The 57,040-nt window shown below is 69.5% G+C and carries 53 protein-coding genes, 1 tRNA gene and 1 pseudogene (1 of these 55 running past the window's edge); 36 read left to right on the plus strand and 19 right to left on the minus strand.

Annotation, left to right across the window (positions count from 1 at the left end; genetic code table 11):
• Positions 1-212, minus strand: the 5' portion of a protein-coding gene (locus tag ACZ4N5_RS23035; RefSeq protein WP_467758927.1) for a sigma-70 family RNA polymerase sigma factor. It extends 736 nt beyond the left edge of the window; the window shows 212 of its 948 coding nt (coding positions 1-212); its start codon is at positions 210-212; its stop codon lies beyond the left edge, outside the window.
• Between the two features lie 173 nt (positions 213-385).
• A complete protein-coding gene (arfB, locus tag ACZ4N5_RS23040) occupies positions 386-814 on the minus strand; it encodes an alternative ribosome rescue aminoacyl-tRNA hydrolase ArfB (protein ID WP_467758928.1) in 429 nt (142 codons plus the stop codon).
• Positions 815-1,006: 192 nt separating this feature from the next.
• Between arfB and ACZ4N5_RS23045 the strand changes: the two genes are divergently transcribed.
• Complete coding sequence (locus tag ACZ4N5_RS23045) at positions 1,007-1,582, plus strand: TerD family protein (protein ID WP_467758929.1); 576 nt, start codon at positions 1,007-1,009, stop codon at positions 1,580-1,582.
• A gap of 148 nt (positions 1,583-1,730) precedes the next feature.
• On the opposite strand, the gene ACZ4N5_RS23050 is transcribed toward ACZ4N5_RS23045, so the two are convergent.
• A complete protein-coding gene (locus ACZ4N5_RS23050) occupies positions 1,731-3,140 on the minus strand; it encodes a M1 family metallopeptidase (RefSeq protein WP_467758930.1) in 1,410 nt (469 codons plus the stop codon).
• Between the two features lie 324 nt (positions 3,141-3,464).
• Here ACZ4N5_RS23050 and ACZ4N5_RS23055 point away from each other — a divergent pair, with 324 nt between their 5' ends.
• The gene (locus ACZ4N5_RS23055; RefSeq protein ID WP_467758931.1) at positions 3,465-3,965 is read left to right on the plus strand and encodes a hypothetical protein; all 501 of its coding nucleotides are present in this window, start codon (positions 3,465-3,467) and stop codon (positions 3,963-3,965) included.
• Positions 3,966-4,158: 193 nt separating this feature from the next.
• Here ACZ4N5_RS23055 and ACZ4N5_RS23060 read toward each other — a convergent pair whose 3' ends face one another.
• Positions 4,159-4,881: a pentapeptide repeat-containing protein gene (locus tag ACZ4N5_RS23060; protein ID WP_467758932.1), complete on the minus strand. Its 723-nt coding sequence runs from the start codon at positions 4,879-4,881 to the stop codon at positions 4,159-4,161.
• A 176-nt stretch (positions 4,882-5,057) separates the two neighbouring features.
• On the opposite strand from ACZ4N5_RS23060, the gene ACZ4N5_RS23065 reads away from it, so the two are divergent.
• From ACZ4N5_RS23065 to ACZ4N5_RS23075, 3 genes are all read left to right on the plus strand, one after another.
• Positions 5,058-6,224, plus strand: coding sequence for an NAD(P)-binding protein (locus ACZ4N5_RS23065; RefSeq protein ID WP_467758933.1), 1,167 nt, complete (start codon positions 5,058-5,060; stop codon positions 6,222-6,224).
• A 134-nt stretch (positions 6,225-6,358) separates the two neighbouring features.
• A complete protein-coding gene (locus tag ACZ4N5_RS23070) occupies positions 6,359-7,339 on the plus strand; it encodes a zinc-binding dehydrogenase (RefSeq protein ID WP_467758934.1) in 981 nt (326 codons plus the stop codon).
• A gap of 80 nt (positions 7,340-7,419) precedes the next feature.
• Complete coding sequence (locus tag ACZ4N5_RS23075; RefSeq protein WP_467758935.1) at positions 7,420-8,919, plus strand: MFS transporter; 1,500 nt, start codon at positions 7,420-7,422, stop codon at positions 8,917-8,919.
• Positions 8,920-9,002: 83 nt separating this feature from the next.
• Here the strand turns inward: ACZ4N5_RS23075 and ACZ4N5_RS23080 are convergent, their stop codons facing one another.
• Positions 9,003-10,409 carry an NAD(P)/FAD-dependent oxidoreductase gene (locus ACZ4N5_RS23080; protein WP_467758936.1) on the minus strand — a complete coding sequence of 469 codons (1,407 nt, stop codon included), beginning with the start codon at positions 10,407-10,409 and terminating at the stop codon, positions 9,003-9,005.
• Positions 10,410-10,418: 9 nt separating this feature from the next.
• The gene (locus ACZ4N5_RS23085) at positions 10,419-11,072 is read right to left on the minus strand and encodes a rhomboid-like protein (protein ID WP_467758937.1); all 654 of its coding nucleotides are present in this window, start codon (positions 11,070-11,072) and stop codon (positions 10,419-10,421) included.
• Positions 11,073-11,181: 109 nt separating this feature from the next.
• Between ACZ4N5_RS23085 and ACZ4N5_RS23090 the strand changes: the two genes are divergently transcribed.
• Entirely contained in the window at positions 11,182-11,661 is a 480-nt protein-coding gene (locus ACZ4N5_RS23090) for a GNAT family N-acetyltransferase (RefSeq protein ID WP_467758938.1), read from the plus strand.
• A gap of 245 nt (positions 11,662-11,906) precedes the next feature.
• Here the strand turns inward: ACZ4N5_RS23090 and ACZ4N5_RS23095 are convergent, their stop codons facing one another.
• Both ACZ4N5_RS23095 and ACZ4N5_RS23100 read right to left on the minus strand, forming a co-directional pair.
• Positions 11,907-12,605, minus strand: a complete 699-nt coding sequence (locus tag ACZ4N5_RS23095) for a hypothetical protein (RefSeq protein WP_467758939.1) — start codon at positions 12,603-12,605, stop codon at positions 11,907-11,909.
• A 149-nt stretch (positions 12,606-12,754) separates the two neighbouring features.
• On the minus strand, positions 12,755-13,387 hold the full coding sequence (locus ACZ4N5_RS23100; RefSeq protein WP_467758940.1) for an RNA polymerase sigma factor: 633 nt from the start codon (positions 13,385-13,387) through the stop codon (positions 12,755-12,757).
• Positions 13,388-13,833: 446 nt separating this feature from the next.
• On the opposite strand from ACZ4N5_RS23100, the gene ACZ4N5_RS23105 reads away from it, so the two are divergent.
• The 5 genes from ACZ4N5_RS23105 (at position 13,834) to ACZ4N5_RS23125 (ending at position 20,329) form a co-directional block, all read left to right on the plus strand.
• Positions 13,834-14,328, plus strand: a complete 495-nt coding sequence (locus ACZ4N5_RS23105; RefSeq protein ID WP_467758941.1) for a DUF1877 family protein — start codon at positions 13,834-13,836, stop codon at positions 14,326-14,328.
• A 307-nt stretch (positions 14,329-14,635) separates the two neighbouring features.
• The gene (locus ACZ4N5_RS23110) at positions 14,636-16,936 is read left to right on the plus strand and encodes a peptidoglycan recognition protein family protein (RefSeq protein WP_467758942.1); all 2,301 of its coding nucleotides are present in this window, start codon (positions 14,636-14,638) and stop codon (positions 16,934-16,936) included.
• Between the two features lie 346 nt (positions 16,937-17,282).
• A complete protein-coding gene (locus tag ACZ4N5_RS23115) occupies positions 17,283-17,447 on the plus strand; it encodes a hypothetical protein (RefSeq protein ID WP_467758943.1) in 165 nt (54 codons plus the stop codon).
• A 628-nt stretch (positions 17,448-18,075) separates the two neighbouring features.
• Positions 18,076-18,900 carry a serine/threonine-protein kinase gene (locus ACZ4N5_RS23120; RefSeq protein WP_467758944.1) on the plus strand — a complete coding sequence of 275 codons (825 nt, stop codon included), beginning with the start codon at positions 18,076-18,078 and terminating at the stop codon, positions 18,898-18,900.
• A 10-nt stretch (positions 18,901-18,910) separates the two neighbouring features.
• On the plus strand, positions 18,911-20,329 hold the full coding sequence (locus tag ACZ4N5_RS23125; RefSeq protein ID WP_467758945.1) for a hypothetical protein: 1,419 nt from the start codon (positions 18,911-18,913) through the stop codon (positions 20,327-20,329).
• A gap of 1,021 nt (positions 20,330-21,350) precedes the next feature.
• Here the strand turns inward: ACZ4N5_RS23125 and ACZ4N5_RS23130 are convergent.
• Positions 21,351-22,157 carry a class I SAM-dependent methyltransferase gene (locus ACZ4N5_RS23130; protein WP_467758946.1) on the minus strand — a complete coding sequence of 269 codons (807 nt, stop codon included), beginning with the start codon at positions 22,155-22,157 and terminating at the stop codon, positions 21,351-21,353.
• Positions 22,158-22,213: 56 nt separating this feature from the next.
• Between ACZ4N5_RS23130 and ACZ4N5_RS23135 the strand changes: the two genes are divergently transcribed.
• The 16 genes from ACZ4N5_RS23135 to ACZ4N5_RS23210 all read left to right on the plus strand — a co-directional run bounded on the left by ACZ4N5_RS23135 (position 22,214) and on the right by ACZ4N5_RS23210 (position 35,483).
• Positions 22,214-22,930 carry a GntR family transcriptional regulator gene (locus ACZ4N5_RS23135; RefSeq protein WP_467758947.1) on the plus strand — a complete coding sequence of 239 codons (717 nt, stop codon included), beginning with the start codon at positions 22,214-22,216 and terminating at the stop codon, positions 22,928-22,930.
• Between the two features lie 770 nt (positions 22,931-23,700).
• Positions 23,701-23,964, plus strand: a complete 264-nt coding sequence (locus tag ACZ4N5_RS23140) for a DUF6284 family protein (protein ID WP_467758948.1) — start codon at positions 23,701-23,703, stop codon at positions 23,962-23,964.
• A complete protein-coding gene (locus tag ACZ4N5_RS23145) occupies positions 23,961-24,299 on the plus strand; it encodes a hypothetical protein (RefSeq protein WP_467758949.1) in 339 nt (112 codons plus the stop codon). Before ACZ4N5_RS23140 ends, ACZ4N5_RS23145 begins: the two co-directional genes overlap by 4 nt.
• On the plus strand, positions 24,296-25,177 hold the full coding sequence (locus tag ACZ4N5_RS23150) for a DUF2637 domain-containing protein (RefSeq protein WP_467758950.1): 882 nt from the start codon (positions 24,296-24,298) through the stop codon (positions 25,175-25,177). Before ACZ4N5_RS23145 ends, ACZ4N5_RS23150 begins: the two co-directional genes overlap by 4 nt.
• The gene (locus ACZ4N5_RS23155; protein ID WP_467758951.1) at positions 25,177-25,560 is read left to right on the plus strand and encodes an RRQRL motif-containing zinc-binding protein; all 384 of its coding nucleotides are present in this window, start codon (positions 25,177-25,179) and stop codon (positions 25,558-25,560) included. The genes ACZ4N5_RS23150 and ACZ4N5_RS23155 overlap by 1 nt, the downstream gene beginning before the upstream one ends.
• 22 nt (positions 25,561-25,582) lie before the next feature.
• A complete protein-coding gene (locus tag ACZ4N5_RS23160; protein ID WP_467758952.1) occupies positions 25,583-25,798 on the plus strand; it encodes a hypothetical protein in 216 nt (71 codons plus the stop codon).
• A gap of 93 nt (positions 25,799-25,891) precedes the next feature.
• Positions 25,892-27,454, plus strand: coding sequence for a hypothetical protein (locus ACZ4N5_RS23165; protein ID WP_467758953.1), 1,563 nt, complete (start codon positions 25,892-25,894; stop codon positions 27,452-27,454).
• 1 nt (position 27,455) lies between these two features.
• Complete coding sequence (locus ACZ4N5_RS23170; protein WP_467758954.1) at positions 27,456-29,561, plus strand: hypothetical protein; 2,106 nt, start codon at positions 27,456-27,458, stop codon at positions 29,559-29,561.
• Between the two features lie 222 nt (positions 29,562-29,783).
• The gene (locus ACZ4N5_RS23175; protein ID WP_467758955.1) at positions 29,784-30,089 is read left to right on the plus strand and encodes a hypothetical protein; all 306 of its coding nucleotides are present in this window, start codon (positions 29,784-29,786) and stop codon (positions 30,087-30,089) included.
• Positions 30,090-30,495: 406 nt separating this feature from the next.
• Positions 30,496-30,657 (plus strand): hypothetical protein, encoded by a 162-nt coding sequence (locus ACZ4N5_RS23180; RefSeq protein ID WP_467758956.1) that lies wholly within the window; start codon positions 30,496-30,498, stop codon positions 30,655-30,657.
• A gap of 89 nt (positions 30,658-30,746) precedes the next feature.
• The gene (locus ACZ4N5_RS23185; protein WP_467758957.1) at positions 30,747-31,094 is read left to right on the plus strand and encodes a hypothetical protein; all 348 of its coding nucleotides are present in this window, start codon (positions 30,747-30,749) and stop codon (positions 31,092-31,094) included.
• Complete coding sequence (locus ACZ4N5_RS23190) at positions 31,091-31,999, plus strand: bifunctional DNA primase/polymerase (protein ID WP_467758958.1); 909 nt, start codon at positions 31,091-31,093, stop codon at positions 31,997-31,999. Before ACZ4N5_RS23185 ends, ACZ4N5_RS23190 begins: the two co-directional genes overlap by 4 nt.
• Complete coding sequence (locus ACZ4N5_RS23195; protein WP_467758959.1) at positions 31,996-32,418, plus strand: hypothetical protein; 423 nt, start codon at positions 31,996-31,998, stop codon at positions 32,416-32,418. The genes ACZ4N5_RS23190 and ACZ4N5_RS23195 overlap by 4 nt, the downstream gene beginning before the upstream one ends.
• Positions 32,415-33,662, plus strand: coding sequence for a DUF3631 domain-containing protein (locus ACZ4N5_RS23200; protein WP_467758960.1), 1,248 nt, complete (start codon positions 32,415-32,417; stop codon positions 33,660-33,662). Before ACZ4N5_RS23195 ends, ACZ4N5_RS23200 begins: the two co-directional genes overlap by 4 nt.
• Before the next feature lie 168 nt (positions 33,663-33,830).
• Entirely contained in the window at positions 33,831-34,034 is a 204-nt protein-coding gene (locus ACZ4N5_RS23205; protein ID WP_400099598.1) for a helix-turn-helix domain-containing protein, read from the plus strand.
• Between the two features lie 63 nt (positions 34,035-34,097).
• A complete protein-coding gene (locus ACZ4N5_RS23210) occupies positions 34,098-35,483 on the plus strand; it encodes a tyrosine-type recombinase/integrase (protein ID WP_467758961.1) in 1,386 nt (461 codons plus the stop codon).
• Positions 35,484-35,529: 46 nt separating this feature from the next.
• Here ACZ4N5_RS23210 and ACZ4N5_RS23215 read toward each other — a convergent pair.
• Positions 35,530-35,603, minus strand: a tRNA-Thr gene (locus ACZ4N5_RS23215).
• Positions 35,604-35,842: 239 nt separating this feature from the next.
• Here ACZ4N5_RS23215 and ACZ4N5_RS23220 point away from each other — a divergent pair.
• The 3 genes from ACZ4N5_RS23220 to ACZ4N5_RS23230 all read left to right on the plus strand — a co-directional run bounded on the left by ACZ4N5_RS23220 (position 35,843) and on the right by ACZ4N5_RS23230 (position 38,654).
• Positions 35,843-36,979: an ABC transporter ATP-binding protein gene (locus ACZ4N5_RS23220; protein WP_467758962.1), complete on the plus strand. Its 1,137-nt coding sequence runs from the start codon at positions 35,843-35,845 to the stop codon at positions 36,977-36,979.
• Positions 36,980-37,213: 234 nt separating this feature from the next.
• Positions 37,214-37,663: a hypothetical protein gene (locus ACZ4N5_RS23225; RefSeq protein ID WP_467758963.1), complete on the plus strand. Its 450-nt coding sequence runs from the start codon at positions 37,214-37,216 to the stop codon at positions 37,661-37,663.
• Positions 37,664-37,922: 259 nt separating this feature from the next.
• A complete protein-coding gene (locus tag ACZ4N5_RS23230; protein ID WP_467758964.1) occupies positions 37,923-38,654 on the plus strand; it encodes a nucleotidyltransferase family protein in 732 nt (243 codons plus the stop codon).
• Positions 38,655-38,881: 227 nt separating this feature from the next.
• Here ACZ4N5_RS23230 and ACZ4N5_RS23235 read toward each other — a convergent pair whose 3' ends face one another.
• The 6 genes from ACZ4N5_RS23235 to ACZ4N5_RS23260 form a co-directional block, all read right to left on the minus strand.
• A complete protein-coding gene (locus tag ACZ4N5_RS23235) occupies positions 38,882-40,582 on the minus strand; it encodes a DoxX family protein (RefSeq protein WP_467758991.1) in 1,701 nt (566 codons plus the stop codon).
• A 123-nt stretch (positions 40,583-40,705) separates the two neighbouring features.
• Positions 40,706-41,650 carry a 23S rRNA (guanosine(2251)-2'-O)-methyltransferase RlmB gene (rlmB, locus tag ACZ4N5_RS23240; RefSeq protein ID WP_467758965.1) on the minus strand — a complete coding sequence of 315 codons (945 nt, stop codon included), beginning with the start codon at positions 41,648-41,650 and terminating at the stop codon, positions 40,706-40,708.
• A gap of 119 nt (positions 41,651-41,769) precedes the next feature.
• On the minus strand, positions 41,770-43,170 hold the full coding sequence (cysS, locus tag ACZ4N5_RS23245; RefSeq protein ID WP_467758966.1) for a cysteine--tRNA ligase: 1,401 nt from the start codon (positions 43,168-43,170) through the stop codon (positions 41,770-41,772).
• A 115-nt stretch (positions 43,171-43,285) separates the two neighbouring features.
• Complete coding sequence (ispF, locus tag ACZ4N5_RS23250; protein ID WP_467758967.1) at positions 43,286-43,780, minus strand: 2-C-methyl-D-erythritol 2,4-cyclodiphosphate synthase; 495 nt, start codon at positions 43,778-43,780, stop codon at positions 43,286-43,288.
• The gene (gene ispD / locus ACZ4N5_RS23255; RefSeq protein ID WP_467758968.1) at positions 43,770-44,522 is read right to left on the minus strand and encodes a 2-C-methyl-D-erythritol 4-phosphate cytidylyltransferase; all 753 of its coding nucleotides are present in this window, start codon (positions 44,520-44,522) and stop codon (positions 43,770-43,772) included. Before ispD ends, ispF begins: the two co-directional genes overlap by 11 nt.
• Positions 44,523-44,868: 346 nt before the next feature.
• Complete coding sequence (locus ACZ4N5_RS23260) at positions 44,869-45,351, minus strand: CarD family transcriptional regulator (RefSeq protein ID WP_003953493.1); 483 nt, start codon at positions 45,349-45,351, stop codon at positions 44,869-44,871.
• A 774-nt stretch (positions 45,352-46,125) separates the two neighbouring features.
• Here ACZ4N5_RS23260 and ACZ4N5_RS23265 point away from each other — a divergent pair.
• Positions 46,126-46,776, plus strand: coding sequence for a copper chaperone PCu(A)C domain-containing protein (locus ACZ4N5_RS23265; protein ID WP_467758969.1), 651 nt, complete (start codon positions 46,126-46,128; stop codon positions 46,774-46,776).
• A 203-nt stretch (positions 46,777-46,979) separates the two neighbouring features.
• On the opposite strand, the gene phoP is transcribed toward ACZ4N5_RS23265, so the two are convergent.
• Together phoP and phoR are read right to left on the minus strand one after the other, a co-directional pair.
• Complete coding sequence (phoP, locus tag ACZ4N5_RS23270; RefSeq protein WP_466162299.1) at positions 46,980-47,651, minus strand: two-component system response regulator PhoP; 672 nt, start codon at positions 47,649-47,651, stop codon at positions 46,980-46,982.
• A gap of 5 nt (positions 47,652-47,656) precedes the next feature.
• Positions 47,657-48,934 carry a two-component system sensor histidine kinase PhoR gene (gene phoR, locus ACZ4N5_RS23275; RefSeq protein WP_467758970.1) on the minus strand — a complete coding sequence of 426 codons (1,278 nt, stop codon included), beginning with the start codon at positions 48,932-48,934 and terminating at the stop codon, positions 47,657-47,659.
• 244 nt (positions 48,935-49,178) lie between these two features.
• Between phoR and phoU the strand changes: the two genes are divergently transcribed.
• The 5 genes and pseudogenes from phoU (at position 49,179) to ACZ4N5_RS23300 (ending at position 56,242) form a co-directional block, all read left to right on the plus strand.
• Positions 49,179-49,868, plus strand: coding sequence for a phosphate signaling complex protein PhoU (gene phoU / locus ACZ4N5_RS23280; RefSeq protein ID WP_467758971.1), 690 nt, complete (start codon positions 49,179-49,181; stop codon positions 49,866-49,868).
• A 768-nt stretch (positions 49,869-50,636) separates the two neighbouring features.
• On the plus strand, positions 50,637-50,789 hold the full coding sequence (locus ACZ4N5_RS23285) for a hypothetical protein (RefSeq protein WP_467758972.1): 153 nt from the start codon (positions 50,637-50,639) through the stop codon (positions 50,787-50,789).
• 525 nt (positions 50,790-51,314) lie between these two features.
• Positions 51,315-55,139: a HelD family protein gene (locus ACZ4N5_RS23290; protein ID WP_467758973.1), complete on the plus strand. Its 3,825-nt coding sequence runs from the start codon at positions 51,315-51,317 to the stop codon at positions 55,137-55,139.
• A gap of 302 nt (positions 55,140-55,441) precedes the next feature.
• Positions 55,442-55,663 (plus strand): annotated as a pseudogene (locus ACZ4N5_RS23295) (ribosomal protein L7/L12); the annotation flags it as partial.
• Between the two features lie 39 nt (positions 55,664-55,702).
• On the plus strand, positions 55,703-56,242 hold the full coding sequence (locus ACZ4N5_RS23300; protein ID WP_467758992.1) for an HAD domain-containing protein: 540 nt from the start codon (positions 55,703-55,705) through the stop codon (positions 56,240-56,242).
• Positions 56,243-56,280: 38 nt separating this feature from the next.
• Here ACZ4N5_RS23300 and ACZ4N5_RS23305 read toward each other — a convergent pair whose 3' ends face one another.
• Positions 56,281-56,703, minus strand: a complete 423-nt coding sequence (locus ACZ4N5_RS23305) for a hypothetical protein (RefSeq protein WP_467758974.1) — start codon at positions 56,701-56,703, stop codon at positions 56,281-56,283.
• Positions 56,704-57,040 lie beyond the last annotated feature (337 nt).

Raw genomic sequence — 57,040 nt, forward strand, 5'->3', positions numbered from 1 at the left:
GCGTCGGCGCGGCTGAGCCTCAACCACGCCTCCTGCACTGCGTCGTCGGCCTCGGCGAACGAGCCGAGCATGCGGTAGGCGACGGCACGCAGACGACTGCGGTGGCTCTCGAACCGCGCGGCGAGGAACTCGCTGCCGTCCTGCGCGTGCGCTCCCCCGCCGTCCGCCGTCCGCGCGTCCCTCGGGAAGTCCTCGTGGGCGCTGTCGCTCATCGCTGGTCACCACTCCTTGTCGCGGTCCGTCATGGAACTGACGGACCACGCGGCCGAGATGTGACAGCCGGACCACGGCCACGGGCAAAGAGGGGGGTAAAGAGGGGACGCCGGGACGCGGCCGAAGAGGTGGCGGCCCCGGCCGCTATGACGGGCGGGCGGGGAGTGCGGGGCTAGCCCCAGTCGCGGCCGGTGCGGCCGCGCTTGGTGTCGGAGCGCTGCTTCTTCTCGCGCAGGCGGCGTTCGTTGATGCCCCGGGGGATACGGGTCGCGCGGCGCGGCTTGGGCGGCGGCGCGGTGGCCTCGGCGAGAAGCGAGGCGAGGCGTACGGCCGCCGTCTCGCGGTTGCGCCACTGGGAGCGGTGCTCGGAGGAGCGGACGCTGATGACCCCGTCGACGAGCCGTCCCTCCAGCTTCGCGAGGGCACGGTCCTTCCACACGGGCGGCAGCGACTCGGTGTTCGCGAGGTCGAAGCGGAGCTCGACCTGCGAGTCGCTGGTGTTGACGTGCTGCCCGCCCGGCCCGCCGGAGCGCGAGAAACGCCACATGAGCTCGGCCTCGGGCAGGGAGACGGAGCCGCGGATGACATAGGGACCGGACATGTGTTCATGGTCGCGTGCCCGGCCGGTCCGCGTCACCCGGTTTTCGGCGTCTCTCGGAGTGAAGAGGGGGTTCTGGGTAAAAAAGGTAAAGACAGGCGGAACCTCGGGTACCCCCCTTGGCGTTCATAGAGGTGACGGTAGCTTCGTCCCCAGTACGAAGCCCGTACGTCACGAGGGAAGGGACTCCCAACAATGGCTGTAAGCCTGTCCAAGGGTGGCAACGTCTCGCTCACCAAGGAGGCTCCGGGCCTGACCGCCGTCACCGTCGGCCTTGGCTGGGATGTCCGCACCACCACGGGCACCGACTTCGACCTCGACGCCTCGGCCATCGCGGTCAACCCCCAGGGCAAGGTCTACTCGGACGCCCACTTCGTCTTTTTCAACAACAAGCAGACCCCGGACCAGACCATCGTCCACACCGGTGACAACCGGACGGGTGAGGGCGCCGGCGACGACGAGGCGATCAACGTCAACCTGGCGGGCCTCCCCGCCGACGTCGAGAAGATCGTCTTCCCGGTCTCCATCTACGACGCGGAGACCCGCTCGCAGAACTTCGGCCAGGTCCGCAACGCCTACATCCGCATCGTGAACCAGGCCGGCGGCGCCGAGATCGCCCGCTACGACCTCTCCGAGGACGCGGCCACCGAGACCGCCATGGTCTTCGGCGAGCTCTACCGCAACGGCGCGGAGTGGAAGTTCCGCGCGGTCGGCCAGGGCTACGCCTCGGGCCTGGTGGGTATCGCGCAGGACTTCGGCGTCAGCGTCTGATCCTGAGCACCCGCACGACGAGAGGAGCCCCCGGACTTCGGCCGGGGGCTCCTGTCATGAGGCCGCCCCGCCCGAGATGCCCGCAACACCCGGCAACCGCACCGGCTCGCGGCGCCCGGGGAGGGTGCCCCTCACGGTGCCCGGCGGCTCACGGGTGGGCCGGCTTGCCCTTCCCGTACAGCCAGTCCTTCCAGATTCCGCTGAAGTCCTTGCCCGGCGCGGTCTTCTCGACGTACGCGGTGAAGTCGGCCGTGTCCGCGTTCGCGTGGCGACGGGTGGCGGCCCAGCCCTGGATGATGTCGTAGAAGGTGTCGTCGCCCACCAGTTGGCGAATCTTGTGCAGGACCATCGCGCCGCGGTAGTAGACGGGCGGGTCGGAGATCTGCGCGGCGCCGGGCGGGTCGGCGGGCGGGAAGGCCCAGATCTCCTTGCTGTCGACCGGTTCGTAATAGTCGCCCTTGTAGAGGGAGTTGAAGATCTCGTCGGCCGTGTCGCCGCCGTGGTCCTCCTGCCACAGCCACTCCGCGTAGGTGGCGAACCCCTCGTTGAGCCACATGTCCCGCCAGGACTTCGGGGTGACCGAGTCGCCGAACCACTGGTGGGCCAGTTCGTGGACCAGGGTCTTGGTGTCGGGGGCGCCGGGGAAGACGGGGCGCGTCTGCGTCTCCAGGGCGTAGCCCGCGTCGTCGGACCGGTCCACGATCGCCCCGGTGGAGGAGAAGGGGTACGGGCCGAAGTTGTACGCCTCCCAGTCCATGATCTCGGGGATCCCCCCGAGCACCTTCTTGCTCGCCTGCGTCTGGGTCGGGTCCACCGCCACGTAGACCGGCAGCCCCTTCTTCGTCGTGGAGCGCGTGATCTCGTATTTGCCGATCGCGAGCATCGCCACATAGCTCGCCATCGGTTCGGCCGTGTGCCAGGCGTACGTCGTACTGCCCTTCGCGGTCGTCTCGCTCCTCAGCTCACCGTTGGAGACGGCCTGGAGACCCTCCGGGACGGTGATCCTGACGTCGTACGCCGCCTTGTCGAAGGGGTGGTGGTTGCCGGGGAACCAGGCCATCGACCCCGTGGGCTCCCCGAGGGCGAGGGCGCCGTCGGCCGTTGGCAGCCAGCCCTCCTCGGAGGTGTCGGGATCGGTGATCGTCTCGGGGGTCCCGGAGTAGCGGACCGTCGTACGGAACGTCTCCCCCTTGTCGAGGTCGTCGTGCGGGCGCACGGTCAGCTCCTGGCCCGCCCGGCTCCAGCCGGCGCTCCGGCCCTCGACGGTGACGTCGGTGACGTGCAGTCCCCGCAGGTCGAGATGGAAGGCGCTGAGGTCGCTCAGGGCCCGCGCGGTGATCTCGGCCGTCCCCGTCAGCCGCTTGTCCCCGGGGTCGTAGGAGAGGGTCAGTCCGTAGTGCGTGACGTCGTACCCGCCGTTGCCCATCTTCGGGAAGTACGGGTCGCCGACACCGGCCGCGCCGGGCTTTCCGTGCACGTCGTCCCCGCCGCAGGCGGTGAGGCCGGCGACGAGCGTGAGGGCCAGAGCAAAGGGGACGGTGACGGAAGATCGGGGCACATCCGCGATCCTAGGCCGCCTCTCCCCCCGCGGGCGGGGCAAGTCGTCCCCCACCGGCCGGAGGCCTCCGGAGCCGACCGGAAAACGCCGCCCCTGTGCCGACGGCTCGGCGGACGCCCCCGACCCCGATCCCCGGTCGGCTCCGGACCCCGGCCCCACTGCCTCAGGGCGACCCTGAACCTCCGGGTCCCAGCCCCAAGAACCGTCCTGACCCGGCCCACCGGTCCACCCCCAGAACAGTCCCGACCCCCGGGCCCGATACCCGAGGGCGGCCGGAAACCTACGGGCGGGAAGCGGTACGCCGGGCGTGACACCATCACCTACGTGCTCGACATCGGCTACGCCCTCTCCAACCGCTTCCCCGACCCCCCGCAGACCGACTACCGCCGCGCGGACGTCCACGCGCTGCGGCACGACCTGTTCTGCGGCGACGTCTACCTCGCCGACACCAAGAAGGACCGGGAGGCGTCCACGGGCTGGGGATGGGTGCCGGTGCTCGACTTCGCGTGGGCGCTGTGCGACATCGTGGAGCAGCTCGACCGCGACCCGCTCGGCAGCCGGGCCTCGCGCCCCCAGCAGGCGGAACTGGACTTCACCGAGTCGACCGACCGCATGCTCTTCGAGCGCCGCTTCGGCTGGGTGGACATCGAGGCCGACTGGATGCCGGGCGACGAGGAGCCGCTGACCTTCTCCCACACCGAGCTCCGCCGCGAGGCCCGGGACTTCCTGCACGACCTGCTCGCGGACCTCACCGACCTGCACGACGACCTCGCCGAGAACCCGGCGATCTGGACTCTGCAGGCCCGCTTCCCCCGCGTCTCCTAGGCCCCGTCCGAACCCGGCCTTCGAGCCCACGCCGACGTTCCCCGGGGACTCCCAGGGACTGCCGAGGATTCCCGGGGACTACCGGGGACCGCCGAGGACTGCCCGGGACTGCCGAGGATTCCCAGGGACTACCGAGGATTCCCGAGGACCGCCGAGGACCGCCGGAGACTGCCGGGGACCGCCGAGGAAGGTCTCAGACCTCCTCCGCTCCCCCGTCCACCCGTACCCCCAGCGCCGCCGCCAGCACCGGCGCCAGGTCCAGGAGCTGGGCCGTGCTGATGACCGCGCCCGCGAGCCGGTCCACGCCCCGCGCGATGTCCAGCTCCGCCGCCGCGCGCAGGTCCACGTCCACGAGGGTGGCCTCGGTGAGGTCCGCCCCCTTCAGCACGCAGTCCACGAACTCCACGCGCTCCAGGCGGGCGCCCCCGAAGTCCGGCTCGACCAGGACACAGCCCTCGAACACGACGTCCTTGAGTCTCGCCTTGCGCAGATTCAGATAGTCGATCTTCCCGCCGCGCACGACCACCCGCTCCAGGACGGAGCCGTGCAGCTGCACTCCGCCGAGGCGGGCGTCGATCACCTCTACGTCACGCAGCGTCGACTCCGCGAGATCGGTGCCCACGCCCCGTATGCCCGTCAGGACCGAGTCCAGCACGCGCGCGTGGTGCAGCCGCGTCTCGTCCAGGGCGCAGCCCGTCAGCGCACAGTCCATGAAGCGGGCTCCCCCGCCGTCCTGTCCGGCGAAGTCCGCGTCCCGGAACTCCAGCCCGTCGTAGTCGCCGTCCGGCTCCAGCTCCGCGCCGTCGTGCGGCTCCAGCACCGGCAGCCGCACCTCCGGCCGCCGCGCCGCCTTCAGTCCCGTCCCCGGCGCCTTCGCACCCGTACCGCCGCGGCCGCCCGCCACTCGCCTCGCCATGCCCCCATCCTGCCCGCCCCCACTGACAATCGGCGCCGACCTGCGAGAACTCCCCGCATGTCACATTCCGGGCCCCGAACCCGTCGTACGCACAGGAAGGCCTGCTGTCAGAGCACCGTGGGACGTCAAGCGCCGGACCCCGAGCTTCGGACCCCGAGCAGAGGAGACCTCCAGCCATGCATCGCATCACCGTCATCGGCGGCGGCTTCGCCGGACTCACCGCCGCCATCACCGCCGCCGAGGCGGGTGCCGAGGTCACCGTGTACGAAGCGCACCACACCCTCGGCGGGCGGGCCAGGACCGCCGAGGGGCCGTACCGGACGAACGAGGGACCGCACGCCCTCTACAGCGCCGGACCGCACTGGACCTGGCTCAAACAGCGCGGCCTGATCGGGGCGCTCGCCCCGATCCCGCCCCTGGAGGCCGCCCGGCTGCGGCTGCGTCACAAGGGCGCGCTGCGCCGCACCCCGCCCTTCGCGATGCTCAAGCTGCTGCGCCGCTCCTGCCAGCAGGCCCCCGCGGACGTCGACTTCATGACCTGGGCGACCGGGCAGGCCGGCGCGGAGGGCGCGCGGGCCGCCGCCCACTACTCCGCCGTCGCCCTCTTCCACCACGATCCCGGTTCGCTGTCCGCGGCGTTCGTGCAGGAGCGGCTGCGCCGGGCGATGAAACTGCCGACGGAGGCGAACTGCCCCCGGGGCGGCTGGGCGAACGTCATCGACCGGATGGCGGGGCGGGCCTGGAACCTCGGCGTACGGATGGAGACGCTGGCCCGGGTGGACGCCGTCCCCGCGGACCGGGGCCCGGTCATCGTCGCCACCTCCCTCGACGCCGCCCGCCACCTCCTCAAGGACGCCTCGCTGACCTGGACGAGCGGCCGTACCACCCTCGTCGACCTGGCGTTGCGGAGCCGCCGCGGCGACGCGTTCGCCGTCTCCGACCTGGACGCGCCGGGCTGGATCGAACGGTTCACCGCCCGGGACCGCACCCTCGCCCCGGCCGGGGAGCAGCTCCTCCAGGGGCAGATCCCGATCGCCCCGGGCGAGACCGGGGCGCACGGCGTGGCCCGCGCCGAGCAGCTGCTCGACCTCGCCTTCGAGGGCTGGCGCGAGCGGGTCACCTGGCGGCGCGCGAGCGTCGCGAACGGCCGTACGGGCGCGGTCGACCTGCCCGGCACCAGTTGGCGGGACCGCCCGCGCATCGACCGCGGTGACGGCGTCTATCTCGTGGGCGACCAGGTCGCCGCCCCCGGAGTGCTCTCGGAGGTGTCCTTCAACAGCGCGATGGAGGCCGTGGCGCTGGCCCTGCGCATCCGGGAGCGCCTTGACCTCAAGCGAGCTTGAGGTTGAAAAGTGGTTACTCCACCGACCTCGCGAGCGGCCTTGCGGGCCTCACCGACCTGCGGGGCCTTGCGGGCCTCGTAGACCTCGTAGATCTCGCGCCGTCGTAGATCTCGCAGATTTTGAGGAGCGCCCCGATGTACGCGATCCGCCTGCACGCCTTCGGTCCCGCCGAGAATCTCGTCCACGAGCGGACCGAGGACCCCGAGCCGGGGCCCGGCCAGGTCCGTATCGCCGTGGCCGCCGCCGGCGTCCATCTCCTGGACACCGCCCTGCGCGCGGGCATGCGGGGCGGCCCGGCCCCCGAGCCCACGCTGCCGACCGTCCCCGGCCGCGAGGTCGCCGGAACCGTCGAGTCCCTCGGCGAGGGCGTCGCCGGACTCTGGCTCGGCAGACGCGTCGTCGCCCACCTCGGCTTCGCCCCCGGAGGCTACGCCGAGCTGGCCGTCACGGACGTCGAGCGCCTCCACGACATCCCCGGGAACCTCGACTTCGCCCAGGCCGTCGCCATGATCGGAACAGGGCGTACGGCCATGGGGATCGCGCAGTTCGCCGAGTTCGGCCCCTCCTCCGTGGTCGTCGTGCCCGCGGCCGCGGGTGGCATCGGCACGCTCCTCGTGCAGTACGCGCACCACGCGGGCGCGACCGTGGTCGGCCTCGCGGGCGGCCCGGAGAAGGTGGCCCGGGCCCGCGCGAACGGCGCCGATCCGGCCGTCGACTACACGGACCCCGGCTGGCCGGAGAAGGTCCGCGCGCACCTCGGCGGCCGGGCGGCGACCGTCGTGCTGGACGGCGTCGGCGGCGAGGTCGCCCGGGAAGCCGTCGGACTGCTCGGCCCCGGCGGCCGGCACATCGTCTTCGGCTGGTCCGGCGAGGGCATCCGCGGCGGCTCCCCGTACCTGGTGGAAGGGGTGTCCGAGCAGGTGCTGGGCCCCGTGATGATGCGGAAGGCCGGCGGACCCGACCCCGTACGAACCCTGGAACTGCGGGCCCTGGCCGAGGCCGCGGCCGGGCGCCTCGCCCCGGCCGTCACCCGCTTCCCCCTCGCCGAGGCGGCCTCGGCGCACCGGGCCCTGGAGGACAGGGCCACGATCGGAAAGGTGGTGCTGGAGCCATGACCGCGAGCCCGTGGAACGCGTCCCGCGAAGCCATGTCATCCAAAGATGCGACTCATCCTGTTTCATGGTCTTCTGGGCGAATGAGTGTCACCCGGACAGGTGAACCAGAGGCGCCCGTGGGTCCCGACGCACACCGCTGGTGGGCGCTGGTGATCATCGCGCTCGCCCAGCTGATGGTGGTGCTGGACGCGACCATCGTGAACATCGCACTCCCTTCCGCGCAGCATGACCTCGGCATGTCCGACGGCAACCGGCAGTGGGTCATCACCGCGTACACGCTGGCCTTCGGCGGGCTGCTGCTGCTCGGTGGCCGGATCGCCGACCTCGTCGGCCGCAAACGCACGTTCGTCATCGGGCTGATCGGCTTCGCCGTCGCGTCCGGGATCGGCGGCGCGGCCACCACGCCCGGCATGCTGTTCGGCGCCCGCGCCCTCCAGGGTGCCTTCGCCGCCCTGCTCGCGCCCTCCGCACTGTCCCTGCTGACCACGACCTTCACCGATCCGAAGGAACGCGGTAAGGCCTTCGGTATCTACGGAGCGCTGGCGGGCTCGGGGGCGGCGATCGGCTTCATTGTCGGCGGCCTGCTGACGGAATACCTGAACTGGCGCTGGTGCCTGTACGTCAACATCCCGATCGCGGTCATCGCGGTCATCGGCGCCTTCGGGCTGCTGCGCGACCGGCCGGGCCACAAGAACGTCCACCTCGACGTGCCCGGCGCGGTGCTGGGCTGCGGCGGACTCGTGGCGATCGTCTACGGGGTCAGCGAGGCGAACTCTCGCGGCTGGACGGACCCGCTGGTACTGGGCCTCATCGCGGGCGGCGTCGCGCTGCTGATCGTGTTCGTGTGGTGGCAGAACAGGGCGCCGAGCCCGCTCCTGCCGCTGCACATCGTCAAGGACCGCAACCGCGCCGGCTGCTTCCTGACGATGGGGCTCGCCGTCATCGCCATGTTCGGCATGTTCCTGTTCATGACCTACTACCTCCAGGTCATCCTCGGGTACTCGCCGGTGAAGACCGGTCTCGCGTTCCTGCCGCTGACCGTCGCGATCATCATCGGTTCGACGCAGATCTCGGCGCGGCTGCTGCCCCATGTGGCGCCGCGCACGCTGATGGTCCCGGGCGCGATCCTCGCCGCCGGCGGCATGGTGATCTTCACGCAGCTCACCGTCGACTCCGACTACACGGGCCAGTTGCTGCCCGGTCTGCTCCTGATGGGTCTCGGCATGGGCCTGGTCTTCATGCCGGTCTTCGCCACCGCGACCGCCGGGGTCGCCCCGCAGGACGCGGGCGTGACCTCCGCGACGGTCAACACCTCGCAGCAGGTCGGCGGTTCGATCGGCACGGCCCTGCTGAACACCATCGCCACCACGACCAGCACGGCGTACATCGCCGCCCATCTCCACAATCCCGCCCAGAAGTCGCTGATCGTCCGGGAGGGCGTCGTCCACGGCTACACGGTGGCCATCTGGTGGGCCACCGGCATCCTGCTGCTGGCCGGCCTGGTCGCGGGCCTCATGGTCACGGCCAAGGCCCCGAAGCACGCGGCGTCGAGCGCGGCGGTCCCGGAGTCCGTGGGCTGACGACTCCGGCTACGGTCCCCGGCGGGGCGCCCTCGCTCGACCGCGGGGACGGGAGCTGCCCTCGGCCGCCGGGCCCCTGCCGGTCAGTGGCGCCCCGACACCCGGTCCGCGAGCTGGGCCAGCCGGGACGACTCCGGGCTGTGGGTGGTCAGTTCGCGGCGGTCGGCGGTGCGGTAGGTCGCGTACATGCCGTGGACGCCGATCCAGCGGAAGGGCTCCGGCTCCCACTTGCGGACCTTGTGGTTCACCCAGGGCAGGGTGGTCAGGTCGGTCGCGCCCGCCTGGCCTGAGTCCTGCCGCACGAGGTCGCGCAGGGTGCGGGCGGCGAGGTTGGTGGTGGCGACGCCGGAGCCGACGTAGCCGCCGGCCCAGCCGAGGCCCGTCGAGCGGTCCAGGGTGACCGTGGCGCACCAGTCGCGCGGCACGCCGAGGACGCCCGACCAGGCGTGGGCCACCTGGACGCCGGTCAGCGACGGGAAGAAGCGGACGAGGATCTCGTACAGGGCGTCGATGGTCGCCTGCTGGGTGCGGCCGTCGTTGTCGGTGCGCGAGCCGAAGCGGTACGGGACACCGCGGCCGCCGAGCGCGATGCGGTCGTCGGCGGTGCGCTGGGCGTACATGTACGCGTGCGCCATGTCGCCGAGCGTCTCGCGACCCTCCCAGCCGATCTCCGCCCACTGGCCGGCGGTCAGCGGCTCCGTCGCGATCATGGAGGAGTTCATGGGCAGCCAGGTGCGCTTCTGGCCCTTGAGGTTCGCGGTGAAGCCCTCGGTGCAGCGCAGGATGTAGGGGGCGCGGACGGTGCCGTACGGCGTCACCGCGTGCTGCGGACGGATCTCGGTGACCGGCGTCTGCTCGTGGATGGTGACGCCGAGTGCCTCGACGGCCGCGGCGAGGCCCTTGACCAGCTTCACCGGGTGCAGCCGGGCCCCGTGCGGGGTCCAGGCCGAGCCCACCGCGCCCGCGACCCGGATCCGCTCGGCGGTCTCCTTCGCGCCGTACAGTTCGCGGTCCTTCTCGCCGTACGACAGCTCGTGCGCGTGGAATGCCTTGAGCCGGGCCAACTGGGCCGGCGTGTAGGCCACTTCGAGGACGCCGCCCTGGTGGATGTCGGCCTCGATGCCCTCTTCCGCGGCCACCTTGACGACCTCGTCCACGGTGGCGTTCATGGCCTGCTGAAGGCGCACGGCCGCCTCCTGGCCGTGCAGCTCGGCGTACCGGTCGCGGCCCGCGATGCCGTTGTAGAGCCAGCCGCCGTTGCGCCCCGAGGCGCCGTAGCCGCAGAACTTCTGCTCCAGGACGGTGACGCGCAGGAAGGGGGCCGCCTTCTTCAGGTAGTACGCGGTCCACAGTCCCGTGTAGCCGCCGCCGACCACGACGACGTCGGCGGACGCGTCGCCGGGCAGGGGCTCCCGGGGGGCGGGGAGGCCGTCGTCCGCGTACCAGAAGGAGATGCCGCCGTTCACGGCCTTGCTCGCCGAGCTGCTCATGGCGGGACGCTATCCCCGAAGAGCGGCCACTGTCTCCTTCGGATTCCATGCTTTTCCGCGCCCTCTGGTCAGCGGATAACAGCCCAGACCGATCAGGACGGAGGTGAAATGCCCGAGATCGGTGAGGGTGCGCGCGGTCATGAAGGGAATCCCGTACACCGCCAGAACGATCACCAGATACGGGTACCGCCAGGGCCTCGCGATCCGGTAGGTGAGCACGCCGACCACCCCCGCCAGGGCGTAGCTCACCCCGACGTCGAGGGTGTCGACCGCGGAGTGCGGTGCCACGCCGTGCTTGATCGCCCAGAGCAGCGCACCCTCGCTGACCAGTGTCGACAGAACATGTGCGGCCGCGTTGACCGCGAGCCAGCGCGCGGTTCCCAGCCAGCGTTCGGCCGGCGCCTGGAAGACGGTGTAGAGCACGGCGTACGGCACCCAGTGCCCGCCGTCGATCCACATGGCGCTCGCGAACAGCACCCGTACCGGGTTGTTCGACAGCTCATGGATGTTCGTCGAGCGCTGCCGCAGGAATTCCTCTTCGAAATCCGGAGACATGTGGTGCATGGCCACGGTCGTGATGAAAAGAATCGTCAGCCAGATGTACGTGCCCGGCGCACCGCGCACGTACATCCACACCCTGTGGAAGACCCGGTCGATGCGCATGGTCCGATTCACCCATGCCAGAAGTGTCCCTCGCGCGATCGACATTCCGGACGAGCCGCGTTGGTCGCCCAAAAACTTCCGGTGGAGCCTCCCGAGCTAGTCTCGGCCCATGATTCGTACAGCGACCCCCGACGACGTCCCCGTCATCCATGCCCTGGTCCGTGAACTCGCCGAGTACGAGAAAGCCCTGGAAGAGGCGAGGGCGACGCCGGAGCAGCTGCGCGAGGCGCTGTTCGGAAAGAATCCGGCCGCGTACGCGCACATCGCGGAGGACGACGTCACGGGTGAGCCGGTCGGCTTCTCGCTGTGGTTCCTGAACTTCTCGACCTGGCGCGGCGTCCACGGCATCTACCTGGAGGACCTGTACGTACGCCCGACGTCACGCGGTGGGGGTCACGGCAAGGCGCTGCTCACGGAGCTCGCGCGGATCTGCCGGGAGCGCGGCTACCAGCGCCTGGAGTGGTCCGTCCTGAACTGGAACCGGCCCTCGATCGACTTCTACGAGTCGCTGGGCGCCCGCCCGCAGGACGAGTGGACGGTGTACCGGCTCACGGACGAAGCACTGGAGACCCTCGGAAAACGCGGCTGAGGCCCGGCGACTCCCGGGATCCCGGTGCGGGCGACCTGCCGACCCGCCGCGTACACGACACGAAGATATGGAACCGCAGAAGACGCGTACCGCGCCGGGGAAGTGCCTGTGGACGCACTCCTGAATCACCTGATCCCCGTCACTGGCGTGCCGGGGGCCCACCGCGGGACTGAAGCAGCCCCCGCGGGCCTCGGATGAGGTGGCGGAGGAGCATGACTTCACCGCCGGATCGGTTACGGCGGGGGCTACTTGTGCTTCCCGCTGCCCTTCGTGTCGCTCGCCCGGCCGTTTTCGGCCGCGTTGCCCGTACCGCCGGCGCCGTTGCCGGAGGCGTCGGCGCTTGCTGCCTTGCCGTTGTCGGCGGGCCTGCTCGGCGCGGCGGTCGCCCGCGCCAGCTGCTCGGAGCAGTATGCGGCGACCTTGTCCTTCCCGCCGGCGGCCGTGACGAGTCGCTGCCAGGCCGTTCCGTCGAGCGCTTTGCCGCGATCCGTGACCTGCTCGTAGGCACGGCAGTGGGCTTCGGCGTCCTGGGCGGTGGCCGGGCCGTCCGTGGGTCCGGGGACGCCGGAGGACGTCGACGAGGCCTCACCGCCCGGCTGGTCCGGCGCGGCCGTCGACGGGTGCGCGGTCCCCCGCTCGGCACCGCCACCGTCCGTGGACGAGCCGACGGAACCGATGGCCGCGACCGCGACTCCGCCCAGCGTGAGACTGGCGAACACCACGCCGAGAGCTACCTTCACAGGACGCCTGGCACGCCGCTCCGCGGGCAGCCGCCAGTCGTCCCGGCGCCGGGTGCGCGCCCGGTGCGCGCCTTCGTCATGGGCGGCCCGGAAGGCGGCCAGGGCCCGCTGCTCGACCTCGGGGTCGAGCTCGCCTCCGCGTAGGACGGCGCCCAGCTCCGTTTCCAGCGTGGCGGCGTCACGCACCTCCCACGGGTCGGACACGGCGCCGCCAGGGTGCGCACGTCGACGGCCCGGAACTCCGTCACCGCCCAGCCGTTCACCCATGTCCGCTTCCGTTCCTGTTCGACCGGTTCGATTCGTTCGGCGTTCCGGGTCTGATCCTGTCCGTCGCTTGCTGTTGCCGACGTCGTTCATTTCGACTCACCCAGCGTTGCGGAGGCCTCATTCGTCACACCCCCGTCCGCGTCGCCGTCGACGCCCAGCTGACGGGCGAGGCGTTTCAGGCCCCGGTGGGCGGCAGTGCGCACCGCTCCCGGGCGCTTGCCCAGGACGCGTGCGGCGGCGGGACCGTCCAGGCCGACGACGACCCGCAGGAGCACGGCCTCGGCCTGGTCCCGCGGCAGCCCGCGGACCAGTTCCATCGCCCGCTCGGTGGACAGGGACTCCAGGGCCTCTTCATGCGTGCTGTTCCGGCTGGGCAGGTCCAGTACGTCCTGTTCGGTCCCTCCCGCCCGGGGCCGTACGCGCTGGCGACGCAGATGGTCCAGCGCCCGGTGCCGGGCGATGGTCGAGGTCCAGCCGCGGAACCCGGACCCGTCCCCCTTGAAACGGCCGAGGTCACGGGCGATCTCCAGCCAGGCGTCGGAGGCCACGTCCTCCGCGTCGTCGCCGACCAGGCCGCGCAGATAGCCCAGCAGGCCCGGCTGCACGATCCGGTACGCGACCGCGAAGGCGGCCTCGTCGCCGTCCTGGGCCCGCGCGACCGCCGCGCCCAACTCCCCGTCGTACGCCTGTGCACGCCGGGGTTGCCGTACCTGGCCCAAGACTGTCCTCGTTCGTACCGGGTTCATGGCGAGTGCATGCCGTCCGCCGTGCTCCGGTCGCATCGTCGGCCCCATGATTACCAGCGTCTGTCCGTGCAGAAGTGTCACAACGCCTCGGGTGCCCCTTCCCGTCGTCGCCCGTGCCCGCCACCCGGCCGCCGAGGCCGCGCGGACCGTCGCGTCGCGGCACAACGGCCGCAGCGAGCCCTGTCCGGCGAAGCAGCGGCGGCCCGGCGGCCGCACGGGATCTCGTCCTCTGCGCTGCCGTCACATACGAAGAGAGCGAAGTCTGCGGTCGATCCGTCACTCGGTACCGGGGATTCCCGGCAACCGCGCGGTACCGCCCCACCGCCCACCGCCGCGCGCACGACGGTCGAGGTGTCTTCCCCCGAACGGGGTCCGTCGGGCCGCGTAATGCTTCAGCACCCCCGCGCGCTCCCTCTGGCATGAGTACGTACCTCCGTCTGCGAGCGGTACCGCCCCCCGCACTGCGCAACAGCACGAACTGGCTCGAACGACTCTTCGAGGACGACTCGGAGACGGTCCGGAACCGGGTCCGCCGGCACCGTGAAGAGGCGCTGGACAAGCGTTATCTGGACCAGGAGCGCATCTACGCCGGCGCACCCCCGCATCGTGCCGAAGACCGGCCCCGGACCCAGGTGGTGCTCGGTGGTCGGCCGGTGTTCCGCGCCGACCGGCACAAGCCGCCGTTCCTGGTACTGACGGCGGCCCAGGCCCGCCAGGTGGCCGGGTTCCTGGCGATGGCCGACTTCGACGCGCTGTGGGATTTCGCCCGCGCCGAACTGCTGCCGCGCTACGGCGGTGTGGCCGCGGAGTCCGAGACGTGGCATGCGTTCGCGGTGACGCACCAGGAGTTGAGGGCGTTCTACGCACAGACGGCCGAGTGCGGGGACGCGGTGGTGAAGTGGCTGCCGACCTGAGTCGCCCGAGGGGCGCGGGCCAGGAATCGTGACGACCGCGCCGGTCGGCCAGGACAGCTCCACCGCTCTGCCGGTGGCGCACAGTCAGCGGGCTGACCAGCGCTGACGCGTGACACATCGCCATCGCAGTGGTCTGCATCACCACAGCCTGTTGCCCTGTGACGTTCGTCGGACGCGGTGCGCTGTAGAGGGCGGCTACCTGTGTGACAGGTGTGCCTCATGTGACTTTTTCTGTGGCCTTTCCGGGCCTTCTAGGGGTGGATACATCGTGGGTCGTCGTACGTCGCATGCGTACAGACCGCTGAGCATGAAACGACGGGCGTGGCTGACGCTCGGTGCGCTGGTCCTGGGCGGCGGGGGTGTGGTGACCTACGCCGTCGCCAGCCCGTCCTCCGATCCTGGCGCGGCCCGCCGGGCCAAGCGGCCGGCGAAGGTGTACGACCTCGCGCTCAAGGGCGGCTCAGGCGACAAGCGGGAGCTGCCGCGCACGGACACCGAGCAGTTCTCGATGCTCGGCGTCTCATGGACGGGGGCGGCCAAGCGGCTCGACGGCACGGCGCAGGTACGCACCCGGAGCATCGAGACCGGCCGGTGGAGTGCCTGGCAGGACCTCGAACTGAACGTCGACCCGCTGGAGAACCCGGGTGCCGGAGTGCGCGGAGCATCCGAGCCGTTGTGGGTCGGCCCCTCCGACGGCATGCAGGCGCAGATCGTCCGCAAGAGCGGCGCCGGCAGCTCCGCTCTGCCCAAGGGGCTTGAGGTCAACCTGGTCGACCCGGGGGTGATCACCGACGCCGAGACCGAGGCCGGCGGCACCGCGGCCGAACGGGCCGCGTTCGTCGTCGATGAAAGTCCCGGCGCCACGGCGTCCGCGCCCACCGACGGCACCACCGCCACGCCGACGGACGGCCAGACGGCCACCTCCCCGGCCGCGACGGACACCACGCCCGCAGCCACCGACTCCGTCCCGCCCTCCGCGTCGGCGTCCCCCACGGAGTCCGTCCCGCCCTCTGACTCGGCGACCCCCACGGACTCCGTGTCGCCCTCGCCGAGCACGTCCTCCAGCCCGCCGCCCTCGGCGCCGCCGTCGACCGTGCCCGAACCGCCGATCGTCTCGCGCGCCGGCTGGGGTGCCGACGAGTCGATCAGCCCCGAGGCGCCGGAGTACAACGCGGACGTGAAGGCGGTCTTCGTCCACCACACCGACGGGGCGAACGACTACTCCTGCGCCGACTCGCCGTCGATCATCCGGAGCATCTACGCGTACCACGTCCAGGTCAGCGGTTGGAAGGACATCGGCTACAACTTCCTCGTCGACAAATGCGGCACCATCTTCGAGGGCCGCAAGGGCGGCGTCGACCTTCCGGTGTTCGGCGCACACACCTACGGCTGGAACCGGGAGAGTGCGGGCGTCGCGGTGCTCGGTGACTACACCACCACCAGCGCCACCAACGCGACGCTGGCATCGGTCGCCCGCCTGGCGGCCTGGAAGCTCGGCCAGTACGGCGCCGATCCCGCCGGAACCACCCAGCTCACGGCGGGCGCGGACCAGCACAACTACTTCAACACCAGCTTCACCGCGGGCAGCAAGTACACCTTCCAGCGGATCTCCGGTCACCGGGACGGCTACAACACCCAGTGCCCCGGCGGCCTGCTCTACGACCAACTGCCGACCATCCGCACCTGGGCATCCGGCCCGGTGCAGGGCCTGAAGGTCAGCTCGGTCGACGGCGCGGGCCTTTCGGGCTCGACGTACTACACCAAGGGCGCCATCACCGTCCGCTGGACGGCCACCACACCGGCGTCGTTGATCTCCAAGTTCGAGCTGCTGGTCGACGGCAAGAGCGTCGCCACCGCCTCCGGCACCGCCACCTCCGCCGGCGCCACCCTGGCCCTGGGCAGCCACACGGTCGCCGTGCGGGCCGTGCACCAGTCCGGCAGGACCGCGACCAGTGCCGCCCTGACCGTCGTCGCTGAGACGACCGCACCGACCTTCACCACCAGCCCGAAGGTCTCCCTGGGCTCCGGCACCGTCAGCACCAGCGCCGTCCCGGTCACTCTCGGCTGGAAGGCCACCGACGACAAAGCCCTGCGCGAGGTGAAGCTGCTGTCGCCCACCACCGCCACCTTCGGCCCGACCACCACCACCTCCAACCGCACCGCCAAGTCCGGCATCGCCACCACATGGTCGATGCGGGCCTACGACTACGCCGGCAACTACGTCACGTCCTCCCCCTCGTACACCCCGGTGATAGTGCAGGAGACCGCCGCCACGAAGTCCGGCAGCTGGACCACCCGCTCCTCCACCAGCTACCTCGGCGGCCAGTCCTACTCCAGCGGTTCCCAGGGCGCCGGCCTCAGCTGGACCTTCACCGGCCGCTCCGCCGCCTGGGTGGTCTCCCGCGCCGCCAGCTCCGGCCAGGCGTACATCTACGTCGACGGCACCAAGATCTCCACCGTCGACCTGAAGTCGTCCACCACCCTGTACCGGCAGGCGATCTGGACCAAGACCTGGTCGAGCAGCGCCAAGCACACCGTCAAGATCGTCGTGGTCGGCACCAGCGGCCGTCCCACCGTCACCACCGACGGCCTCGTCTACATCAAGTGACCCAGGCCCCGCGAAGACGCGGCGCACCACGCCGTCGGCGGTTCGAGTGAGGCCGACGGCGGTTCGAGCAACAAGGTCGCGCGTTCGCACGATCAGGACGTACCGGTCTGCCGGTACGTCCTGATCGGGGGGGGGTTCCGCTGCCGCCGGGCTCCACCGCCCCCAGCGGAACCCACCCGACGGCACGACATAACCCCTCAACGGCGTTCACATATCCGCCCACACGGCCTGACGCGCCATCACCCGGCCATCCCGATCCGCCACTTGGCGCCCGCAACTCATCACACAGAGCGACGACGATCGCGTGCTCCCTGACCCCGCTCTTCCACGGCCTGATTGCGGCGAGTTGGCCGCACGCGCCTGGGGCGAGGCGGACCTGGACGCCGAGTTGATCCACATCAGCAAGCGGCTGATGCCCATCTCCTACGACGTACACGAGGACGCCCCGAAAGCCGACAGCATCTTCGACATCAAGCCGATCCGAGCCTCGGTGATGCTCCCGCAGACCTGAAGCGAGAAGCAGACCGCCGAACCTGAGAAGTGGACGTCGACCGGCGCTCCCGACCCCGCCGCAGCCGCAGCCGCAGCCGTCCGGGCTGCCGCCGATCAAGCTTCACGACGGCCGCCACGAGGCAGCGAGCCCGGCGCCGACTGCCGGCGCTGCCCCGAAGGCAGTGCGGGCGACGCTCGGGCACGCCGCGATGGCGACAGCCGGCAGTTGCGCGGTGCCGTCGGCACGACCCCGCGCCCGGCGCCGCCGCCGGGCCCGCTGAACGCAAAAGCCCAGCTCAGACACCTTCTGAGCTGGGCTTGAAGCTGAGCCCCCTGTCGGATTCGAACCGACGACCTACGCATTACAAGTTGTCCGATCTTGCTCCGCGTACGTCCATCGGAGTCCACCGTGGAGCGTTAGACGCTGGTCAACACCACCACTGGACTTCCGTGGATGTCGGCGAACCAGCTTGGAAGAAGGAGGGATTGAGCCCCCGACTGAGACCGCCGCGCGACCGCGCCGCCAACTCGGTTGGTTCGTGACCAGGATGATTCGCGTTCGCCCTCTTGATCGCACAACAAGATGCTGCATGATTGTGTGGTCACATCATCACGTGGCGTAGCGCTCGACGAGGCGAGGAGACTCCTTGAACCAGCCTGCTGTGCCACGGTTCACGCCCGAGGAAGTCGCCAGTCAGCTCGGCGCAGAAGCCACGTTTCTCGGGGCCGGCGCCTTCGGCGACACGTGGAAGGTAGGCGACGAGGCGGTCAAGATCATATGCGTCGACGACTACTCCGTGGCCCGCCTAGAGCGAGAAGTTGAGGGTCTACGCCGCGTCAACTCACCGTACGTCGTTGCCTTCCACGGCCCCATCAGCCTGCAACTCCGCGGAAGACTCCGGCCTGCGTTGCGGTTCGAGTACATCGACGGCGGCGACGTCGAGGGACGTACGACAAAGGGTGAATTCTTGGACCCGCAGAAAGCAGAAGGCTTTCTGCGTGGCCTTCTGTGCGGGACACAGGCGCTACACAAGGCCGGAACCATCCATCGTGATATCAAACCCGCAAATATTGCATTGCGTAATGGGGAATGGGATTCTCCAGTCATTTTGGACCTTGGGCTTGCTAAGCAAATAGACGCTAGCACCATTACCGTCTATCCCGGCCATGTCGGAACTTTTCCGTACATGGCGCCAGAGCAATTGATCGGCCAGCGGGCAAGAAAAGCAGCAGATCTGTGGGCCATCGGGGTAACCACCAGGCATGTCATAACTGGGCAACACCCGTTCTACGAGATCGGCGACATGTACACGGTCGATGAGGCCTATGCGCGCCTAGCACAGGGACCGCGACCACTTCCATCCAGTTGCCCTGATGCCGTTTGCGCGATCCTCGATCGCATTACGTCCATGGTTGAGCACGAAAGAGGCAGTGTTTCAAGCAACCTGATTCGCCTTAGCCGGGGCAACTAGAGGGGGATGCATGCACCAGGACGAGCCCGACCCGATGCCCGAGACTGACCTTTCCTGGTCCACAGGCGTGCAGGATGAACTCGACTGGCCCGCCGTGGATGAGGAAGAGCTGGAGAACGCGGCCCTCAACGCCTATCTGGATGCAGAAGAAGAGTATGTCCCTCTACCGAGCGAAGACAGCTTCCTCATTCTGAGTGGCGAAGGCGCAGGAAGCGTTGTCACTGCTCCACCAGCGGGATCAGTGGCGAGCAGAACCGAGAATGCACCTCCCAGAATTGACCGGGATCAGGCACTAGGCGGTTCGCGTCCTATCTATCTCGTCCAACGCGGGGGGAGGTACTACCGGTTCCTTCCGCGCCTCCTAGTTGGACTCCATGCATCCTACGGAGACAGCCTAGCTCTGGGTGTCATTGCGAGCATTCCATCGGCCAACTCCCAGGCCCATCGCATTTTTTTTGATCAGTCACCGGTTTCCGCGCTTCGGATCGCAGACCCAAAATGCTACCTCTTGGATACAGAGGTGCTGAGGCTCCACAAAGAGCCAATAAGTGCCCGCGGATACAAGTACGCCCCCTACCTCGCCGGCAGTGAGGCACCTGACTGGGTACAGCGGGTGCTCGACGCTCAGCGAGCTGCTGGCGCGAATCTCCTTCTAACTCCGGGTAGAGCGCTCGACCCCGACAATCCACAACCGTCTCTAGATAGGGCCTGCGAGCAAGGGGACGACGTCCTCTCCCGCCTAGGCCGGGGCGAACGCGCCGCGCTGAATCTGACCCTGCCATCTCGATGGCTTACTAGCGCGACACTCAGGAACCGTCTACTGGACCAGATAATGGACCAAGATCAGTTTGACACTCTTTACGTCCGCGTACAGTGGGCGCAGAGTAGAGCGTTTGTCCCCCCGGACGAAACGGAGCTGCTCACGGGCATTAAGAAGCTTGCCAACCTGTGCGCAGATGAGGACCGGTGCCTCCTCCTCCCGCAGACCGGATTGACCGGGTGGTATGCCCTGGCTCATGGTGCTTCCGGATTCGGGCTTGGCGTTAGTGGGGCCGACCAAGCATTCGCCGAGTACGTCTTCCGTGCGGGCGCAAAGACTCCGATTGAAAGATACTTCGAGAAACAGCTCCTTCACGTTCCAGATCGAAGCACTCACAAACTGCTTTCCAAGACGACAGGTTATGTTCAGTGCACGTGCCCCTACTGCCCTGCACTTTATGCGAACGAACCGTGGTCGCAGGAGCTTTCCGCGCTCCACTTCTTGCACTGCATGGGTGAACTCACTGCAAAGGTCCAGCGCGACTCAGTACGCAATGGCCGACATGCCGCCCTCAGGAGAATTGTGGCGGCCGCACAACGGTTCGCCTCGGGCCTACCTCTCGCCGAACAGTCTCCGAAGCATTTGGACGCCTGGGGTCAGGCCCTGTAGATGTGGTTAGGTCGCTACCAAAGACGTGTCGGATAGGCCCACTCACCTCTCCGCGCATACACAACTCAGCAGCCCTCTCCACGAGCAGCTCTCTGTACACACTCGTTCCCAAACGATGCCCGGCCGGCTCTGCAGGAACGAGCGGCTCAAGTCCAGTTTTCTGATCGAGAGAAGCAAGTCCAATACCTGCGGTCGAAAACAAATCACGGTGCGCAAGAGCGGGAGCGGAAAGTTCGGCATCCAGGACCAACCATGCCTCATCAGCCGCCAGACCGTGACGTAGGGTCTGCTGGAATCCTCCTCTCCAGTCCCGGATCTTGGCTTCGACAGTACAGATTCGAGTGGCCAAGCTGCGAAAACGACTTACAGCCCTCCACTGCCCTCTCGAAGTCCGCTCCACATGCCCAGAACAAGCAAGTTGAGGCAAAATTGCAGATGAAATGTGACCAGGGCTCAGGTGGGAATATTTAGAGATCTGAGAAGGGGATTGAGTCTCCCCTGGTGCCTTCTGCAGAGAAAATAGGACGCTCATGCAGGCGAGATCAACGATTACCCCTTGTGACCTTGAACGCCGCTGACGAATTGCCTCTTCGTCAAAGCACACGAGAACGACGTCGGGAATTCCAGAGGTTGACTGAACCTCGAAGAACACTTTACCGCCAGTACCGATCAGCTTAGACGCTTGCCTTTCGATGGGTTCGAGCATGTCGGCTTCTCTCGCAAATTGCGCTTTCGGCACTAGCGCAACTCCCCTCGGCTCTAACGTCACGAAAAGCTAGCCCTGGAAGTCTAGCGGAAAATCCAACGGATTCCGCTAACGAAACGGCTAAATCTCGGAGCTTAAGCACGGCAAGCAGCAGCCGGAGCGGGAGCGAGAAAGCTGCAGCCCGGACGGGGATCGCTTCCCTGTCGATTTAATGCCCACATAGGTTCGAATTGGCCATTAAATAGACGGGAACCTTTGATCGAGGCAACGCGTTACCGGCTACCTATGCCTCTCAATGTTCGCCAGCATTGATGCCTAAAGGGCCCTTCCGATGGCTAGCAGGTGCGAGCTTGCAGCAAGCAATTCCGGGTACGGCTCCGCCATGCGCGCTGCCTCCATCGCTGAGGCGATCAGGTCGTCCGTGGGTCCCTCGCCCGGCTGTTGCTCGGCTGCCTTCACGAGCGACCATGCGGGCCCTTCGATCCCGAAGACCTGCACGTCCGTCAAGCCGGAGGCCACCAACTCCGCCACAAGCTCTTCAGCGCGGTGGAAGTAAGACAAAGTGAACCCTCGTACACCGTCATAGACGGACGTCTCAAGGATCTTGGAGACGGAGTCACGAATCCGTTCGGTGTGCAGGTGGGCGTATGTGACGTGCTCAAAGAGCGACGCGTAACGGTTGATTGCAGCCGCCGCAACCAATCCGCCCGGCTTCACCACGCGACGGGCTTCCGCGAGCGCGCTACGCCGATCATCGGGGTCGGGCAGGTGGTACAGCGGCCCAAGGAGCTGCACAACGTCGAAACTGTCGTCCGGCTCATGCAGATCGCGAGCATCTCCCACCATCGCCGAGCACACGGCCGCTGCGCTGTCGACATGACGGGGCACAGGGTCCACGAGCGTGACCTCGTAGCCGTCCTTCACAAGCCATTCAGCGTGAACCCCGGTCCCCCCTCCCACGTCGAGTACGCGTGCTGGCGCGGGGGGCAAGAAGCGTCGGAGAAGCTCTTGAGTCCTGGCCAACTCCATACGTCCGTCTGCCGAGCTACGCAGGCGGCTGTCCTCGTTCACTGTCTCGCCGTAGAACCGCATCACAGAGGGTGCCAATTCGAGATTCGACATGGTCGCAGTATCGTGTGTACCGGTGGACCAGTCCAGCATGCGGAGCAGAGGAAGCCATGGCCGTCCTGAAGTACGAAGAGATCGCCGAGTCTCTGCGCGCCCGCATCGCCGCTGGTGAGTTCGCCCCTGGTGCCACCATCCCCTCCGGCCGCGACCTGGCCGAGCAGTGGGACGTGTCACGGGCTACCGCCATCAAGGCCGTGGACGTGCTGCGCAACGACGGCGTGGTGGTGGCCAAGCAGGGCACCGGTTTCGTCGTCACGGAGACGCCTGTGGCGCGCCCTGCCGGCGCCCGCCGAGCTGGGTCGGCTCGCATCTTGGGCGGGATGCCGTTCCTTCGCATCGGTACGCCCGACTGGGCAGAGCCTCCCGCCCGCGTCGCCGTCGCACTCGGGATCTCCCCCGGAGTGCTGGCGCTTCGACGCATCCGCGTCCTCCAGCTCCCGGACGGAACCCCGAATAGCTGCGTGGAGGCGTGGTTCCCTCCGGAGATCGCGGAGGCCGCACCTCGCCTCGCCGACACTGCTCCCATCGCCGAGGGCACGACACGCTACGTCCGCCGGCAGACCGGACGGTTCCCGGTCGAGGGAGTAGACATCACCACCGTGCGCCTCGCTACGGACACCGAGGCGGAGCGCTTGAACGTAGCGACGGCCACCCCGGTCGCCGTGCTCCTCCATACGGCACACGACGAGGAAGGTCGTCCGCTGGTCTGCGAGGAAGGTGTTACTCCCTCCTCGCTCTTCGAGCAGGTGGACACCTACGCCATGTAGGCACCCCCAAACCAAGCTGGACCGGTCCGCCGGTCCAGCTTTTTTGATGCCTCGTCACGTGAACTGACCTGTGCAAACTCTGCCCATCGTCATCCAACTCCATTTTCGGCGCTTGACTGGACCGGTCCACCGGTCCAGTCTGTTGATGCGACGCCACTCCTCCTCGGTAAGGAGCGGCTCCGGCTCGGGATGGCTCGCCACAACTAGGGGCCCCGCGCTGGTGGTTGCTTGAGAACTGCATAGGTGGGCCCCGTCTCCCCGAGTCGAAAAGACGGACCACGCGGCTCTGCCGCGCATCGACCCTCGCGGCGCTTGCTGCGGCCGGTTGCCTCCGCTGCTCGTCTCGTACGAGCAGCGCCGAGGGGAGCCGGAACAGATCCCGGTCCACAACACAGAGCGGTCCCCCGGGTTGCCCCCCGAGAGACCGCGTACAGGCACCTGAGTTGGAGGCACCTGTGATTACCAGTCTGACAGACGCGGAGCGGGCGGAACTGGCCCGTAAGGCGGCTGAGGCGAACAAGCGCAGCCAGGACAACACCCGTGCTCGGGGCGGTCGTTCATGACCGACTCCGAGCATGAGCGGACGAAGCCGCCGCTTCCCGTGCGCCCGCCCCGACCTCATCCGCACGCGGCCGTGACCGGCCGCTGATCTGCGGCCGCGCGGCGCACCTTGTCCGCGCGGCCATCGACCACAACGGCGCGCACCCCCGGAGTAGCCGCTCCGGGGGGTGCTGTTCGGGCCGTTCACCCTGTGAGAGGAACACGACCCAATGAGCCACATCGTGACTGTTCAGGAAGCTGTTACCGCGTTCGCCGATTGGCTGGAGCCGACGGATGCGGAGCTAGACGCGATCGAGACCGAGATGCCGGTCGTCCTCGCGGACATCGACCTGCTGGACGCCTACATCACCACGCTTGACCGCACCCCGTCCGAGCTGGACGCCCGCCGACTGCACAGGGCCCGCCGCCGGGCGCTGGCCGCGCGACTGGAGCTGACCCACCTGAGCGCCACCGCGGCGGGGGTGGGCGCATGAGTTCCCAGACCCTCGCCCTGGACGACCTGGCCAAACCGTTACGCGCACTGCGCCTGCTGTCCCTGGACTTCGGGCATCTGGTGGCGCCGAACGTCGCAGTGTCCGCGATCTACCCGGGCCAGCTGGAGCTGACGTTCCACGATGACCTGCCCGGTTTCGAGGCATGGCGGGAAGCGCTCGGGGTTGCCCCGGACGCGGTGACCTATCGCGAGCAGAGCGACGGCCGGACGCGCCTGCTGTTGGCGGCCGTCGACTACGCGGGCGCTGAAGTGCATCTGACGGGCTTCGCGAACGTCGACACCCCGGCCCCGACCGCGGCGGGGGGTTCGGTGTGAACCGGTCCGGAAAGACGCTGCTGGTGCTGGCCCTGGTCGCCGTCGTCGCGATGGCGTTTAGGGTCTCGTGGAACGCGCTGCGGGACGTGGCCCGCGTGGTCGGAGCAGACGCGACCGCGGCGACGCTCTACCCGTTCGTGGTCGACGGGCTGATGGCCCTGGCCCTGGTCGCCACGCTGGTGCTGACCGACGAACGCGACAAGCGGTTCGCGCTGCGCGTGCTGGCCACCTACACCCTGGCCTCCCTGGTCCTGAACTACGTCCACGGCCTCATCCCTGCACTCCACACTCACGCGGTGGACTGGGGGCGCCTGGCCGGCTGGGACCCAGCGAACTGGGCCCTGGTTCTGCTCGCCACTTCGCTGCCGGTCGGCTCGATCTACTTCGGTTCCGACCTGGTCGCCAAGGTGCTGCACCACCACCCCGCCCCCGCACACGAAAGGGCGGACGGGCACCGTGCGGACGCATCCGCATCCTTCCCGCACACCCCCGCACCGCTCGCGTCGGACCGCCCGCACGCCGCCCTGGCCGAAGGGCCGGAGACGACTGCGGCGCAGGTATCGACGCAGGTAAATATGGCTGCGGATGCCGTGCGGGCGCCGTCTGAGTCTGCCTCGCACACCGTCCGCACGCTGGAGCTAAGTGGGGAGGAAGAGGCCGCACGACAGGCGCAGTTCGAGGAAGCGGAGCTGGAGCGGATGCGGCAGGACGCACGCCGTACGTACGCCGAATCCGCACAGGCCGACCGTCCGCTGTCCGCGCGAGCGCTGGGTGAGGCGTACGGCATGAGCGAGTCGTGGGCCCGCAAGCAGATCCTCGCCGTCCGCAACACCGACGACGCCGACCGCCCGCACCTGATCGCCATCGGCAGCAACTGATGCCGACCGCCTACAGCCGCTGCTTCGACCCGACCGGCGCCCGCTACGGCATGCCGACGTTCCCCTGGCGGTTGGCCCCGGACGGCTACGCCACCCGCCGCCAACTCCGCACCCGCGGACTGCGGCCCGGCGGTCAGCCGATCGCCGCACAGCTCATGGTGATCAACCGGCGCGCCGGCACGCCCCGCGTCGCCTACCTCTACCGCGAGGACCTCGCCCAGCCCGTTCGGCCGATGACATCCCGCAAGTGGGGCGCGCTCGCGCTGGCCATGCTCGCCCGCCGCACCTGCCCCAAGTGCCAGGTCACCTACAGCTTTTGCCTGTCCACCAGGCATGGCGTCTGCGGCCTGTGTCTGGCAGCCGACGAACAGCGCACTGCCTGAACACCCTTTTCGAGGAGAACCCGTGAGCGTTGCACCGCAGCAGGGCACGCACTTCTTCGTCCTGTCCCTGGAGAAGCCGGGCCTGTTCTCCATGACACAGGAGGGCACCTGCACCCCTCCGCCTGGCGCCACTCGCGCGGACATGTATCAGCGGCTCTACCAGGCCGTGACGGCCGAAGACCCGAACCTTTCCGGCGCCACAGTCGCTTTCTTCTCACTGGAGCCAAACCAGCTCTGACCTGCGCTTCCCACAACACCCGTTGGCAGGCCCGGCCGCCCGCCTCCTACAGCCATTGGCCGGGCCCTACTCCGCAAAGGGAGTGCTCACAGCATGACGGAACTCAGCACCGAACCGGTAGCCGTTGAGGCTGCCCCCACCGCACCACCGCCACCGCCCGAGCCACCGAAGACAACGACACAGGACGTGAAGGAGGTCGACCACACGCCCGGCGGCTGGCCGGTCGTTCCGCTCGCCCTGTCCGGCACGAACACCACGGTCGGATTGGTCGCCGCGGCATCCCTGGCGGGCGGACCGATCGCCGCCATGGTCGCCGCGACGGGCGCCCTTGTCCTCGGCACCGTCGCCGCCACCCGATCCCGCACCCCCAACAAGCGACGCGACCCCCGACGCGCCGCAGCCCGCAACGCTGGACGTGCCGCGGCCCGCAGCGCGGGCCTGCACCGCGGCGGCGCGAGCGGGACCGGAGCCGGGGGCCGTTCGCATGGCTCCCGCTCTGGCCGCACGGGCGGCGCGGGGTCCGGCCGGGTGTCGGGCCGGCACCGCCGCGGCGCCGGTACTGCCGCACGGCACGGCAGCACCGCAGGCCAGTCTCTGAGTAAGTCCGGTCTTGGCGCGCACAGGAACAGCGCGGGCCTGATCGGGCAGGTGCGGGCGCTACGTGGTGCGCAGCAGGCCGCGGCCGGGTCGCGTGCCGGGCAGCGGGCGCAGACCACTGCGGCCCGCCGCGCGGTCGCCGATGCCCGGCGCAACGCCAAAGCCGCCCGCAGCAGTGCCGGCCTGAACAGCCGCGCCGGGCGCGGTGTCGCCGGGCGGATGCTTGGCGGCGCCGCCCGTAAGGCCCGAGCCTCACGCGATGCGGCGGTCGCGAAGAACCGTGCGCGCCGGGACCATAAGACCGGCGCCACCGTCGACACGCAGCGGAGTGCCGTGCGTAAGGCGCCCGCCCGCAAGGCGGCACGGCAGGCGTTGCGCAGGTCTGCGGCCCGGTTCCACCGGCGGCGCCTGCTCGCCGCGCTGCTCGCCCTCCCGATCGGCCTGATCGGCTTCCTGACCAGCCCGATCGGCCGGAAGTTCCGGCTGCCGTGGCTGATCCACCCCGGCCGGCGCCTGTACCGCCGCATCGTCGGCGCCGCCCGTGAGCACCGCAATCTCCGCGACGACGCGATCCGCGACGACCTCACCGAGCGGGAAACCGCCGCGGATGCCGAGGCAGCCACGGACGGCAGCAACGGCATCGCCGGCGACGTCAAGCGACCGCCCACGACTGTCCTGAGCAGCACGAATGTCCCTGTGAGTGAAGGAGAGAACGTGTCCGGCTTCCGGTTCGAAGAGGCCGCTTCCGACATGGAGCAGGCCGCCAATCAATACGAGCCCGATGGCTGCATGGAGATCCTCGCCATGGTCGAAGGACTCCCGGCCGCGCTGACCTGCGTGGCGAACGTGATGAAGATCCTCGCGGAGCGCTCCGACTCGGAGTTTGCGCTGGAGAAGGAGGTCGCGGACGCGTTCAGCGACATCTTCGGCGCCCTGATGAGCTCCGTCGCGGTCGCCGAGGACATGGGCCCGCTGTTCCGCCAGGTCCACGCGCAGGACATCGCCCGGCACGAGGACCCCCGCAACGGCACCGAGGCAGAGAAGGGTTGGAACGTCTGAGATGAGCAGCACCGCCACCGCCAAACAGAAGCAGATGCAGGGCAGTGGTCCGGTGCTGGACTGGGCTGCCGGTCACGGACCCGTGACCGGCGCCCTGTCCGCCACCACCGGAGCCTTCGCCGTCGCCACCACCGGCGCCGCCACCGCCATGCCCCCCGGCTGGGCCCTCGCCGTCGGCGCCGCCGGCGCGCTGGGTCACACCATCGCCGGCGTCCGGGTCCGCAACGCCGGCCGCACCCTCGCCACCCGCGCCGCATCCTGGCTCGTCGGCGCTGGATGGACCACCTGGGCCATGACCCACGGCCCCCTCACGTGGGCCGCTCTCGGATCGCTCGCCACGGTGGGTGTCGGTATCGGCGCCGCTGCTCGGTCTGCCGCGCTGTACGAGGAGGCGCGCGAGGACGAGGCCATGGCCGCTGAACAGCGGCAGATCGCCGCGGAGTTGTCCGCGGAGCGCCGTGCGATCGCCGCGGAGTGGGTGGACCGCATCCAACGCGTCTGCTCCATCACCGTGCGCGTGCTGGGAGTGGAGATGTGGGAGACGAGCGCCGGGTTCTCCATCGACGCCGAACTCCCGCCCGGCGGCGCGACCTGGAACAGGATTGCCGGCGAGTCGCCGCGGCTGTCCGCGGATGCGCGGCTGCCGCACGGCTGCACCGCCACCGCGTCCCCCGGCATCCACCAGGGACGCGTCATCATCGACGTGACCACGGTCAACGTCCTGGAAGAGGAGCGCACCTACCCGGCCGACTACGGGCCGCTGTCCGTGCACACCGGCATCCCGTGGGGCTACCGCACGAATGCCGAGCAGATCCTCGCCTACCTGCGCGAGCAGTGCGCGTTGATCGTCGGTCCGACCGGATCGGGCAAGACGAACATGGTGCACGCGATCCTCGCCGGGTTCGCCCGCGCCGAGGACATCCTCACCTGGGTGATCGACCTGAACGCCGGATCGGCCGGCCTGCCCTGGGTGCTGCCCGCGCTGAACGGTGAACTCGTGCGGGAGGACGGCAAGCCCGTGCGGCCCGGCATCGACTGGCTCGCCGGCACCTACGATGAAGCCCTGACCATGCTGGATACGGCGGTGCGGGTGGCCAAGCAACGCAAGATGGGTTACCAGAACCTGCTGTCCAAGGCCAACACGGACCTGCTGCCGGTCAGCGCGAAGATTCCGCAGATCATGCTCGTCATCGACGAGGGCGCGGAGATCCTGGCCAGCACCGACCGGGAGATCCGCAAGCTCGGGGACAAGATCCTGGAAGTCATCCGGATCGCCCGCGCCATGGGCGTGCGAACCGTGCTCACAGCGCTCGGGGCGACCGGCAGCGTGCTGAGCAATCTGATGATCCGCCGGGAAGCCAAGGTCCGCGTCGCCCTCACCGGCGGCGAGACCGAGGGCATGGACCTTTCCAAGATGTTCCCCGGCTCTCGCGGTCTGCGAGTGGACCAGGCCCCGCACAAGGGAGCCGGGTTCATGGGCACCCCCGAATCTCCGGCAGCGTTGTTCAAGGCGTGGCGGATCCTCCCGAACCAGATCCGGGAGATCACCGCCGCGACCTCCGACCGGCACCCGCTGCTCGACGCGGTGTCCGCCAAGGCCGCCGGGCCCGCCTACGCGCGGCGCTGGGACGCCGAACGCACCGCCTGGATGCGCGACCAGGTCGCGGCAGACGACGCCGGCGACGTGTCGTCGGCTGCGCCGGGGGTGCTGCGGCTGTCAGCGTTGAGCGAGCAGCGCGAGTCTCCGGAGGATGCCTTGGCGCGCCGGTTCCGTGAGGAGATCGACGCGCAGTTCGGCACCGCACCTGACCCCCGACCCGCCGCCGAAGGTGACGGGCCGGAGCGGCCGGCCGGGCTGAACCTGTCGGCGCTGCGGGGCGAGCAGGACAGCCCCGCGCAACAGGCCGCGCTCGCCGCGCTGCTCGCCGCCGGACCCGAGGGCACCGGAGCGTCCGCGATCGCCCGCGCGCTCGCCGACGCGTACGGCACGACTCGTCAGACGGTCGTCGGCTGGCTGAAAACGTGGATGCAGGACGGCACCGCCGTCCGCATGGGAGAGGGCACCAAAGCCCGCTACGTCCACCGCTCCCACACGCCCGAGGGCTGATCGCTTGTCGCTTGTCGTCCTTCCTTCACCACATGTCGTCTGACGGGGCTCTGAGCCCCGGAGACGGCTTGTGACCTGGGAGGCGACAAGCGACAAGACAAGGCAGACGACAAGCCGCACGACAAGAGAGACGACAAGCCACGCGACAAGCACACCCATCCACCGCACGGGCCCGCGCCACTTGTTGGCGCGGGCCCGCGGCGCACCCCGAGGGAGTCTGAAATGAGCCAGCACGTCCCGCCAGGCCAGATAGCCCCGCACATCCCTGCAGACGTCTTCCAGCACGCACAGGCCACCGGCCAGCCCGTCGTCATCGTCGTCACCGCCACCACCCCGGCCGGTTTCCCCTGGCAGAAGTTACTGATCCCGTTTGCGATCGCCGGGGCTGCCGCGCTCGGGACGTGGGGCGTGGTCGCCGCGCTGTGCTGGCTGATGGATGTGGCCTCGCACACCGCGACCGTCATCGCCGGCGCCGCTGGACCGGTCGGCGCCGGCGGCATCACTCTCAAGCTCTTTTCGAAGAAGTAGCCCTAACCGTTCCCGAGTTGCCATCGGGGCGGCATGGCACGCGGCCCCCGGTCGACGCGCAACGCGACCGGCCGCCCCGATCCCCGAGGCCGTCCCGCGCCCACGCCCACGCCCACCGCCTCACTCCCTCAACCAAAAAGACGGGGCAAAGGGGCCGCAGAGGGGATGTCCGCCCCCCGACCACGCTCCCGCGCTCCCGTCACCAGCGGAAACACCCAGTGGCCGAATCAGTGAGCGCAACCCCGGGCGCAGCAGACAGTGCCGCAGCGGGCGCTACAGATACCGAACGAGATACCGCGTGCTCGCCCCCGCACTATGGCCGCCGCCAACGGCGACAGCGCCATAACCACCCGCAAGGCTCCAACAACCGCACCAACGTCAACCGTTGATTCATAGGAGGACTTGCGTGCTCGACAACGAACAGTACTGCGACGACTGCGCCGACTACGGCTGTCTCGGACACGAGCTATGTGACGACTGCTCCGGCGACATCTGCAACGAGTGCAACGGCTGCGACTGCCCCGAAACCACCTGTCCCGGCCCCGTCGCCCACGCCAACGATCACTAGCTACGCCAAGGGCGGCCCCCGCATCTCGCCAAAGAACCGGGGCCGCCCTTGCCAACCAGCATCCATCCACGGAACTGGAGACATCCAGCATGACCGATTGCACCGGCAAGCCGCGAGTACCGGACGGCGCCGAGCAGGTGACCATGGTCCGCACCGAGCCCCACCCCGACGGCAGCACCGTCCTGGTCCTGCTCACCGTCCGCCCGCCGCTCACCCTGATCGAGCACCGCATGGTCCTGGACCCGTACCTCACCTGGGCCCTGCTCCACACACTCACCCGCGACCTGGACGCCATCGCACCACCCGGCCCCAACCGCCAGACCGCCGCACTGCTGGACGCGCTGCACTCAGGGGATAAGGAAGCCTTCGCCGCGGCAGTCGACGCCTACAACCACCGCATCCTCAGCCTCTGGACGGACCGGAGCGCTGTCGCGTGACCACCGTTCCGAGCAGGGCTCTCCTCACCTGGGCCTTAGACGCAGCGCATCGCGGATGGCACGTCATCCCGCTACGGCCGCGCGACAAACGCCCGGCCGGCCACGCGGACAAGTACTGCCCCGCTACCGGCCGCTGCACAGACGGACACAAGACGCCCGAGCAGCGCGCCACCACCGACCCCGAACTGCTCACCGCCGCATGGGCACAGGCGCCCTACAACGTCGGTATCGCCACCGGTCCTTCCGGGCTGCTGGTCGTCGACCTGGACACACTCAAGCCGCAAGATCCGAAAGGAACGCCTGACGGCGCGACTTCCTTTGCAGCGCTCTGCGAGCGCGCCGAGCAGGCAGCCCCCGATACCTACCGGGTGCGGACCGCGCGCGGTGGCGAGCACCTGTACTTCACCCAACCCCCCGGAATCCGGCTGCACAACACCGCCGGGCACCTCGCGAAGAAGATCGACACACGCGGGTGGGGCGGGTACGTCGTCGCCCCCGGCAGCACCACCCCAGACGGCGCCTACGAGGTTCTGGACGATCGCGCCCCGGCCATGCTGCCGGATTGGTTGCGCGGACTGCTCAAGCCGCGTCCACGGCCCACGCAGGGCAGCACGATCGCCGTCACGACCCGCGCGAGCGGATACGCCGCGGCGGCGCTGCGGGGAGAGGCGGACAACGTGGCCACGGCCGCGGACGGCACCCGCAACGCCGTGCTGCTGCGGGCCGCGCGGGCTCTGGGTCGGCTGGTCGCGTCCGGCGACCTCGACCGCGGGGAGGTTGAGGAGGCTCTTAGTAGGGCGGCATCGGGCAACGCCACCGAGTCCCAGCGCTATTACGACGACGTCATCACGCGTGGTCTGGACTGGTCCATCGCCCACAACACCCCTGGCGGGAGGGCCGCATGAGCAGCCCCCTGCCTACTAAGAGCATCACCGGCCACCGCCCGGCGAAGGCCGCTGCACAGCCTGTGGACACACCGACCGTAGGCGTGCCGAGGGTCGCCGCCCGTAAGGGCGTCCTTTCTGCTGTTCGCTCTGAGAAGTTCCGCAGCAGCCAGGCCCGCCACAGCACGCCCGACCCGACCCCGGATCGGCCCGGTATCCGCATCTACGCCCCACCCATCTACCGGGATCACTCGGACGGCGCCCGCTGGTCCAAACGGCACGGGGACACCCCGAACGCCGCCTACGCCTGCTCGTGCGGGCTGACCGGCACCGCCACCGGAGCACCCGAGGTGGCCGCGCTCGCGGCCGAGTACGCCACCCACACATCCGCCTGCACCGGCACACCTGCATCTCTGCCCGAAAGGAGGGCCGCCGCATGACCGAGATCATCGACGGGGCCGCGCTGCTGGACGAGGTGGAAGCCTTCCACCGCCGCTTCAACGTCTTCCCCACCGAACACGCCTATGTGGCCGTGGCGTTGTGGGACGCGCATGCGCACCTGATGGACGCGCTCGACGGCACCGCCCGGATCGCCTTCCTGAGCCCCGAACCAGGCTCGGGGAAGTCGCGGGCACTGGAGATCATCGAAACGCTTACCCCGCGCTCCGCAACGACGGTCAACGCTTCCGCCAACGCGCTGTTTCGGCTGGTATCCGCAGATGAGGGCACTCCCACGCTCCTCTTCGACGAAATCGACACCGTCTTCGGGCCCAAGGCCGGCGGGAACGAAGAGGTCCGCGGGTTCCTCAACTCCGGCTACCGGCGCGGCGCCAAGTCCCTGCGCTGCATCGGGGACGGATCCGACCAGAAGGCAGCCTTCCTGCCGTCGTTCTGCGCGGTCGCCATGGCCGGGCTCGGATCGCTGCCGGACACGATCCTGACCCGCTCGGTCATCATCCGCATGCGGAAGAAGGCACCGAACGAGAAGTGTGAGCCCTACCGGCGCCGCATCCACGAGAAGCAGGGCCACGTCCTTCGTGATCGGCTCGCGGACTGGGCAGCCCCCCTGCACGACCAGATCGGCGAGGCGTGGCCGGAGATGCCCGAGGGCGTCACCGACCGGCCGGCCGACGTGTGGGAGCCGCTGCTCGCGGTCGCGGACGCGGCCGGCGGGCATTGGCCCGAGCGGGCCCGCGTGGCGTGCGTCGCGCTCATCAAGGCCGCATCCGAGGGCGACCAAGCATCCCTTGGCGTCAGGCTGCTTACGGACCTGCGCGACCGGGTGTTCTGCGGCGTGGACCGGATGCCCACCGCCGCGATCCTGGAAGTCCTCTTGCAGCTCGATGACGCTCCCTGGGCTGATCTGAGCGAGGACGGGCAGAGCAGCAAGCCGCTTACCGCACGCGCGCTGTCCCGGCTGCTGAGTCAGTACGTGCGCCCCGACACCACCCCGATCAAACCCCGCGGGATCCGGGTCGGCAGCACGACCCCGAAGGGCTACTACGCGGAGGATCTGAGCGACGCGTGGAGCCGGTACTGCCCCCCGGACCCTGGGAAATCCGCAACATCCGCAACGTCCGCAACATCGCAGGTCAACGAGGGTGAGTCTGTGGCGGATACCCCTTCCGAGAGCCGCCACATGTTCGCCGAAACCGACACACGACAGCTCCGCATCGCCGGCTGACCAGCCGTGCCCGAAGCTGCCGCCGCGCGCGCCCAGCGTGGCGGCAGCTATCCGCAACAGAAGCGGCATCCGCCACAGATTCAAGCCGCTGACCAGCAATGTTGCGGCGTGGCGGATGTTGCGGATTCCCCAGAAGGCAAGAGACGCGCTGCCGAGGAGGCACCCCGAATGAGCACCGCGATCGCTGCCCCGGTCGACCGGCTCCTGTACAAGCCGGAGGAAGCAGCCGAAGCCCTCGCAATCGGCCGGTCGACCGTCTACGAGCTGATGGCCGAAGGCTCCCTGAAGTACATCAAGTTGGGCCGCACGCGCCGAATCCGGCGTGCGGATCTCGAAGCGTACGTGGCGAACCTCGCCCCGCTGCCCAACTGACCTGAACACCCCCAGAGGCGCCCCGAGCACGCTGCTCAGGGCGCCTCCCGCATGGAGGAGCACATGAGCCCCCGCAAACAGAACATGGAATCGTCCATCTACCTGGGCGGCGACGGCTGGTGGCACGGTCGCGTGACCATGGGCGTCAAGGACGACGGAAGTCCGGACCGGCGCCACCGGCGCGGCAAGACCGAGGCCGAAGTACGCCACAAGGTCAAGGAATTGGAGAAGGCCCGGGACAAGGGGCATGCCCCCAAGGCAGGCCGGGCGCCCACCGTGGCCGCGTGGATGGAGAACTACCTCACCAACATCGCGAGCCTCAAGCTCCGTCCGCGTTCCCTCGACGATTACTGGTCGAAGACCCGCAACGACATCATCCCGGGCGTCGGTCAACACCGCCTCGACAAGCTCGCGCCCGAGCACCTTGAGCGGATGTACCGCGGCATGCTCGACGATGGGCACGCTCCCTCTCACGTGCTGAAAGTGCACCGCATCCTGTCGCGGGCCCTGAAGATTGCCCACCGCCGCCGGATCATCGCGGAGAACGTCGCCACACTCGTGGATCCGCCGACCGTCGACGAGACCGAGGCCAACCCGTTCACGATCGAAGAGGCGAAAGCTTTTCTGCGAGCTGCGGCCAAGCGCCCGACCTCAATGCGCTGGATCGTCGGTGTCGGAATGGGATTCCGGCAGGGTGAGGTACTCGGCTTCCGGTGGCCATACGTCGACCTAGACGGGGAGATGTTCCATCCTCAGTGGCAGTTGCAGCGCCTCACGTGGCGTCATGGCTGCACGGCGCCTCATGCGTGCGGCGAGCGCCTCCACCGATTCGCGACCTGCCCGCCGGACTGCGCGACGCACAAGGGCTACAGGCGCGGTTGTCCCAAGCCGTGCCCGAAGACGTGCACCCGGCACGCGAGCGCCTGTCCCGAGCGAAAGGACGGTGGACTCGTCTTCACCCGCCCGAAGACGAAGAAGAGCCGCAATTCCGTGCCGATCCCGCCGCCGTTCATCCCGTACCTGCGCGAGCACAAGGCACGGCAGGAAGAGCTACGCGAGGCCGCGGGCGACGGGTGGGAGGAACACGGCGCCGTATTCACGCGGGCCGACGGCCGGCCGCTCGATCCCCGAGCCGACTGGGAGGAATTCAAGGAGCTGCTCGCCGAGGCCGGCATCGACGACCGACGCCTCTACGACGGGAGCCGTCACACGGCCGGCACGATCCTGAATGAGCTGGGCGTGGACATGGTCACCATCATGGAGATCCTCCGGCACACCCAGATCAGCCAGACACGGCGGTACGTGAAGGGGCGCTCTCACCTCTCGAAGGACGCCATGCGCCGCATGGGAGACACCTTCATGCCCCCGCCGGAAGCCCCTACTGAGACCGCAACTGAGACCCCGGACAGCCGCGCGGCCCGCGCAAAGCGTCGCCGTCGCATCCACTGAACGCAAAAGCCCAGCTCAGACAATGTCTGAGCTGGGCTTGAAACTGAGCCCCCTGTCGGATTCGAACCGACGACCTACGCATTACAAGTGCGTTGCTCTGGCCATCTGAGCTAAGGAGGCGTGCCGCGCGCGCGGGGCGTGCGTGCCCGTGCAGTGTACCCGCGTCACAGCGGGGCCCTGTCGAGAGTTTCCGCGAACTTCAGAGGCGCCCAGGTGCTGACAGAACACATGAACGCCAGGTAGCGTCCTGACCCAGTTCACTCATATGGACTACACCACTATGGGCGTTTCCATAGTGGATCACCACCTTTACAACGGATCGTCCGGCACGTTCCTGCCGGTGAAGGGGGCCCATCACCATGGCCACTGTCTCGTTCGACAAGGCGACCCGGATCTACCCGGGTTCCGAGAAGCCCGCCGTCGATGCCCTGGAGATCGACATCGAGGACGGCGAGTTCCTCGTCCTCGTCGGTCCCTCCGGCTGCGGCAAGTCCACCTCACTCCGCATGCTCGCGGGGCTCGAGGACGTGAACGCCGGCACCATCCGCATCGGTGACCGCGACGTCACGCACCTGCCGCCCAAGGACCGGGACATCGCGATGGTGTTCCAGAACTACGCGCTGTACCCGCACATGACCGTCGCCGACAACATGGGCTTCGCGCTCAAGATCGCTGGCGTCAACAAGGCCGACATCCGCCAGAAGGTCGAGGACGCGGCGAAGATCCTCGACCTCACCGAGTACCTCGGCCGCAAGCCGAAGGCCCTCTCCGGCGGTCAGCGCCAGCGTGTCGCCATGGGCCGCGCCATCGTGCGTGAGCCCCAGGTCTTCCTCATGGACGAGCCGCTGTCGAACCTCGACGCCAAGCTCCGCGTCTCCACCCGTACGCAGATCGCCTCGCTCCAGCGCCGCCTCGGCATCACCACGGTGTACGTCACCCACGACCAGGTCGAGGCCATGACCATGGGCGACCGTGTGGCCGTGCTCAAGGACGGTCTGCTCCAGCAGGTCGACTCGCCGCGCAACATGTACGACCGCCCGGCCAACCTCTTCGTCGCCGGCTTCATCGGCTCCCCGGCCATGAACCTGGTCGAGGTCCCGATCACCGACGGCGGCGTGAAGTTCGGCAACAGCGTCGTCCCGGTCAACCGCGAGGCCCTCAAGGCCGCCGCGGACAAGGGCGACCGCACGGTCACCGTCGGTGTGCGGCCCGAGCACTTCGACATCGTCGAGCACAACGGCGAAGCCGCCAAGTCGCTGTCGAAGGACACCGAGGACGCCCCGGCCGGCCTCGCCGTCTCGGTGAACGTCGTCGAGGAGCTCGGCGCCGACGGCTACGTCTACGGCTCCGCCAAGGTCGACGACAAGTTCACGGACCTCGTCGTCCGTGTCAGCGGCCGCTCGGTCCCGGACAAGGGCGCCACGCTGCACGTCGTGCCGCGTCCGGGCGAGACCCACGTGTTCTCCACCTCGACGGGCGAGCGCCTGTCCGACTGACGTCCGCGTCATCCTGGCGGAAACGCGCACCCCGTAAGGGTTGAATTCACCCAAGTTGACGAAGAGGGCCCCGCAGCAGGCTGCGGGGCCCTCTTCGTTGTCGATAAATACCCCGGCAGATCGGGCATTTCGATCTCCGTACGTCAATGCAGCACCCAAGAAACACCGCTTCCCCGTCCCTCGAACCGGTGACTAAATGTCGCCAAATCATCACCCCGCGCTACCCTCACTCGCGTGAAGCACTCCACCACTAACCAACGGACCCGGCGTGGCCGTGGCCCCGCCCGCCGGATCGGCCGCACCCTCGCCCTCGTTCTGCCTGTCGTCCTGGTGCTCTCCGGGACTCTCGCGGTCACCCGAGTCAACTGGTCGGGGAATTCCTCGAGCTCGGTGCTCACCGCGTCCTCCGAAGACGTCTCGACGCGAGCCGTCTCCCGTGCCCCGCAGGACGTCCTGCGCGACAAGCTTCTGCTGGAGCTCCAGGAGAAGAACCCGGGCGTGGCCCTCACCCACCTCCAGGAGGCGGTGAACGGCCGTCCGTCGCTCGCGAAGCACTGTGTCTCCATCGCCCGCGCCCTGGGCCGCGCCGCGGTCCGCGCGTACGGACCGACCCGCGCCCAGTCCTTCGCCCGGCCCGTCTGCGACACGGCGTTCGCCTCGGGGGTCGCGGCCACCCATTTCTGAGGTCACCGCTCCCGCCCCCGGGCCGGCTCCCCTCGGAGACCACAGCTCCCTCCGAGGGGCACAGCCCTTCACAGCGCCGCCCGCCCACGGCATCACGCGTCATCCCATCCGATGCGCCGCGCACCGTCCGATCCGATGCATCACGCTTCGTCTGGACCACAGCGTCGCGAATCAGCCGATTCCGGGCCGCCCGGTAACAGCTGATTAAGGAACGGTTGCCGCAGGAAGCCGGGTGCGGGGCGCCACGTACAGTTCGGGCATGACCGATCCGAACGCCGCGTCGCGCCCCGTTCAAGCCGTTGTCCTGGCCGGCGGCCAGGGTTCCCGGCTGCGTCCCTACACCGACGACCGGCCCAAGCCGATGGTCGAGATCCCCGGCACCGGGACACCGATCATCGGCCACCAGCTGACCTGGCTCGCCGAGGAGGGCGTGACCGACGTCGTCGTCTCCTGCGGTCACCTCGCCGACGTCCTGCAGAAGTGGCTGGACTCGGCCGACCTCCCGCTCAACGTCACGACGGTCGTCGAGACGGAGCCCCTCGGCCGCGGCGGCGGCCTCAAGTACGCCGCCGCGCACCTCCCGCACCCCGAGCTGCCCTGGTACGCGACGAACGGTGACATCTGGACCCGTTTCTCGCTGCGCGACATGGCGGACTTCCACGCCGAGCGCGACGCGGTCGCGACCCTCGCGCTGGCCCGCCCCCGCATCCCGTGGGGCGCCGTCAAGACGGACGGCTTCGGTCACATCACGGACTTCATCGAGGCCCCGCCCTCCACGTTCGAGATCAACGCGGGCGTCTACGTCTTCTCCCCCGAGTTCACCGAGATGCTCCCCGAGCGCGGTGACCACGAGCGCACCACCTTCCCCCGCCTGGCCCGTGAACGCCGACTGTCCGGCTTCCCTATCCCGCAGGGCGCCTACTGGCGCGCCATCGACACCGCCAAGGACCTCACGGAGGCGGCGAAGGAACTCGCGGCCCTGGGCCGTTAGAGACCCGTCAGAGACGCTCTCCCGGCCCTACGAGGGCCGGGGCGGGCACGACCACGGTGCCGCGCACGCACAACGCGACCTCAGGGCGCGCACGCACGACGCGACCTCAGGGCCGCGCACGCAACGCGACGACACGACGACAGGGCCCCGCACACCTGCGTGCGGGGCCCTGTCGTCGTGTCGTCGCGTGGTGAGGGTGTCGGCCCGGCTGACCACCCTCCGGGCGGTCAGCCCAGCAGGCCACCCACCAGGCCCGGCTGGCCGGTGGACGAACTCCCGCCGGTGGAGGTGCCGTTCCCGGAGCCCGTACCGCCGGTGCCGCCGCCACCGCTGCCGCCGGTCGACGTGCCGCCGCTGCTGGTCGGGCCCGCGCTGGTGCTCGGGGCCTGGTCGACCGGCGCGGAGTGCTGGGGCGGGGCCTGGCCGCTGCCCTGGGTCTGGCTGGGCTGCCCGGCGCCGGCCCGGCCGGTCTCCTGGGTCGCGCCCGGCGTACTGGCCGCCTGCGACGGGGCCGCGGAGCTGCTCCGGCTGGGCGCCACGGAGGCCGAGGGGGCGACCTCCTGGTGCCGCTTGCCGGGCGTCTCGGGGAGCGGGGAGCCGGGCAGTTCGTTGCGCGGGGCCTCGCCGGGTCCGGGGACGACGATCCGGCCGGAGTCGCGGACGGCGCCGCCGAGCAGCGAACCGACGAGCAGGGTCAGTCCGACGACGATGGCCGTGAGCAGCGCGCCGCGGCGCAGCACCCGTGCTCGCAGGTCCCAGATGTCGGCGCGCGGCCCGAGTCTGCGCCAGGCCTCACTGGCCAGTCGGCCGTCGGCGGAGTAGACCGGGGCACCCGCGATGATCAGCGGGGACCAGGCGGCGAGGTAGATGATGTCGGGCGCGTCGTACGCGGGAACCGTCTTCCAGCTGACCGTGACGATGAGCGCCGCCGACAGCATCGCGCCGACGACCGCGGCCACCCGCTGCCACAGCCCGAGGACGGTCAGGACGCCGACGATGACCTGGAAGAAGGCGATGACGAGCCCGGAGCCGACGGGGTGCTGGAGCGCGAACTGCCGCAGCGGCTCGGCGACTTCCCACGGGTGCAGGGTGTTGAGCCACTTCACCATGGAGCCGCGCTTGCCGCCGTCGAAGTAGACGGGGTCGCAGAGCTTGCCCATGCCGGCGTAGACGGAGATGAATCCGAGGAAGACGCGCAGCGGGAGCAGCACGACGCCGAGGTTCATCCGGCGGCCCGGGTGATAGGCGTGCCGGACCGAGTCGGAGCTGCGCCGCCTGACGGGGGCGTCGCCCGTCATGTCGTCGAAGCCGTCGCCCTCGAAGCCGTCGTCCCCGAAGTCGGCGTCCGTGTAGGCCTGTTCGTCATAGGCCTGTTCGTCGTAGGCGCTGCCCACGCTGCGCATCTGCGGCAGCAGCCGCTGCTCTTCGCCGAGAGGGGCACGCTGACTGCCGACGAGGGGCGTCTCGACCGTGTCGACGGTCAGATCGCCTGCGTAGCCGGGCTGTTCGCCGATGCGCGGGATGACCTGGGTCGAACCGGCGTCGGCCGTCGGCCCGGTGGAGCGGTGGTTGAGGCCCGCGCTCCGTACGGCCTGGAGCAGGCGGTGGGCGCCGGTGTCGTCCGGCGCGGACTTCCCGCTCCAGACGACGGGGGCGCGGCGGCGGGCCCCGCCGACCGGACCGGCCCCGCCCGCTCGGCCCGGCGCACCGGCGCCGGGGATCCGCGCGGCGTCGCCGGGAGAGCCCAAGTGCCGTGCGATACGCGGGGACTGGCCCCGCGACGCACCCGCCAACTGGACGCGGAAGCTCGCATGATTGACGATGACCTGCGCCGGATCGCTCGGCACCTTCACCATGCTCAGCGCGGGAACGTCGTCGAATCCCGACGAGCGGTCCCCCGTGGGTGTGCGGGGTGTTCTGGTGTCCACACTCATCTAACCGAGTGACGTGTGGTTAGGACACTGCTTTGACCACGCCGAACTGTCCGGACCGCGTCAAGATCGTTCAGAACTTCCCGATCGCCCCACGGGGGTGACCGCCTGGACGTTTGTTCAGGCGCGTCGGCGTGCCGCCTCGTACAGCACAACTCCCGCCGCCACACCGGCGTTCAGCGACTCCGCGCCACCGGGCATCGGGATCCGAACCCTGAAGTCGCAGGTCTCGCCGACGAGTCGGGACAGGCCCTTGCCCTCACTGCCGACGACGATGACGACGGGGCCGCCCAGCGCCTCCAGGTCACCGACCTCGACCTCGCCGTCCGCGGCGAGTCCGACCACCACGAGACCGGCCTTCTTGTACGACTCCAGGGCGCGCGTCAGGTTGGCGGCGCGGGCGACGGGCGTACGGGCGGCGGCACCGGCCGACGTCTTCCAGGCACCGGCGGTCATGCCGGCCGCACGGCGCTCCGGCACGACCACGCCGTGGCCGCCGAAGGCGGAGGCGGAACGGACGACCGCACCGAGGTTGCGGGGGTCGGTCACGCCGTCGAGCGCGACGATCAGCGGGTCCTGGCCCTCGTCGTACGCGGCGGCGGCGAGGTCCTCGGGGTGCGCGTACTCGTACGGCGGGACCTGGAGGACGAGACCCTGGTGGTTGAGCCCGTTGGTCATGCGGTCGAGCTCGGGGCGCGGGGCCTCCATCAGGTGGATGCCGCCGCGCTCGGCGACGAGTTGGAGCGCCTCGCGGACCCGCTCGTCGTTGTCGATGAACTGCTGCACGTACAGCATCGTCGCCGGCACGCCCTCGCGCAGCGCCTCGACGACGGAGTTGCGCCCGACAACCATCTCGGACGTGCCCTTGCCGCCGCGGCCCTTGGGGTGGGCGGGGCGGCGGACGATCTGCTTCGCCTTGGCGTTGGCGACGCGGTTCTTCTTGTGACCCTTGCGCATCTCGGCGGGCGGGGTCGGACCCTTGCCTTCCAGGCCCCGGCGTCGCTGGCCGCCACTGCCGACCTGCGCGCCCTTCTTGCCGGACATGCGGCGGTTGTTAGCAGCCATGACCTACCTGTCTGTGTGAGGCGTGCGTGCGTACGTATATGAAGTGTGCCGCCCGGAGGTCCGGGCGGCACAATCGATCAAGGCCGACGGGGGTCGGCCGGGGCCGCCGGAGCGGGTGCTCAGCGCGGTCCGAGCGTCCAGCGCGGCCCCTGCGGGCCGTCCTCGATGACCAGGCCGGACTGGTTGAGCTGGTCGCGGATGGCGTCCGCGGTGGTCCAGTCCTTGCGGGTACGGGCGGCCTCGCGCTGGTCGAGGACCATCCGGACGAGGGTGTCGACGACGCCGTGCAGGTCATCGCCGCGGTCGCTCTGGTCGGCCCACTGCGGGTCGAGCGGGTCGAGTCCGAGGACGCCGAGCATGGCCCGTACCTCGGCGAGGCGGGCGACTGCGGCTTCCTTGTCGTCGGCGGCCAGGGCGGAGTTCCCCTGGCGGACCGTCGTGTGCACGATGGCGAGCGCCTGCGGGACGCCGAGGTCGTCGTCCATCGCCTCGGCGAACGCGGGCGGCACCTCGGCGGACGGCTCGACGACGCCCCCCGCCTTCTCGACCACCCGCTGCACGAAGCCCTCGATGCGCGCGAACGCCGACTCGGCCTCGCGCAGGGCCTCTTCGCTGTACTCGATCATCGAGCGGTAGTGCGGGGTGCCGAGGTAGTAGCGCAGCACGATGGGGCGCCACGCCTTGACCATCTCGGAGACGAGGACCGAGTTCCCGAGGGACTTCGACATCTTCTCGCCGCTCATGGTGACCCAGGCGTTGTGCACCCAGTACTCCGCGAACTCGTCGCCGAAGGCCTTGGCCTGGGCGATCTCGTTCTCGTGGTGCGGGAAGATCAGGTCGATCCCGCCGCCGTGGATGTCGAAGGCGCTGCCCAGGTACTTGTGGGCCATGGCCGAGCACTCCAGGTGCCAGCCGGGACGGCCCCGGCCCCAGGGCGTCTCCCAGCTCGGCTCGCCCGGCTTCACGGCCTTCCACATGGCGAAGTCACGCGGGTCGCGCTTGCCGGTCTCGCCCACCCCCGACGGCTGCTGCAGGTTGTCGAGCTCCTGGTTGGAGAGCTGGAGATAACCGTCGTACGACCGCACGTCGAAGTAGACGTTCCCGTCGGCCGCGTACGCGTGACCGCGCTCGATGAGCCCGCGCATCATCTCGATCATCTCGGGGATGTGGCCGGTGGCACGCGGTTCGTACGTGGGCGGGAGGCAGCCGAGCGCGTCGTAACCGTCGTTGAAGGCGCGCTCGTTGTCGTAGCCGATGGACCACCAGGGGCGGCCCTGGTCGGCCGACTTGGCGATGATCTTGTCGTCGATGTCCGTGACGTTCCTGATGAACGTCACGTCATAGCCGCGGTACTCGAACCAGCGGCGCATGATGTCGAAGTTGAGGCCCGAGCGGATGTGCCCGATGTGCGGTGCTGCCTGCACGGTCGCGCCACACAGGTAGATCGAGACGCAACCCGGCACGAGCGGGGTGAAGTCACGGATCTGCCGGGCGCTGGTGTCGTACAGGCGAATGGTCACCACTCCAGGGTAGTGGGCCCCAGGTAGTGCCCTGCGACCCTTCCCCCGCAAGCCATGTATTCGTGACATACGGGGGACGGAACCGAAGGGACGAACCCCGGGACCCTCTGCTGTCTCAGCCCGCGCGGACGACCAGTGCCGTGGCGACCGCCATCAGCCCCTCGTCGCGGCCCGGGAATCCGAGCCCGTCCGTCGTGGCGCCCGACACCGACACCGGCGCCCCGACCGCGTCCGACAGGATCTTCTGGGCCTCGTCCCGCCGCTTGCCGATCTTCGGGCGGGGTCCGACGACCTGGACCGCGACGTTGCCGACGACGAAGCCGGCCTCGCGGACGATCCGCGCCGCCTCCGTCAGCAGCACGACCCCCGACGCCCCGGACCACTCCGGGCGCCCGGTGCCGAAGTGGGCCCCGAGGTCACCGAGGCCCGCCGCCGAGAAGAGCGCGTTGCACGCGGCGTGCGCCACGACGTCCGCGTCGGAGTGCCCGGCGAGCCCGGGCCCCTCCCCTTCCCACTTCAGGCCGGCACACCACAGCTCCCGCCCTTCCTCGAAGGCGTGGATGTCGGTGCCGATCCCGACGAGCGGGAGCACCAGGCCCTCAGAAGCCATCGTTCAGCCTCCGCCGTGCGAGAACCGCCTCCGCCAGCACCAGGTCCAGCGGGCGCGTCACCTTGAACGCCTCCTCGTGGCCGGGCACGACCACGACCCGCACGCCCAGCTGCTCGACCATGCTCGCGTCGTCGGTCACGTTGTCGGTGACGGTCTCGTGGGCCCGCAGAAGCGTCTCGCGGTCGAAGCCCTGCGGCGTCTGCACGGCACGCAGCCGCGCCCGCTCGGGGGTGGCCACGACCGGCTCGGGCTCCCCGGCGACGGCCGCGGGCTCGACCTCCTTGACGGTGTCGGCGAGCGGCAGCGCCGGTACGACGGCGGGAGCGCCGTCCCGGACGGCCTCGATGACGGCGTCCACGGTGTCGACGGGCACGAGCGGCCGGGCCGCGTCGTGCACGAGGACGATGTCGATGCCGGGCGGCAGCGCGTCGAGCCCGTACTTCACGGACTCCTGGCGACTGTCACCGCCCGGAACGACGAGGAAGTCGGTGCGGTCGGGCAGCGCGTGCGCGTCGAGCAGCGTCTTCACCTCGGCCGCGCCGTCCGGCGGGGCCACGACGACGACCAGGGAGACGGCACGGGACGCGGCCATCGCGCGGACCGCGTGGATGAGCATGGGCGTGCCGTTCAGCGCGCGGAGCGCCTTGGGGGCGCCCGGACCGAGGCGCACACCTCGTCCGGCGGCCGGAATCACGGCGGCGGTGCGGGCCTCCGGCGGCGAAGAGAGCGAAACGTCAGACATCGGTTCCTGTCAGGTTTGTGTGCTCGACCGGGATGGGTATGGCCTGGGGGTACCCCCTGCTCGGAGAGCTGGGGGAGCGCCGGGCGCGACGCCTTGACCGGACCCTTCCGTGACATCCGGTCGAGTCGACCGCCCGGGTCGGCACCTCAAGTATCGGATACGCCGGTATACCGCGGGAAAGCCGATGCCGGGTGAACGCCCGGTTTACCGAATGGGCGCGGGTACGAACATGCCGCAGCGCCCGGCGACAGCAATTGCGTCATCGGGCACCGCGGCATTTCATTGCGCTGCTGCGCGGGCTTGGGCGTACGTCAAGACGACTGATGTCTCGGCGACTGAGCCGGCGTCAGGACGCGAGAACCTCGTCGAGCAGGGCCTCGGCCTTGTCCTCGTTGGTGTTCTCCGCGAGGGCGAGCTCGCTCACCAGGATCTGGCGCGCCTTGGCGAGCATGCGCTTCTCACCTGCGGAGAGTCCGCGCTCGCGCTCACGACGCCACAGGTCACGCACGACTTCCGCGACCTTGATGACATCGCCGGAGGCGAGCTTCTCCAGATTTGCCTTGTAGCGACGCGACCAGTTCGTGGGCTCCTCGGCGTACGGCGCGCGCAGCACCTCGAAGACCCGGTCCAGCCCGTCCTGACCGACCACATCACGTACGCCGACGAACTCCGCATTGTCCGCTGGCACACGTACCGTCAGGTCACCCTGGGCGACCTTCAGCACCAAGTAGGTCTTGTCCACGCCTTTGATCTGGCGAGTTTCGATGGCCTCGATCAGCGCGGCCCCGTGATGGGGATAGACCACGGTGTCGCCAACCTTGAACGTCATGTGACAGGTACCCCTTCCGTGGCTATCCAGAGTAACACGGAAACGGCGTCTTCTGAATGGCGTTTTCGCAGGTCAGGGCATATCTCGGGGCTTGACAACCGCAACAGGAACGTGCTGCGAGGGGCGAGCGGAAGAGGGTATTCGCAGGTCGGAGCGGCTGTCCATGCGGAGTGAAACGCGTACGTTACAGACACCCGGGGCCCGTCGCCAGGGTCTGAACATCCCGTTTTGTCCGGCTCCAAGAGCGCGACTTCCGCTACTCCGTTCGATGGACGGAGCCGAGTACGAGACGAATCCGGAATTGATCAAGGCGTTCGATGATCACCTGCTCATCGGCCCTCGATGACCTCGTGATCCATTTTCTGGAGAGCCGGGCATTCATTCCACGAAATGCGCAAGCCTAAGTCTGCGGAACTTAAGTGAATGGCGGACGAGCGCGCGATCAAAGTAGCCGACGCGCCGCCGGAGCGGAGCGTGAACGGCGGGGCGCACACCCGGCGCAACGGAGCCCGTGGGCGCATGCCTCACGAACGCGCCCCATCCGGAGCCCGACGCATCCGGAGCCCGACCCGCCCGGGGCCCGACTCCCCCGGGCCCGACCCACCCCCAGCGCGCTCGCGTTTTCCCCTCGGGCGAGCAAAGTCGGCGGCTTGGGGAGGGTCGGGTGCGGTCGCGCGGGAACGGATCGGTAACCTAAGGCCGCTGACAGACCCTTAGGGCGGCTTTACACAGAGGTCGCCCTGCTTCGCCCACGTTCAAGGAGTTGCCGCCGCCGTGAGCAGCAGCCTTCGACGCGGCACTCTCGCCGCCGCCGTCATCGCGTTCTCGATCGCCTCACTCGCCGCGTGCGGTGCCGGCAGCAACGCCCAGACGTTGGAGGTCAAGCCGGACAACGCGGCCACCTCCGTGGGCGACATCAAGGTCCAGAACGCGCTCGTCATCACCCAGCCCGATGTGAAGGCCACCGGTCCGGCGGTGATCTCCGCGACGCTGTTCAACAACGGCACCACCGCGCAGACCCTGGACTCGATCAACGTCGAGGGCGAGGGCACCGCCCAGATCACGCCCGCGAGCGGCAAGGGCAAGCTGACCGTCCCGGCCGGCGGCTCGATCGTCCTCGGCGGCAAGGGCAACGCCTCCGCGGCGCTGTCCAGCCCCTCCGGAACCGTCCTGAACGGCAGCGTCCAGAAGGTCACCTTCGCCTTCAGCCAGACCGGTGACGTGAGCCTGAGCGCCTTCGTCGTCCCGGCCGAGAGCTACTTCACCAAGTGGGGCCCGAGCGACATCCCGGCGGCGCCGACCGCTTCCCCGGTCACCTCGCCGTCCGAGTCGGTCACGGGCTCCCCGTCCGCGCCCGCCTCCGCGTCGGGCAAGCCGTCGTCGAACGCGACGGCCCCCGCCACCCCCTCGGCGTCCGCCTCGTAGTGAGGTGACGTCCGCCGGGCGCGCACAAGGGTCCGTACACGACCCATGAGGCGGCCCGTACACGGCCCGTACGCGCCACAGCGGTCCGTACGACGGAAGTACGACGAAGGGCGGAACCCCTCTCCAGGGGTTCCGCCCTTCGTCGTACTTCCGGGTCATGCTCTACGCCGCGCTCCAGGCACGGGGGTGGAGGTGGGGCCGGTTTACGGCTCGAACTTGTAGCCGAGACCGCGCACCGTCACCAGGTACCGGGGCGCGCCCGGGTCCGGCTCGATCTTCGCGCGCAGGCGCTTGACGTGGACGTCGAGGGTCTTGGTGTCACCGACGTAGTCGGCACCCCAGACCCGGTCGATGAGCTGCATCCGGGTCAGCACGCGGCCCGCGTTGCGCAGCAGCATCTCCAGGAGGTCGAACTCCTTCAGCGGGAGATCGACCTTGCCGCCGGAGACGGTGACCACGTGGCGGTCGACGTCCATCCGGACGGGGCCGGCCTCCAGAGCGGCCGGGGCGACCTCCTCCGGCTCCCCGCGGCGGCGCAGGACGGCCCGGATACGGGCGACCAGCTCCCGGGAGGAGAAGGGCTTGGTGACGTAGTCGTCTGCTCCTATTTCGAGCCCGACCACCTTGTCGATCTCGCTGTCCTTGGCGGTGACCATGATCACCGGGACGTTGGACCGGCCACGCAGCTGGCGGCAGACTTCGGTGCCGGGCAGCCCCGGCAGCATCAGGTCGAGGAGAACGAGGTCGGCGCCGTTGCGCTCGAACTCGTCGAGTCCGTCGGGCCCGGTGGTCGCGATGGCGACCTCGAAGCCCTCTTTGCGGAGCATGTACGACAGGGCGTCGGAGAAGGACTCCTCGTCCTCGACGACGAGCACACGGGTCACGGAAGGACCTCCGGGGCAGGAAGCGGTTCGTACGGGGATGTGACGGTGGTCGTCCCGTCGGGCTGCTCGGTCTCGTCCTCTTCGTCGAGTCCGGGCATGGGGTGATCGGTCACGCGGTCGCGGGCCGCATTCGCCTCCGGCAGCCGCAGGGTGAAAGTGGAGCCCTGACCCTCGGAGCTCCACACCGTGACCTCCCCGCCGTGCGAGGCGGCCACGTGCTTGACGATCGCCAGCCCGAGGCCCGTACCGCCGGTGGCACGGGAGCGGGCCGGATCGACACGGTAGAAGCGCTCGAAGATGCGCTCCTTGTCCTTGTCCGAGATGCCGATGCCCTGGTCGGTCACGGCGATCTCGATGTGTTCCCCACCGGGTGCCGTCACCCGGCGGGCGGCTATCCCGACGCGGGTGCGGGCGGGCGAGTAGTTGACGGCGTTCTCGACGAGGTTGCCGAGGGCCGCGGCGAGCTGGCCCCGGTTCCCCCACAGGCTCAGGTCGGCGGTGCCGCCGGCGGCCATGGTGATCTGCTTCGCGCCTGCCTGGTGGCGGCAGCGGTCGATCGCCTCGGCGACCAGCTCGTCGACACGGACCGGCTCGGCGTCCTCGAGGGGGTCGTCGTTCTGCACCCTCGACAGGTCGATGAGCTCCTGGACGAGGTTGGTGAGCCGGGTGGCCTCTATCTGCATGCGCCCGGCGAAGCGCTCGACGGCCTCCGGGTCGTCCGAGGCGTCCATGACGGCCTCGGAGAGCAGGGAGAGCGCTCCGACGGGAGTCTTGAGCTCATGGCTCACGTTCGCGACGAAGTCCCGCCGTACGGCTTCGATGCGGCGCGCCTCCGTCAGGTCCTCCACGAGAAGGAGGACCAGTCGCGATCCGAGGGGAGCCACGCGCGCCGATACGGCGAGGGCCTCACCCCTCCCCGTGCCCCTTCTCGGCAGGTCCAGCTCCACCTGACGTATCTCCCCGTCACGACGGGTGTCACGCGCCATGTGGAGCATCGGTTCGACGGCCAGTTTGCCGCCGCGCACCAGTCCGAGGGCGTACGCCGCCGAACTGGCCTTGACCACGGCGTCCGCTTCGTCGAGTACGACCGCCGAGGACCTGAGCACGGACAGCACGGTGTCGACACCCGGTGGAAGAACCGCGTCCGTGTGCAGAGAAGTGCGGGTCGGGCGTTTCTGGTCGCGCTCGCTCCAGCGGAACGCCAGCATGGCGATGACACCGGTAAGTACTCCGGCGATCGCTGCCGCTGCGGCGACCGCCGCGTTCACGTCCATGCACCCAGGTTAGGCATGCCATCGCTCCTGGCCACAGCCATCCGAGTGCGAGCTCGAACACTCGTCGCCCAGAGTTCACCCAGGAGCCAGTATTGATTCACTTGAGGTGCCGGAAACGGACGCGTACGGGGCCGAACGTGGGAGCGTGGGGTTCTCGGGTCCCTCCGGCGGCCGATCGGCGGCCGGAACAAGACGGTCCCGGACCCCGGACCCCCCAAAGCTGACGTACGAGAGGGACGACCACATGCGTGACGCGTATCACGAGGAACTTGACTCGATCGGTGACGGCCTGGTCGAGATGGCCCGGCTCGTCGGGTCGGCGATCGGGCGCGCCACGACGGCCATCCTCGATTCCGATCTGAAGCTGGCCGAGAGCGTGATCGCTGCCGACCAGAAGGTCGACGATCTTCAGCACGAGCTGGAGGCCCGCGCGATAGCCCTGCTGGCGCGCCAGCAGCCGGTGGCGACGGATCTCCGTATCGTCGTCACCTCGCTGCGGATGTCGGCCGACCTGGAGCGCTCCGGCGACCTGGCCCAGCACGTGGCCAAGCTGGCCCGGCTGCGCTTCCCCGACCGCGCCATCCCGCACGACCTGCACGCCACGATCCTGGAGATGGGCCAGCTCGCCCAGCGCCTGATGGCCAAGGCCGCCGAGGTCATCATCACGAAGGACGTCGACCTGGCGATGCAGCTGGAGCAGGACGACGACGAGATGGACCTCCTGCACCGCACGCTGTTCCAGCACCTGCTGGACGACAAGTGGCAGCACGGCATCGAGACCGCAGTCGACGTCACCCTCCTCGGCCGCTACTACGAGCGCTTCGCCGACCACGCCGTCTCGGTCGCCAAGCGCGTGGTCTACCTGGTCACCGGCGAACACGCCGACGAGCTCCAGGCGGACATCCAGCCGGCCACGGGGGTGGAGGGCGCATAGCCCTCTCCGGGCGGGCCAGGGCTACGAACCCGACCCCCGCCGGGCGGACCAGGCTCCGAGCCTGCCCCTCTCCGGGCGGACCAGGGTTACGGACCTGCCCCCTCTCAAGGCGGACCAGGGCTGCGGCCGGGCCCGCCTCTCACCGGACGGACACTGTCCTCTCCGGACGTACGAAGCCTGCGGGCCCAGCCGTTCCCAGTCGGGGGACGACTGGGCCCGTCCGCTTTTCCCGGTCGGGCGAAGGCCGCGGGCCCGATCACTCCGGGCAGGGCAGGCGAAGGCCGCGGGCCCGATCACTCCGGGCAGGGCATGCGAAGGCCGACGTGCCGGTCCCGGTCACTCCCGGCAGCCGGCGTCCGGGCCCTGCTCCTCCCCCGGGCGAAGGCCGTCGGCGGATCCCTCGCCGGTGAGCGAAGGCCGCGGGACGGGTCCCTTCCTGGCGGGCGGGCAGCGAGGCGGGGCCGCTCCGGGTGGGCGGCGGCCAAGGTCGGTTCTTGCCGGGCGGCGAAGGGTGCGGGCCTCTCGCCGACAGGCGAGTGCAGCGGGCAACGGGCAGCGGGCCCAGCCGTTCCCGTCGGGGCGCTCTCCGCCTCGCGGGGGTCGGCGGCGCGCCCTGATCGTGGCCCGCCCCGCGTGGGATTCGCGCCCTGGGCGCGTGAGACGCCTCAGTGCGCCGTTGATGCGCCCGCCCGACTGGGCATGAGATGGGCGACAGGGGCTGTGCGGCGCGGTGTGCGTCGGACGCCTCCGTGCCTGAAGGAGGGACCCATGGCCGAATCCCCCAGCACGCCCGACCCGACCCAGGACCGCGACACCCAAGAGCCCGCCGAGATCAAAAGTCTCCCTTTGTTCGGCGCCTGCGGCTGCGGCTCCGGCTGCGGCTGCGGCTGCCAGTCGGGCAATCCCTGCCAGTGCGGCTGATCGCGTACGTATAGAAGGGCCCCGTCGCCGTGACGGGGCCCTTCGCCCTTGACGAGGCGCCCGGCGATCTGGCGCAGGGCGACGCCGTCGCCGGAGGCGGTCGCGGCGCTGGTGGTGCCGGTGCCGGCGAACTTCCAGCGCCAGGTGCCGGCCGAGTTCGCGGTGACTGTCGTCCGCCCGCCAGACACGGCCCCTGACCGGACCACGAGTGCACCTGCGGAGAACGCGCAGGCCGGCGGCTTGATCAGATATTCGTTGTCACTCCGCCCAGACCGTCCTGCCCGCCGGGCGACGAGGAGTCGAACCCCAGCGCACGGCCACGGCACCCACGACTGTGTGGGATCCCGGAGGACCGTGCGGGATCTTCGAGGATCAGATGTGCTCGGGACGGACCGAAGTCTGCGCGTTTGCAGGGCTGTTGTCCGATTGACCGTGGTCTGACCGTCGAACTCTGCTACCTCTGGGGCAGGGGAGGCGGGCCCTGGCCCGCGGCAGCGCGAGGGGCGTTGCCAGGAGGGGACACACGTGAGCACGACACCACGGGACGCGGTCATCGCCATCGAGCAGAAGGCCGTCGACCGCGCCTACGACTGTTACGAGGCCCGGCTCGCGGAGATGACGTCGCCATCGACGGCCACGGCTTCCGCGAGCGGCAAGGACGGCATAGCGGTCCGCAAGAAGGCGGAGAGCACAGCGGAGGAGTACGGCGGTCTCGGGGGCGAGGCCCTGGTCATCAGCCGTGTCGACATCCAGGAAGCGGGCGACGCGGAACCGGAGACGTTCTACGTCGGGCGACGCCATGTCTTCGACACCGTGACCCGCGATCAGGTGGTCGTCTCCTGGACGAACCCGATCGCCGTGAGCTGGCACAACGCCCGCCCGGAGACACCGGGCGAAGTGCTCCTGCGACGCCGGTTACGCTGCGCCGAGCGGACGGTCGAGGACTTCCTGGACGAGATCACCCCGGCCGCGGAACCGCACCCGGGCTCGCCGGGACCCGGGCAGGAGGCCGCCTCACTGCCGGCCTTCGAGGAGAAACCCACTCCGCTCGAACACTCTGAAGCCCCTGAAGCCGCTGAGGCTCTTGAAGTCCTTGAGGCGGAGGACGCCCCGGAGAAGCCGGAAAGCACCACCACCCCGCCCGCCGGAGACGACGTCGGACGGCCGCGTACCGTCCCTTCGCCGCGGCATGTCGTCGGCCGACGGCGTCAAAGACCGCAGCCGGTCGACGAGTTCCTCCTGCGGGAGTTGCGCCGGTCCCGGAGCGGCCGGATGCGCGACATCGTGGAGACGATCAGACGGGACCAGATGGCACTGGTCACCGGTTCACCCGCGGCCATCCTCGTCATTCAGGGCGGACCCGGCACCGGAAAGTCGGCGGTCGGTCTGCACCGAGTCACCTGGCTCGTCAACAACGACCACTTCCGCGCACAGGACATCCTGGTCGTGGGCCCGCACCAGAACTTCCTGGAGTACGTGGGGCGCGTACTGCCGACCCTCGGCACCCGCAACGTCACCGCCGTACAACTGGCCCGCCTCTGGGAAGGGGAGATCCGGGGTACGGACTCCATCGCCGCGCGGCTGGTCAAGTCCGACGAACGGATGGCGGCCGTACTGCGCAGGCGAGTGGAGAGCGAGTGCCGGCCCGAAGCCCTCGACACCGTCGTCTCCGTCCCCTCCCACGCCCAGGACGAACCGGCCTTCGTCGTTGTCGTGGGCAGCACTTCCCTGCGTGTGCCGCGCTCGGAGGTGCTCGGCCTCCTCCAGGACGCCCGAGAGAAACCCGAGGGTTACCGGGCGCGCAGGGACCGGTTCCGTACGCTGCTGGTGGACCGGCTGCTGGGTGAACTCGTCCGGATCGCCCCGCGCCGCAGCAGGGACGCGACCGTGCGCCGCGATCTGGAGCGCAACCGGCAGGTGACGACCCTCGTCGACCGGGTCTGGCCCGCGCTGAGCCCCGAGGAAGCACTGCGCGGTCTGCTCAACTCGCCCACCAGGCTGGGCGAATGCGCCTCCGGGATCCTCGACGACGGTGAACAGGCGTTTCTTCAGCGGCCGAAGGCCGAGAGCGCCGCCGAAGAGCCCTGGACCATCGATGACTTGGTGTGCCTTGAGGAGCTGCGTTTCCTCATCGCCGGGGAGAGCCCGCAGAGGTACCGGCACATCGTGGTCGACGAGGCCCAGGACCTCACCCCGATGCAGGCGAGGTCGCTGCGCAGACGGTGTCCGACCGGCTCGATGACCGTGCTCGGCGATCTGGCCCAGGCCACCGGACCGCATTCCTACACCGCCTGGGACCGGTTGGGCGGAATCCTGTCCGCGCAGGGCGACTGGCGCGTCGCCGAGCTGAACACCAGCTACCGGGTGCCCGCGGAGATCATGGAGTTCGTGGCGCCGCTGGCCCGGGCCGTCGCACCCTCCCTGCCCTACCCGACGGCCGTGCGACGGGCCGGCGACGAGGCGGTGCGGCTCGTATCCACAACTCCTTGGGAGCTGCTGGACGACGCGGCGACGCGTACGGCACGACTCGTGGGCACCGATGACGGGCGGTCCCCGAGGTCGATCGCCGTCATCGTTCCCGACGACTCCGACTGGCTGGAGGAGGTCCGCCGACGCGTCGACCTCGTGGACGACATGACCGAGGAGATGCTCCGGACGGTGTCCGTGCTCCCCGCCGCCCAGGCCAAGGGCATGGAGTTCGACCATGTGCTGGTCCTGGAGCCGGCGACCATAGCCAACCGGGGCCCCGCAGGACTCCGCCAGCTGTACGTCGCCCTGACCCGCAGCACCCAGACACTGACGGTGCTCCACACGACACCGCTGCCGCTCGAACTCGGCGCTACGGTCGACGACGCGGACGGTGAAGTCTTCCCCGCTCTCTCGCACTTGGTACCCGCCGCAGCACCGTTGCGGGAAGGGCCGGGCGCCGATGGCTCCGCTCCCGACGGCTCCACCCTCGACGTTTCCGCCACGGACGGTGCCACCACCGATGGCTCCACGGGCGATGAATCCGTGGGCGATGACTCCATGGGCGGTGGCTCCACGGGCGATGAACTGCCGGTCGGCACATCCGTCGAGGTACAGGTGCTCGGCCCCGGCCCCGGATCCCACTGGAAGGTGAAGGTCCTCGCCCCTGCCACGGAGCGAGCGGTTCTCCTTGTCCCCCGCCACGGCGAACCCACCCCGGCCGCGGGCTCCCGGATGGACGGCTGGGTGACCCGGAACGAAGGTCGGCTGAGTCTGGTATCGGCCGGCGACTTCGGCCGCAGACCCATCTCCGCCCGGATGGCGCCCCGTTACGAGGCCGCACTCGGCGTCCTGCGGGACATAGCCGACGGCGACGGAGCGGCTCGGCCGGAGACGACGGCTCTCCTCTCCGAACTGAGGGGCATGGCCAGCCGCTGCCTGCGCCGCGACCGGGTCGACTGGCTGAGCGTCTGGCGCCTGTTGGGTTCCGCCGACCGAGACCGCCTCGGCGATCTGGCGGACCTCGCCCGGCGCACGCGTCAAGCGGTCGCGTCGGACGCTCCCGGCCTGCGTGCCGCCCTGACGGACGATCCGGCGTTCCGTCACTGGACCGACGCCCTCGACCGGGCTCAGGACGAGCTCCGCCGTCGAATCGACCCCGACCCGGAGTCGAAACCGGAGCCGGGGCCCGGGCCGAGGCCCGATCCGAATCCGAATCCGAATCCGGAGCCGGAGCCGGAGCCGGAGCCCGTACCGGAGTTCGGCCCCGAGCCCAGCACGGCATCCGAGCCAGACAGGGCGCCCGAAGCCGCCACCGCACCCGAAGCCGCCGAGGCACCGCCCGAGGCGTTCACGGCTCCACCGACCGAGCCGCGTCAGACACACGAGCAGAAGGACACCGACCCCATGAACACTGCCGCTCTCCTGGACACCGACCCCGCCCCGTCCGAGGGACGGCCGGCGTGGAGCGAGGCACTCGTACGGCAACTGGACGTCGAGGCGCAGACCGACCGGGACTGCAACACGCACGAGGCGGTGCGCTTCGAACTGAGGGCCGCTCTCCTGCGAGCGGGACTACGCCCTTCGGACTCCCGCGTCTCCGACGCGATCCTGGAGGGCCCGGACGGTTTCCTCCGCTACGAGGTGCTCGGCGCCGGCCGTTCCCGATACGCGCACCTGTGTGCGGGAGCCGTCCGCCTCATGGAACTCGACCGGGCGGAAGCCCGCTCCGCGGACACCCGATACCTGGTCCTCTCCGAGCCGCCCACGGAGGACTGGGCTCCCGACGCGATCCGGGAGGTCTTCGGCGTGCACGTCGTATGGCGGACCGCGGCCGGCTGGCAGGGCCCGGACGCGCGAACGGCCCTGCACCTGACCGACTGACCGCCTGACCGCCTGACTGGCTCATGACCCACGGCTGACCCCGGTGGTCGACCTGGCAGGACGCCGACGTGCCTGATCGGGGATGGCGACTCATCGCCATCCCCGTCGTTTCCGGGGCTGCCCTCCGATCGGCCGCGCGACGGGCAGACACCCACCGCGTCTTCCCACCTACCGTCCGGCCACGAACAGACCCGCGCCAGATCCACCGGATCCACCGGCCACCGTCCTCCCGACACCCGAATCGAGGCGACACGACGGCTGCGGGCTCGTATTCTCCGGACCGGAGAGGGACGGGGAGAGCGATGACGGAGTACTTCTTACTGGTGTGCGACGACGTGCCCCATGACGTGCTGCTCACCGGCCCCGGCCCCGCTGGACTGGACACGGCCCACGTCGTACGAGGGCTGACCGGACTGAGCCTGTGGCGCAGCAAGGTTCTCGCGGACCGGGCCCCGGTCGTGCTCCTCCACGGCCTGCCCCAGCGGGACGCCGAGGCAGCGGTCGCGGCTCTCCACGCCGAGGGAGCGCGAGCAGAGACAAGGGAACAGACGAGGGAACACACCGTGGGACGCGCCATCCTCTTCCTCGACGTCGACGGCCCCCTCATCCCGTTCGGCCCGTCGCCCGCTCACCACCAGACCTCCGACTCCGGCTCCAGCTCCGGCTCCGAAGCGCTCCCTGATCAGGGAAATCCGCTGCTCGGGCGACTCGATCCGACCGTGGGCCCGCGTCTGATGGCGCTGGGGTGCGACCTGGTGTGGGCGACGACGTGGACGGCCGAGGCGAACGAATCCGTCGGCCCACGGATCGGGCTGCCCCCACTGCCTGTCGTGGAGTGGCCCGAGGCCTCCTCCGACGAGGGTCCGCGCGGCCTGCACTGGAAGACCAGCACCCTCGTGGACTGGGCAGGCGGCCGCCCGTTCATCTGGGTCGACGACGAGATCGGCCCCGTGGACCGGCTCTGGGTGGCCGCGCAGCACGAGGGCCCCTCCCTGCTCCACCGCGTCGACCCGTCCGAGGGCCTGACCGAGGACGACTTCTCCGCGCTGGCCGACTGGCTCCGTACCGCCGTTCCGGGCCCAGCCACCGGAACGGGCCGCTAGGGCCCGGCCGGCCGAACTCGGCCACCGAGGACGGCCCTCTACTTCAACTGATCGCGGACGACGTCCAGGAACGCCCTTCGGCTGGGACGTATGTACTCCCAGACCTTCTCGTCCCGCGGCTCTCCCGGATCGTCGGGGCCTTTTCTGATCACGTCCTGAACGTCGTACGCCAGATCACGTGCCGCCTGGTTCACCTCGGCCGCGCACAGCATGTGGATCGTCTTCTGGGCGACCCACATCCGGTCGATGGACTGTTTCGCCCGTGCTTGCCACTGCTCGTCGGCCAGGTTGTGGTGATAGCGGTCCACGGCGACGCGTTCGGCTTCCTGCACCGCGGAGAGGAAGTCGATGAGATGGGTGACGCGTTCGTTGCGACGCGTCTCGGCGCGTTCACGAGCGTTCCGCCGTACTTCGGCCCGCTCCGAGGCGCGCCCCACCACGTACTGAGTCCCTGTCGACACGAAGCCGCCAAGCAACACGCCAAGGAGTGGCACGAGGGTTGTCGATGTCACGCCTCGACTGTGCCATCGAGGAGGCCGGCTCCACTGCCCTTTCGGATATTCCAGACGAAGCACCGTCAACTGCGGTATTCATCCCATGCAGCATTCAAGCGACCGACTGCGATCCGGACCTCTGGGGCCCGACGCGGCGCGGCCCAGGACGAGCAGGGCCTCTCTGTCGGGTGACTCCACGACGACCAACCTGGTTGCCGAGGGGCCACTGATCAGATCCGTACGATCGCCGACCGCGTGGGCGAGCGGCACAGCAAGAAGCCCCCTATCAGCGCGAAAACCGCAG

It is taken from the genome of Streptomyces sp. NPDC026500, from assembly GCF_055567635.1.

Bases quoted from the DNA above. Each gene is read 5' to 3' on its own strand.
- arfB (WP_467758928.1), bottom strand. From the start codon at position 814: ATGTCCGGTCCCTATGTCATCCGCGGCTCCGTCTCCCTGCCCGAGGCC.
- ACZ4N5_RS23110 (WP_467758942.1), top strand. From the start codon at position 14,636: ATGAAACGACGGGCGTGGCTGACGCTCGGTGCGCTGGTCCTGGGCGGC.
- ACZ4N5_RS23210 (WP_467758961.1), top strand. From the start codon at position 34,098: ATGAGCCCCCGCAAACAGAACATGGAATCGTCCATCTACCTGGGCGGC.
- ACZ4N5_RS23175 (WP_467758955.1), top strand. From the start codon at position 29,784: ATGAGCCAGCACGTCCCGCCAGGCCAGATAGCCCCGCACATCCCTGCA.
- ACZ4N5_RS23135 (WP_467758947.1), top strand. From the start codon at position 22,214: ATGGCCGTCCTGAAGTACGAAGAGATCGCCGAGTCTCTGCGCGCCCGC.
- ACZ4N5_RS23260 (WP_003953493.1), bottom strand. From the start codon at position 45,351: ATGACGTTCAAGGTTGGCGACACCGTGGTCTATCCCCATCACGGGGCC.
- ACZ4N5_RS23145 (WP_467758949.1), top strand. From the start codon at position 23,961: ATGAGTTCCCAGACCCTCGCCCTGGACGACCTGGCCAAACCGTTACGC.
- ACZ4N5_RS23230 (WP_467758964.1), top strand. From the start codon at position 37,923: ATGACCGATCCGAACGCCGCGTCGCGCCCCGTTCAAGCCGTTGTCCTG.
- ispD (WP_467758968.1), bottom strand. From the start codon at position 44,522: ATGTCTGACGTTTCGCTCTCTTCGCCGCCGGAGGCCCGCACCGCCGCC.
- ACZ4N5_RS23090 (WP_467758938.1), top strand. From the start codon at position 11,182: ATGATTCGTACAGCGACCCCCGACGACGTCCCCGTCATCCATGCCCTG.
- ACZ4N5_RS23165 (WP_467758953.1), top strand. From the start codon at position 25,892: ATGACGGAACTCAGCACCGAACCGGTAGCCGTTGAGGCTGCCCCCACC.
- phoR (WP_467758970.1), bottom strand. From the start codon at position 48,934: ATGGACGTGAACGCGGCGGTCGCCGCAGCGGCAGCGATCGCCGGAGTA.
- rlmB (WP_467758965.1), bottom strand. From the start codon at position 41,650: ATGGCTGCTAACAACCGCCGCATGTCCGGCAAGAAGGGCGCGCAGGTC.
- ACZ4N5_RS23070 (WP_467758934.1), top strand. From the start codon at position 6,359: ATGTACGCGATCCGCCTGCACGCCTTCGGTCCCGCCGAGAATCTCGTC.
- ACZ4N5_RS23155 (WP_467758951.1), top strand. From the start codon at position 25,177: ATGCCGACCGCCTACAGCCGCTGCTTCGACCCGACCGGCGCCCGCTAC.
- ACZ4N5_RS23195 (WP_467758959.1), top strand. From the start codon at position 31,996: ATGAGCAGCCCCCTGCCTACTAAGAGCATCACCGGCCACCGCCCGGCG.
- ACZ4N5_RS23285 (WP_467758972.1), top strand. From the start codon at position 50,637: ATGGCCGAATCCCCCAGCACGCCCGACCCGACCCAGGACCGCGACACC.
- ACZ4N5_RS23200 (WP_467758960.1), top strand. From the start codon at position 32,415: ATGACCGAGATCATCGACGGGGCCGCGCTGCTGGACGAGGTGGAAGCC.
- ACZ4N5_RS23205 (WP_400099598.1), top strand. From the start codon at position 33,831: ATGAGCACCGCGATCGCTGCCCCGGTCGACCGGCTCCTGTACAAGCCG.
- ACZ4N5_RS23065 (WP_467758933.1), top strand. From the start codon at position 5,058: ATGCATCGCATCACCGTCATCGGCGGCGGCTTCGCCGGACTCACCGCC.
- ACZ4N5_RS23045 (WP_467758929.1), top strand. From the start codon at position 1,007: ATGGCTGTAAGCCTGTCCAAGGGTGGCAACGTCTCGCTCACCAAGGAG.
- ACZ4N5_RS23140 (WP_467758948.1), top strand. From the start codon at position 23,701: ATGAGCCACATCGTGACTGTTCAGGAAGCTGTTACCGCGTTCGCCGAT.
- ACZ4N5_RS23125 (WP_467758945.1), top strand. From the start codon at position 18,911: ATGCACCAGGACGAGCCCGACCCGATGCCCGAGACTGACCTTTCCTGG.
- ACZ4N5_RS23170 (WP_467758954.1), top strand. From the start codon at position 27,456: ATGAGCAGCACCGCCACCGCCAAACAGAAGCAGATGCAGGGCAGTGGT.
- ACZ4N5_RS23130 (WP_467758946.1), bottom strand. From the start codon at position 22,157: ATGTCGAATCTCGAATTGGCACCCTCTGTGATGCGGTTCTACGGCGAG.
- ACZ4N5_RS23060 (WP_467758932.1), bottom strand. From the start codon at position 4,881: ATGGCGAGGCGAGTGGCGGGCGGCCGCGGCGGTACGGGTGCGAAGGCG.
- ACZ4N5_RS23105 (WP_467758941.1), top strand. From the start codon at position 13,834: ATGAGTACGTACCTCCGTCTGCGAGCGGTACCGCCCCCCGCACTGCGC.
- ACZ4N5_RS23080 (WP_467758936.1), bottom strand. From the start codon at position 10,409: ATGAGCAGCTCGGCGAGCAAGGCCGTGAACGGCGGCATCTCCTTCTGG.
- phoU (WP_467758971.1), top strand. From the start codon at position 49,179: ATGCGTGACGCGTATCACGAGGAACTTGACTCGATCGGTGACGGCCTG.
- ACZ4N5_RS23085 (WP_467758937.1), bottom strand. From the start codon at position 11,072: ATGCGCATCGACCGGGTCTTCCACAGGGTGTGGATGTACGTGCGCGGT.
- ACZ4N5_RS23075 (WP_467758935.1), top strand. From the start codon at position 7,420: ATGAGTGTCACCCGGACAGGTGAACCAGAGGCGCCCGTGGGTCCCGAC.
- ACZ4N5_RS23185 (WP_467758957.1), top strand. From the start codon at position 30,747: ATGACCGATTGCACCGGCAAGCCGCGAGTACCGGACGGCGCCGAGCAG.
- ispF (WP_467758967.1), bottom strand. From the start codon at position 43,780: ATGGCTTCTGAGGGCCTGGTGCTCCCGCTCGTCGGGATCGGCACCGAC.
- ACZ4N5_RS23220 (WP_467758962.1), top strand. From the start codon at position 35,843: ATGGCCACTGTCTCGTTCGACAAGGCGACCCGGATCTACCCGGGTTCC.